Here is a 57671-nt window from a genome sequence, read left to right on the forward strand (position 1 = left end):
GCGATAAATACCAAACATGCTTCCTCCTCGTTTAATGTTGGTTTAGAAATATTTTGTAAAAATCAGCGCGTAGAAATAATTTTAATCAGTTTTGAATAACCTGGTAGTCATTATATTGCGGTAGATCAATTTAACCCGCAAGACTTAAAAATGAATTAATTAAAGCCAGAAAGGAATTCCGGCTTCCGTCCACCGGATATTGAAGGAAAAATACCATGACCAAAAAAAATCTCTCACAGAATATGCCACCCGCAGGCGGGCAGGCGTACCAGCAGTCCGTCGAGCAGGTACTTGCTCACACCCGTAGCCAGGCCAGCGGCCTGGACCGGGCAGACGCGCAGGCGCGTTTGCAAAAACATGGCCCTAACGCGCTGCCGGAGAAAAAAGGCAAGCCGGGCTGGCTGCGTTTTCTCGCGCATTTTAACGACGTGCTGATTTATGTTCTGCTGGCGGCTGCCGTTTTAACGGCGGTAATGGGGCACTGGGTCGATACGCTGGTCATTCTTGGCGTGGCGGTCATCAATGCCTTAATTGGCCACATTCAGGAAAGCAACGCGGAAAAATCACTGAAGAGTATTCGCAATATGCTCTCCAGCGAAGCGCGCGTTATTCGCAACGGCAACCATGAAACGATACCGACGACGGAAATCGTCCCGGGCGATATTATTGTTTTACGCGCGGGGGATCGTATTCCGGCGGATATGCGTTTAATTGAAGCGCATAATTTACGCGTTGAAGAGGCGATTCTGACCGGTGAATCCACGGTCGTGGACAAACACACCAATCCGCTGAGCGGCGAATTACCGCTGGGCGACCGCACGAACCTGGTTTTCTCCGGCACGACGGTAAGCGCGGGCGGTGGCGTCGGCGTGGTAATTGCCACCGGGCAGGAGACGGAACTCGGCCACATCAACCAGATGATGGCGGGCATCGAAAAACACCGCACGCCGCTGCTGGTGCAGATGGATAAGCTGGGCAAGGCGATCTTCGCCATTATTCTGGCGATGATGGCCGCGCTGTTTATCTTCAGCCTGGCGTTCCGCGAGATCCCGATGGGCGAGCTGCTGCTCTCTCTGATCAGCCTGGCGGTGGCCTCCGTACCGGAAGGTCTGCCAGCGATCATCTCCATCATCCTCTCCCTCGGCGTACAGGCGATGGCGCGCAAGCGGGCCATCATCCGCAAGCTGCCTACGGTTGAAACCCTGGGCGCGATGACCGTGGTCTGCTCGGACAAAACCGGCACCCTGACCATGAACGAGATGACGGTCAAAGCCATCATCACCGCTGACGCCTGCTACCGCGTGGACGGCAACAGCTACGAGCCGGTGGGCAATATCTACCTGGAAGGCAGCGACGAGCCGGTGCAGATCCAGCCGGGCACCGTGCTGGAGCAGTACCTGCGCACCGTTGACCTGTGTAACGACAGCCAGCTGATTCAGGACGAGCGCGGTCTGTGGGGCATCACCGGTGGGCCTACCGAGGGCGCGCTGAAGGTGCTGGCGGCGAAAGCCCGCCTGGCGCCGGTCATGACCACGCTGGTTAACAAGATCCCGTTCGACTCGCAGTACAAGTACATGAGCACCCACTACCAGATTGGCGGTGAGGAGCAGATTTTAATCACCGGCGCGCCGGACGTGATTTTCGCCCTGTGCGCGCAGCAGCTGACCCGTAACGGTGCGGAAGCCTTCAGCCTGGGCTACTGGGAAGCCGAGATGGAGCGCTACGCGCGTCAGGGGCTGCGCATGGTGGCGGCAGCATTCAGGCCGGCAAACGGCGAGCAGGCGCTGACGCACGACGACCTGAGCCACGGCCTGATCTTCCTCGGCATCGCCGGGATGATGGATCCGCCGCGCCCGGAAGCGATTGACGCAATCGGCGCCTGCCAGCAGGCGGGGATCCGCGTGAAGATGATCACCGGGGATCACCCGCAGACGGCGATGAGCATCGGCCAGATGCTGGGGATCACCAACAGCGAGCAGGCGGTGACCGGCTATCAGCTGGAAAAAATGGACGACGCCGAGCTGGCGGATGCGGCGGTGAAGTATGACATCTTCGCCCGAACCAGCCCGGAGCATAAGCTGCGCCTGGTGAAAGCGCTGCAGGAGAAAGGTGAAATCGTCGGCATGACCGGCGACGGCGTGAACGATGCCCCGGCGCTGCGTCAGGCCGACGTGGGCATCGCGATGGGCATCAAAGGCACCGAAGTGACCAAAGAGGCGGCGGACATGGTCCTGACGGACGATAACTTCGCCACTATCGCCAGCGCGGTGAAAGAGGGGCGTCGCGTTTACGACAACCTGAAGAAGACCATCCTGTTCATCATGCCGACCAACCTGGCGCAGGGGCTGCTGATTGTGATTGCGCTGCTGGCGGGGAACATCATTCCGCTGACGCCGGTGCTGATCCTGTGGATGAACATGGCGACCTCCGCCACGCTCTCCTTCGGCCTGGCGTTTGAAGCCGCCGAGCGCAACATTATGCGCCGCCCGCCGCGCCAGACCGGGCAGCACGTGATGGACGCCTACGCCGTCTGGCGCGTGGCCTTCGTCGGCACCATGATCGCCATCGCCGCCTTTGCGCTCGAAGCCTGGCTGGCCCCGCGCGGCCACAGCGCGGAGTTCATCCGCACCGTGCTGCTGCAGATGCTGGTCTGCGCCCAGTGGGTGTACATGATTAACTGCCGCAACACCGAAGGGTTCTCCCTGAACCGCGGCCTGCTGGCGAACAAAGGGATCTGGCTGGTAACGGGCGTACTGTTCCTGCTCCAGGCGGCCATTATCTACCTGCCGTTTATGCAGATGCTGTTCGGCACCGAAGCGCTGCCGCTGCGCTACTGGTTCGTGACGCTTGCGGTAGCGGGCGTGATGTTCTTCGTCGTCGAAATCGAGAAGCGACTCACCCGCAGGTTCCGTAAGGCTGCATAACTAAAACCTTACCCCTCACCCTGCCCTCTCCCCAAAGGGGAGAGGGTGTTTACGTACCCTCTCCCCTTTGGGGAGAGGGTTAGGGTGAGGGGAAAATACTGAGGTACTCCCATGAAACTCCCGCTCCTGTTCGCACTCCTCGCCGCTACCCTGCAGCCCGCCTTTGCCGCCGCCATCCCCGTTCGCGTTGCCACCGTGGAGCAGATCGACCACGCCGCCGGGCGCCAGATCCCGGGCCGCATCGAAGCCATCCACACCGTTGAGCTGCGCGCGCGCACGGAAGGCGTGATAACTAAAATCAACTTCCGCGACGGGCAGTACGTCAAAAAAGGTGACGTGCTGTTTGAGCTGGACGACGCCGAGCCGCGCGCCGCCGTGCGTCTGGCGCAGGCCGAGGTAAGAAGCGCCGAAGCCACGCTGCGTCAGGCGCAGCAGCAGCTTTCCCGCTTTGAAAGCCTGGGCAGCAGCAACGCCATCAGCCGCCACGACGTGGACAACGCCCGCATGCAGCGCGACGTTGCCAGCGCCGCCCTCGAGCAGGCGAAAGCCCGGCTGGAGACCCGCAACGTCACCCTTAACTACACGCGCATCACCTCACCGATTGACGGCCGCGTGGGGCACAGCAGCTTCCACGTCGGTAGCCTGGTCAACCCCGCAAGCGGCGTGCTGGTGGAGGTGGTGCAGCTCGATCCCATCCGCATCGCCTTTGCGCTGGAAGAGGGCGCGTTTGCCACCAAAGCCGGACAGCATGCGGATATCGGCGCCATGAAACAGGCCTGGCAGGCCGTTATTGACAGCAACGGCGAGCGCATCAGCGGCGAGCTGACGTCGGTGGATAACCGCATCGACCCGCGCACCGCCAGCGTGATGCTGCGCGCCGAGTTCGCCAACCCGCGCCATCAGCTGCTGCCCGGCGGCAATGCGAATGTGTTTCTGCGACCCGTCAGCAAACAGCCCGTGCTGACCCTGCCAGCCGCCGCGGTCCAGCAGAACGGCGACGGGTTCTTTGCCTGGGTGGTTAACGCCGACGGCAAAGCCGAAATGCGTCCGCTGAAAATTGCCGGGCAGATTGGCCAGCAGGTCCAGATCGCCTCCGGCGTGAAGCCCGGTGAGCGAGCGATTGCTGACGGCGCGCAGCGCGTACAGCCCGGCGCTGCCGTCCAGATACTGAATTAAGGAGCCATCATGCTGACGTTTTTCATCAAACGCCCGCGCTTCGCGATGGTGATTGCGCTGGTCATTACCCTGCTGGGGGCCATCGCGCTGAAAATTATTCCGGTGGAGCAGTATCCGCAGATCACGCCGCCGGTGGTCAACGTCTCTGCAAGCTGGCCGGGGGCCAGCTCGGCTGACGTGGCGGAAGCCATCGCTACGCCGCTGGAGACCCAGCTTAACGGCGTGGACCACATGCTTTACATGGAGTCCACCAGCGCTGATGAAGGCACTTACAGCCTGAACATCACCTTCGCGGCGGGTACCGACCCGGATCTTGCCGCCATCGACGTGCAAAACCGCGTGGCGCAGGCCCTGGCGCAGCTGCCCGCCGAGGCGCAGCAAAACGGCGTGCAGGTGCGCAAGCGCGCCACCAACCTGATGATGGGGGTAAGTCTTTACTCACCGAACAACACCCACACGCCGCTGTTCGTCAGCAACTACGCCAGCACCCAGGTGCGCGAGGCGCTGTCGCGTCTGCCGGGCGTCGGGCAGGTACAGATGTTTGGCGCGCGCGACTACAGCATGCGCATCTGGCTGCGCCCGGACCGCATGAACGCCCTGAACGTCACGACCGACGACGTAGCGCAGGCGCTGCGCGAGCAGAACGTGCAGGGCGCGGCGGGCCAGGTCGGCACGCCGCCGGTGTTCAACGGCCAGCAGCAGACCCTGACCATCAACGGGCTGGGGCGACTGAACCAGGCCGAAGAGTTTGCCGACATTATTATCCGCGCGGGGGAGATGGGCCAGCTGGTGCGCCTGAAGGATATCGCCACCATCGAGCTCGGCTCGCGCAGCTACAGCTCCGGCGCGCAGCTGAACGGGCATGACTCCGCCTACCTCGGCATCTATCCGACCCCGTCCGCCAACGCCCTGCGCGTCGCCGACGCGGTGCGCGCGGAGCTGGAGCGCCTCTCGACGCGCTTCCCGGACGACCTGGCGTATGAGGTGAAGTTCGACACCACCACCTTTGTCGCCGCCACCATCAAAGAGATCGGCGTCTCCCTGGCGCTGACGATGCTGGCAGTGGTCGTTGTGGTGTCTCTGTTCCTGCAGAGCTGGCGGGCAACGCTGATTGTCGCCCTCGCCATTCCGGTGTCGCTGGTGGGCACCTTTGCGGTGCTTTACACGCTGGGCTACTCCGCCAACACCCTCAGCCTGTTTGCCATTATTCTGGCGCTGACCATGGTGGTGGATGACGCCATCGTGGTGGTAGAGAGCGTCGAAACGCTGATGGCGGAAGGGCAGAGCCGCACGGCGGCCACCGCCCTGGCGCTGCGCCAGATTGCCGGGCCGGTGATTGCCACGACGCTGGTGCTACTGGCGGTGTTTGTGCCGGTGGCGCTGCTACCGGGGATCGTCGGCGAGCTGTACCGCCAGTTTGCGGTAACGCTCTCCACCGCCGTGACGCTTTCAAGCCTCGTGGCGCTGACCCTGACGCCAGCCCTGTGCGCCATGCTGCTGCGCCCGCGCCCGGCGAAGCCTGCGGCGATTTTCCGCGGGTTCAACCGGGGGCTGGACGCCACGCGCGGCGCCTACACCCGCATCGTAACGATGTTCAACCAGCGCCCGTGGCTGGCGCTGCTGGCCACCGCAGGCGCGGCGGCCGTCGTGGCGTTCAGCTTTACGTCGATGCCAAAGGGCTTCCTGCCGCAGGAGGACCAGGGCTACTTCTTCGCCAGCGTCCAGCTGCCGGAAGCGGCGTCGCTGGAGCGTACCGAGGCGGTGATGACCACCGCGCGCGAGCTGATTGCCAAAAATCCGGCGGTTGAAGACGTGATTCAGGTGTCCGGGTTTAACATCCTCAACGGCACCAGCGCCTCCAACGGCGGGTTTATCTCCATCATGCTGAAGGACTGGAGCGAGCGTCCGCCGCTGGACGAGGTGATGGGCACCCTTCAGCGCCAGCTGCTGGCCCTGCCGGAAGCGACCATCATGACCTTCGCGCCGCCGACGCTGCCGGGGCTGGGCAACGCCTCCGGCTTCGACCTGCGCATACAGGCGCAGGCGGGGCAGAGCCCGGCGGAGCTGGAGCGCGTGACGCGTGAGGTGCTGGCGAAAGCCAACCAGCACCCGCAGCTGAGCCGCGTATTCACCACCTGGAGCAGCAACGTGCCGCAGCTGACGCTGACCGTTGACCGCGAGCGCGCGGCCCGCCTCGACGTGCCGGTGTCCCACATCTTCAGCAGCCTGCAAACCGCCTTTGGCGGCACGCGCGCCGGGGATTTCAGCGTCAACAACCGCGTCTACCACGTGGTGATGCAAAACGAGATGCAGTGGCGCGAGCGCGCGGAGCAAATCAGCGAGCTGTTCGTGCGCGGCAACAGCGGCGAGCGGGTGCGCATGAGCAACCTCGTCACCATCACGCCGACCGTTGGCGCGCCCTTTATCCAGCAGTACAACCAGTTCCCGTCGGTATCGGTGAGCGGCTCGGCAGCACAAGGGGTGAGCAGCAGCACCGCGATGGCGGCGATGGGCGAGATTCTGGCGCAGAGCCTGCCCGCGGGTTATGACTATGCCTGGAGCGGCATGTCATATCAGGAGCAGCAGACCGGCAATCAGGCGATATGGATCGTTCTGGCGGCGGTGGTGATGGCGTGGCTGTTCCTCGTCGCCCAGTACGAGAGCTGGACGCTCCCGGCGAGCGTGATGCTCTCGGTGCTGTTCGCCATCGGCGGGGCGCTGGTCTGGCTGTGGATCGCAGGCTACGCCAATGACGTGTACGTGCAGATTGGCCTGGTGCTGCTGATAGCCCTTGCCGCCAAGAACGCGATCCTTATCGTGGAGTTTGCACGCGCGCGGCGAATGGACGGGATGGCGATCGTTGATGCCGCGCGGGAAGGGGCGTCGCGACGCTTTCGCGCGGTGATGATGACCGCCGTGTCGTTCATTATCGGCGTCCTGCCGATGATGCTGGCAACCGGAGCCGGTGCCCAGAGCCGCCGCATCATCGGCACCACGGTGTTCAGCGGCATGCTGGTGGCGACCGTGGTGGGGATCCTCTTCATCCCCGCGCTGTTCGTGCTGTTCCAGCGCCTGCGCGAGTGGGGGCACGCCCTTACGGACTCGTCGCCCACAGCTCGCTGTGCTTCTGAACCAGAGAAATAAGCGAGCCGCCGTCGGCGATAAAGTCGCGCATGCGCTGCGCCTCGCTCTTGCCCTGCTTTAACAGCAGGGCAATTTCCTTAATCGCGCTCGTTGCGCCGAGCTTCTCGGCCGACGGCGCAACCTGCTCCAGCAGCCACGCTATGTCTTCCGCGACGGTTTTATGCTCGCCGGTATGCACGTCCGTCAGGATCCCCTCCAGCCCGTAGCGGCACGCCTGAAAACGGTTAAAGCGGTACAGCAGAAAATCCCGCTCCTGATGCTTATACGGCCGCGCGGTCAGCAGCCAGTGCGAGGTGGCCTGGATCAGCCCGGCGATATTAATGGCGTGACCGAGCGTCAGCGGCGTATCCATCACCCGCACCTCCACGGTGCCGAAGTGCGGGCTGGGGCGGATGTCCCAGTGCAGATCTTTAATGCTGTCGATCATGCTGGTGGAACTCAGGCGGCGGAAAAGTCCTTCGAACTCCTGCCAGCTGTTGACCCACGGCATCTGGCCGTTGTCCGGGAACCCGGAGAAGATGTTAAGACGCGACGAGGAGAACTTCGTGTCCGTGCCCTGCATGTAGGGGGAGGACGCGGCGAGGGCGATAAAGTGCGGCACGAAGCGCGACAGGCCGTGCAGCAGATAAATGGCGTCGTCCCCGTTTCGGCACCCCACGTGCACGTGCTGGCCGAACACCGTCGCCTGTAAAATCAGATAGCCAAAGCGCTCCAGCGTGACGTTATAGCGCTCATCGTCACACACCTCCTGACGCTGCCACTTCTGGAACGGATGGGTTCCGCCGCCGCAGATCTGAATATGCTGCTCGGACGCCGCGCGCAGGATGCTCTGCTGCATCCCCGAGAGCTGCGCCGCCGCCTGGTCGATGTTCTGGCACACGCCGGTGGCGATTTCGAGCATGCTTTCGGTGATGTCATGTTTGACCTCGCCGCCTTTAATGTCGTCTTTAACGGCAGCGATCAGCGCGGAGGAGTCCTGACTCAGGTCGTAGCCCGGCGGGTTGACGACCTGAAGCTCAAGCTCGATGCCGAGCGTGTAGGGTTCAGAGGATTTGAAATCAGGTAAGGGCATGGCGCACTCCGTTGTCTGTTGTGTGTTGAGTATAGACAACGGACGCGGCTCTCTCTTTTCAGGGGGATAGTCAGTATCAAACACATATGAGAAACTTGCTGCTTCTGAAAAATGTGGTGGGACCCGCTCAATGTCAGAATCATCTCCGAAGTACCATATAAATGAAGGGCTTATCAGCCTCCCTGATGGATATCAGGATCGTACCGTCAACGTTTTCGCGCTGCCTGCCGGGGATGCGCCCGCGTTCAACATTTCCCGCGATGCCCTCAACCCCGGCGAAGCGCTTGCCGCGTATATCGATCGCCAGCTCGCCCTGATGGCAAAACATCTTAAAGGCTGGAAGCAGGGTGAGCGCCGCGCCGCTACGCTTGGCGACAGCCTTTCACAGGGCGAAATCGTCCACGCCAGCTACCTGCGCGACGCGAAGCGCATCTGGCAGCAGCAGGCCGTTTTTAACGTCGATGGCGATAACGTTCTGGTTTTCACCATGACCTGCGCACGTGCGCTGAGCGATGCTGACGGCGCGCTGCTGGGCGATCTTCTCAGGAGCTTTCGCCTCCACGATTAACATCAGGGATAGTCGTTATGTTTGAAGCTGCACGCGTTGATGATGATATCGGGCACTCCGGTGCGCTGGCCGGGATGATTGCCGGAACGATTGTCGGTGGCCTGATTGCCGCCGCCGGGGGCATTCTGGCGGGGGCCATGTTTATTGCGGGTCTCGGCGCCTCCTGTCTTGGCGTGGGCGTCCTGCTCGTTGGCGCGAGCCTCGCCGTGGGCTATTACACCGGAGAGCTGGCGACCGCCGCCCGGGACAGCATAGCCGACGCCGGGGCGTCCAGCATGACGAAGAAAGGCGTCATCACCTCCGGCTCGCCCAACGTGTTTATCAACGGTAAACCCGCCGCCCTTGCCACCGATAGCACCGTCGACTGTTCTGACGACGGCTCGCAGCAGATGGCCGAAGGCTCTAAGCGAGTCTCCATTAACAGCCAGCCTGCGTCCCGCATCGGGGATCGCACCACCTGCGACGCGAAGGTGATGACCGGTTCGGACAACGTTATTATCGGCGGCGATCCGCAGCAAACCCTGCCCATTCAGTCTGAAGTGCCCGAGTGGCTCTATAAGGTTTCCGATCTGACCCTGCTGTTCGCCGGGCTTCTCGGCGGCTGGGGCGGAGCGGCCGGCAAAGTCGGGGCACTCTCTAAGCTGCTGGGCAAAATCCCCGGCATCAATAAGCTGGCCCGCATCGCCTGCCGTGCCGGTACGCTGATGACCGGCGTGGCGGCCGCGGGGATCATCGCCCGCCCGGTGGATATCGTCAGCGGACAGAAGTTTCTCAGCGGGGATGATGAGCTGGACTTCGTCCTGCCTTCGCGCCTGCCGGTGCGCTGGCAGCGCTACTGGCGCAGCGGCAACCCCGGCGACAGCGTGCTGGGCCGCGGCTGGAGCCTGTTCTGGGAAAGCCGCCTGGAGCCCTATCAGGACGGGCTGGTGTGGCGCGCGCCGTCCGGCGATTACGTCGCCTTCCCGAAAGTGCCGAAAGGCATGCGCACCTACTGCGAGAGCGAAAAAAACTGGCTTGAACATCACCAGGACGACAGCTGGTCGGTGTATGACGTCAGCGGCGAGCGCTGGCACTATGCGCCGCTGCGGGATGATGCCCCGTCGCTGCTCCAGCGCATCTCTGAACCCTGCGGCAACGATATCCTCTTCGAGTGGAATGCGGATAATACCCTGCATGCCCTGACCGACAGCGCGGGTCAGCGCGTGGTCTGCCGCTACGACCGTGACAGGCTCCTCGGCGCCTGGCTGGATGACGAGATCTGCCTGGTCAGTTACGCTTATGATGAACAGCGCCAGCTGGTCTCCGTGACCGGCCGGGGCGGTAGCGTGCGCCGACGCTTCAGCTGGCAGGACGGGCTGATGAGCGCCCACGAGGACGCCAACGGCCTGCTGAGCGAATACCGCTGGCAGGAGATCGACGGCCTGCCGCGCGTGGTCGGCTTCCGCCACAGCGGCGGCGAACGGCTGACGTTCGAATACGATTTTGATAACGGCACCCGCCGCGCGACCCGCGAAGACGGCGCGCAGGCGCACTGGCTGGTGGATGACGACGACAACGTCGCGCGCTTCACGGATTACGACGGTCGCCAGACGACGTTTGTCTACCGCGACGGCGAGCTCTGCGACGTCATTCTGCCGGGCGGCGCGATGCGCCGCAGCACGTGGGACAAATATGGCCGCATGACCAGCGAGACGGACCCGGCGGGCCGCCGCACGGAGTATCACTGGCATCGCCTGACCGACCGCATCACCCGCACGGTGTACCCGGACGGCACCTCATCGCAGGCCATGTACGACCTTCGCGGTCGTCTGCTGTCGGAAACGGATCCGGTTGGTAGCACCAGCGCGTATGGCTATCCCGACGATGAAGAAAACCTGCCGGAGAGCATCACCGACGCCACCGGCGGCGTGGTGCGTCTGGTCTGGAACCACCAGGGGCTGCTGACGCAGCGCACCGACTGCTCCGGCAGCGTGACCCGTTTCACCTACGACCGCTTCGGGCAGCTGGTTGAAAGCGAAGATGCGGAAGGGAATATCACCCGCCGGGAGTGGAGCCGTGCCGGGCTGCTCAGCGCCGTAATCCACCCGGACGGCAGCCGCGAGTCGCTGGTGTGGAACGAACGCGGCCAGCTCACGGGCTGGCGCGACCCGCTGGAAAGCGAGGTGAGCTGGGCCTATAACGCGCTCGGCCTCCCTGTCAGCCTCACCGACCGTATCGGCCGCGTGCGCCAGTGGCGCTACGACCCGCGCGGCAACCTGCTGCGGCTCGATAACGGCAACGGGGCGGAATACCGCTTCACCTACGACGCCGTGGGCCGCCCGCTCAGCGAAACGCGCCCGGACGAGACCGTGCGCCATATGCAGTGGGACGCGCGAGGGTTCCTCTGCGCGCTCGAAGAAAACGGCCGGCCTGCCGCCGACGGCGGCATTGCCCGTCGCGTCCAGCAGTTCCGCTATGACGACAGCGGGCTGCTGATTGGGCGTACCCAGCGCCACGCGGAGTACCATTATTTCCGCGACCCGAGCGGCCAGATTACCCGCATCCGCCGCACGCCAACCGCCGAAGGCGTTGCCCTGGGTGTTGAAAGCAATGAGATCGCTTACCGCCACGACGACGCCGGGCGCGTGCTGAGCGAGTCCGGCATTAACGGCGCGGTGGGCTATGAATGGGATGCACTGAGCAACCTGACCGGCCTGACGCTGCCCGGCGGGCAAAAGCTGGCCTGGCTGCACTACGGCTCCGGCCACGTCAGCGCCATCCGCTTCGGGCAGCAGCTGGTGACCGAGTTCACCCGCGACCGCCTGCACCGCGAGGTGCGCCGCACCCAGGGCGCGCGCGAGCAGCTTCGTCAGTATGACAGCCTCGGCAGACGCACCCTGCAGCGCAGCGAACTGAGCACGAACGTGACCCTGCCGGAGCAGGCGCTACTGGAACGCCTGTATCGCTACACCGCGCGCGGCGAGCTTTCCGGGGTCAGCGACACCCTGCGCGGTGAGGTGGACTACGGCTACGATGCCGAAGGGCGTCTGCTGAAGCACTACGAGGCGCGACAGGGCTACAGCCGCGCGCAGTTCAGCTATGACGCGGCGGATAACCTCGCCGCCAGTGACGATGCCGCGCCGGTCACGGACAACCGCCTGCGGCACTGGCAGGCGCTGTTCATGAAATACGACTCCTGGGGCAACCTGGTCAGCCGCCGCATCGGGCTGTACGAGCAGCATTATGCGTTTGACGCCGAGAACCGGCTGGTATCCGCCCGCGGAACCGGGCCGGAAGGGCGGTTTGAGGCGCGCTACCACTACGACGCGCTGGGCCGCCGCACGCGCAAAACCGTCACCACCGCGCACGGCACCACCAACACCCGCTTCCTGTGGCAGGGCTATCGCCTGCTGCAGGAGCAGCAGGATACCGGGCCGTGCAGCACCTATATCTACGACCCGAATGAGGCCTGGAGCCCGCTGGCGCGGGTGGATCATCTTCATGACCAGAGCAGCGGTGAGATTTACTGGTTCAGTACCGACCTGAACGGCGCGCCGCTGGAGGTGACCGACGAGCGCGGCGCGGTGCGCTGGAGCGGCCAGTACGGCAGCTTTGGCGAGGTGCGCCATCAGAGCGAAGGGGTCTCAAGGTTTGTGCATCGCACGGCGATGGCGCACCAGCCGCTGCGCTACGCCGGGCAGTACGCTGACGGTGAAACGGGACTGCACTATAACCTGTTCCGCTACTACGACCCGCAGGTCGGGCGGTTTATTGTGCAGGATCCGATTGGGCTGAATGGCGGGTGGAACCTTTATCAGTATGCGCCGAATCCGTTGGGTTGGATTGATCCGCTGGGTTTAACAAATTTAAATAGCGTACAACAGCAAATTGATGCTGTTCTTCGTGAGCATTTACCAGCGATACAAGCGATTGACCCTAATGCAACTATTGGTTATCGAGGAAGTGTCGCAAGCGGCATAAGTAAAGCACATGATCCTAATATTTCTAGACCTATAAATTTCAATAATTTTGATGTGGATGCTTTTATTCAATCGGATTATTTAGCTAATGAACCTGTATTTACTAACAGACGCCGTGATGCATCAAAAATTGCAGGAATGAGCGAAATAGAAGCGTCTATAGATAGTAAATTACGTTCTACCCTACCTGGTTTAAGAGAAGAACCTTTCGGTTTCAGAATTTTTAAGAGCCATGAGTTAAGCGACATGGCAAGGCGTGGTGATGTTCAGCACAAAGTCGGCTGTAAGTAGGAGAAAATGAGTATACATAAACGATGGTTAAGCTTTGTATTGCTTGAAGATATATCATTTAAAGAGCTGCTTACAAAGTTAGAGCAGGTGTTTGAACGAACACTGGTTTGCGAGGATGATGAGGGGCGTTATATCGCTAAAACTGAGTGTGATGGTTTTACTGTAACGCTTATAGATAAAGAAGATAGGTTAAGCGAATTTTTATGCGATGAAAACTATAGTCTTGAAATCACGATAACATCTGATGACTATTTTAATTCCAATTTTGAAGATTTCATAAAGGAAACTTTAAGGAATGGTAATATAAAATGGGAAAGATCAGTCTGGGCCCCTGATAAATTACCTCAATGAGTAAACTGTTTTAAATGATCTTTAAACCCAGTTAATTAAATAGAGTTTAACTGGGTTTTGTTTTTTTTTATTTATTAAATATAGCAGATGCTTTATATTTATTTACGATCCAAACGAAACTTGAAGCATGCTGGCATGGTTAGAACATCTTCCTGATCAGAACAAAGGTCAAATTTAGTGGTTCAACACTACCTGAATGGGGCCTTGTAGCTGACCTGCATAATTTTTTAATCTAAAATGCCTTATGAAAAATGTAGAAAGCTAATCAGGAGGAAATAAATTCTAGAGGAGATAGGTGTGGCTGATAACCAAGAAAAAAAATTGACTTTAAGTCAAGGTGAGGTAGTCACCTTGAAAAAAGCGATTATGTATTTAAAATTTTCCTGTGAGGAAACCGAATCTGTAATGTACGCAGGTAGTCCTCTGATTAACTCTATTTTTTCTAAACTACTAGAGATTGATGATTTAGGGCAACAATCTATTGATTTTTATAATAAACGCCATACCGAGAACGAAAGATTTGTTTTGGCTAAATTAGATAAGTTACAACTTGAAAATGGTCGAGAATTTCAAAGTGAAGTAAAGGAAAGTTCTTTTAGGGAATGCCTTTTTCCATTCTCAAGAAAGTAACTTCTATATTGTAAGTGGCCGGTTGGTAAATAATCCTTACCGGCTCTTTTTTTAATCCGCAGATAATTAATGCTCCATTAGAGTCAAAATTACTGCACTTCGTTGTGTCTTTCCCGCGTTGAGGTTCTAAAAGTCAATTCGAAAAAATATCACGGGGTTAAGTACGAGTCTCTTGAAACTAAGAAAACAGCCAACTTATTGAATCCAAAAAAATAGGGAGGTAATGTCACTTGAACTGGATGTTTATGTAGATGATGAAGGTGTTTCAGTCGATTTAATCTTATCAGTATTTGGGCCTTCTCTCGCCCAGTGCATAAACCTTGAATCTGATTCAGTCGATGGAAAAATGAAAAAAGAGATCGATTTTCTTATTAAGAAGCAGAAATATTTTTCCGATAAAATCGCAACTGAAACCCAGACATATAGCAAGCGTATTTATGGTGCGGATGTAAAAGACTTGATTTTGCTGAAAGTTTATCTTTCCCCAGATGAGGACAATGAATTTGGGTTCATGTTCTCGACCAATTTAGATGAGGAACATGGGATTGGCATCAAATTTAAAGGTTTTGAAGAGAAGAAAATTGGTAGTGGCGAAACAGCATTTTTATAAAATTTAATTATGTCTATCCGATCGGGTAGACCCATTCATGTGGCAGGGTTACCGCCTGCTGCAGGATGCCGGGCTCTGCCGTACTTATATTTACAACCGAATGAAACCTGGAACCCCCTGACACGAGCTAACATCTTAGTGACTAGAGCAGTGGTGACATTTACTGGTTATAACAAACCTTTTTATCTTGATGATCTTCTCGCTCAGGATATGCATTTAATCGATGCCAGCGGTAAAACGATGACCACCATTTTTCCCGGATTTCATTTGATCCAGGCTGGTAAAGCGCTTTCGCATGTCGTCTGGTGATGGATAGTGTTCCTTTTTTAGTACCCGGTAAAGATCGTCCAGAACGGGTGCTTGATTAAAAAATTGTCTGGTGGATGCGTCGAAAGGCGCTCTTGAGACTACGTGCATCCTTGCCCCTTGTTTCCAGACAGGAAACATTATAGGTGATGGTTGGTGGGTTGATAATGTAGAAACATTGATGGAGTGCAGTGTTCATATGCTCGTGATGAAGGCGCTCATTTAATGTGTGCGAACACTTTATTAGGTGACTGTGAAAGAAATGTCCGCTTTGTGCCAAAAGTGGACCTTCCAACAAGCTATATAGGAACAGATCAATCCTCATTGCTCCACACTTTGGGAGCAACTAGTGTGTTACTGAGAATTTTTAATAATTTCCCGATATGAAAATATTGATTAGGCGTATTTTTTATGTTATCGGTTGGGTCAGGTTTTTTGCAGTAATAACTCAGATTATACTGACAAAGAAACATAATTCTTGCTATATTTTCAGGGAACAATTCAAACGATTGAGTATGAATAAGATATGAGTAAAGAATTTAACAAAAAAGAGATTTACCCCTCTCCAAAGGACTCGTTTAGCTTTGTGTTACAGCCCATATCTGAAATGAAAGATGAGGCACTAGTGGTGTTGGATGCAAATGTACTTCTTTTGCCTTTTACAACTAACATTAAGAATGTACAGGCAATCAAAGAACTTTATACTAAACTATCTAAAAGAGAACAGTTGTTTCTTCCTGCACAAGCAGTAAGAGAGTATTTGGATAATAGAGCTACAAAAATCAGTGACATAAATGAAGCTCTTCAAAAAAAATCGAATCAAAATTTCAACTATGTTGGTGTTCATCCACTACTTGAGAGCTTGACCGAATATAAAGAACTAATTGAACTAGAAAAATCACTAAAAATTGCCATAAAGAATTATCAAGCTAAGATTCGAGATACACTTTCAGCGGTTCAGGCATGGGGCTGGAATGACCCTGTAAGCAAAATGTACCATGAGGTCTTAGCTGATAGAATTTTGGATGATGACGCACTAGATTTCGCAATTATAGAAAAAGATCTAAAAAGAAGAAATGAGCTAAACATCCCGCCTGGTTATAAAGATAGGAGTAAGGATCAGAATCAGGCAGGAGATTTAGTAATCTGGCACGAGATTCTTAATCTCGCAAAAAATAAAGATAAGCATCTTATCTTTGTTTCTGTAGATGAGAAAACGGATTGGTGGCATCAAAGTGGAAAAACTCCACTTTATCCTAGGTTTGAGTTAGTTGATGAATTTAGAGAGGCAACAAAAGGAAAATCATTTCATATCGTCAGCCTTTCAGCTTTATTAGAGATCTTTGATACAGATTCTGAAGTGGTTAAATCTGTGAAAATTACGGAAGAAGAGGTCAAATCTACTACCGAGTTAGAAATAAAGCATTCACAGAAACAAGCAAAAGCTTCTTTTGATCCCGATGATGAATATCGTAAATACCTTAATATACCTAATGATCATGGTCTAATAATCAATCATATTAAATGGGGTGTAAAAGGTGGGTATGATACAGACACATATCTAATTTCGGAAGTTGATAGTGCCGGGAATATCATCAATAAATATAATTTTTACGATAGTACGAAAACCAGCCCCCCATTTGGTCGTGAATTTCATGCGGAAAAAATATAAAAATTACATGTTGTCGTACTTATCCTAAGCTACGCCACGATGAGAATCAGTCTCAAATGTAAGCATCAGGATTCTAGGGAGTACAGCGTACTGGCATGCTCCCGGTTGATCATCACACGCAAATGTTAGTCCTACATCCCTGCGGTTATGACAAATGCGAACTTCCGCTCCTCGCTCTTAACGGACATTCAACAGACAGCATTGTACTTTGCATAAGGCCGAAATCCTGCTTCTTCTCAGCAGTATTCCGGCCTCCCATCACCCGCCTCAGTGCGCCGTAATATAAGGCTCCTTCACAAACTCCGCCAGCAGCCAGACCATATCATGCAGCAGTCCGGTGAGTTCTTTCGCCACGCTCGCAGGCAGTCTTCCGCCCATCACCGCCAGCGTTAACGCCGCAGCATAATCCAACTGTAACGCTGTCTCCTGCCAGCAGTCCGGCACGCAGGAGTTAATCTTTTCACCTGTAATCAATTGCTCAACCAGATAAGACGGTAGCTCTGAGTCACAGCATTCACGCAGCCGCTTCAGCGCGGCCAGTAATCGCTTGCAGAGCGTGGCAAACGTCACCGCGTCGTCAGTTTCCACCAGCACGCTCACATACGCAGTGCAGGCGTCAGCCAGTTCGAAGAGATCCGCAGAATCCGGAAGTTGCAGATGGAGAAGGTGATAAACAGCGCTTTCTTCAGTTAGCGCGTAAGACAGGGAAGGGGTAGTTGTCATGTGATTTTCCTTTTTAAACATACTCCAGACCACCACATAAGTTCCTACGCTCATGGGTGGTAGCGCTGACGGAGGTAGGAATACCGCACATGACAAAACGGCCAACCTTTCGGTTGCTCCGCCAGCGCGACCGTATTTTAACGGGATGAGCGCTGTCGCGACAAAAATAATTGCCGTGTCATGTTGTGCGGGTTCCTACGCCCGGTTACGGATGTGCCGCAACGCAGGCACTGTACGACCGAGAGGAAGAGATGAAAAGGGATAACCCTGAATTACATAAGGTTGCTTGCAGGTTTGCGAGGCGGCTTCCAGAAGGGCATTGCCGTGTGGCGACTACGCCTGACCCGGTCTACAAAACCACCGCGATACGACCCGTAGGCCCGCGCAGGCGCAGCGCCGCCGGACACAGTTTGCACTGCGGTTACGTTTTACGCAGACCTTTTCATTTTTAGCAACCCTTCTAATAACGTCTGCGTCGCGCGGGAGGATTTTCCCGCCTGTGAACAAACCAGCCCAAACTCCCGGCACAGTGAAAGCGTAGCCATTTTGTAGTACATGGTAGACCTCAAGCCAGAACGATGTCTGGCACCGCGACCAGCCATCCGGGCGTTTAAATGGTTAAAATAAATAATAATAATCATTGCGCAATAAATTTCGCTGTGTCTTAATAGCGTCATCGGTTTGGAATACAGACCTTATGAAAGCAGTTTTAGTAAAGCAGTCCTCAGTTCAGGTGTTATCAGTAGATACTCCTTCTTCGTGAGCCTCCTCCTAAGTGCCAAATAAGTAACTCTCGAAATACAGGCCATCATCGCCGCGCTTAAGTGGCTCATAAATTAAGGATTTATCTATGTCTAATAAAATGACTGGTTTAGTAAAATGGTTCAACGCAGATAAAGGTTTTGGCTTTATCACCCCTGACGACGGCAGCAAAGATGTATTCGTACATTTCTCTGCAATTCAGAGCGACAACTTCAAAACGCTTGATGAAGGTCAGAAAGTTTCCTTTACCATTGAAAATGGCGCAAAAGGTCCTGCAGCTGGAAACGTTTCTCCACTGTAACCTGCGCTAAATATCAGTGTGGCATACGATAGCGATGAAGACACTAGTCCGAGCAGTTAAGCTGTACTGACAAAAAATAACCCGCACCTGTGCGGGTTATTTATTTTTAAAGGGTAATGGCACCTGAGTTGTATATAGCAGCCTGCCCATATTCCCTTCCAATTCAGCCTCAAAACCCGCTTCGCAATAAATTTAGTATCAATACAATCCGCAGTTTTTGAAATGGTTCATCCCTGCTCCCGTTCCCCCTCGCTCATCATCGCCAGAAATCGCTTCACCGTCCGCGAGCGTTCAAAGCGCCGCCAGCAGAGCGCGATATCGGTATAAAGCTCCGGTGAGCTCAGCGCGTGGTAGGTCACGTTCGGCGGAGAAATGGCCGCCATCGACTGTGGCACCAGCGCGAAGCCGCCGCCGGCGGAAACCATGCTCAGGGAAGAGGAGAGCTGTGAGGATTGCAGCGTATGTTGCATATCGATTCCGGCCCGCTCGCAGCTGCCGTAAACGCGGTCGTACAGCCCCGGCGCGACCTCCTGCGGGAATAGTACTACCGGCGTATCCTTAAGCTCATCCAGCGCCAGATCGCCGCGCGCCGCCAGCGGATGGTCGCGATGCAGCGCCACCACCATCGGCTCCCGGTCGAGGATTTTTAGCTCGAACACCTTGCTGCTCTCGCACGGCAGGCGCACGAAGGCGATATCCAGCTCACCCTCCGCCAGCATCGTCGTCAGCGAGGACATATTGGCTTCCACCTGGTGAACCTGCACCGCCATGTTCTGCACCTGATACTGGCGAATAAGCGCGAAAATTTTGGGATGAAAAGCGTCGGAGCTGGTGATGCCAATCGACAGGCTGCCGTTCAACCCGCGCGCGATGCCGCGGGCTTTCTCCAGCGCGGCGTCGCTCAGCGCCAGGATCTTGCAGGCGTCCTCGTAGAAGGCTTCTCCCGCCTCGGTCAGCTCCACGCCCCGCGTCAGGCGTCTGAACAGCGGCGTGCCCACTTCCTCCTCAAGCCGTTTGATCTGCTGGCTCAGTGGAGGCTGTGAAATACCCAGCGCTTTGGCCGCCCTGGTGAAGTGTCGCTCGCGTGCAACCGCGACAAAATAGCGCAGATAACGAAGTTCCATATCTAAAACGTCTCAAACCAGCATGGATTCTATATTGGAACTCTCTGCTGAATCGGGTCAACATTTATTTAACCTTTATAAATAAAGTTGAAGAGGACGAGCATGATGATGCATTCATCCGCATGCGACTGTGAGGCGAGCTTATGCGAGACCCTGCGCGGGTTCTCCGCCCGTCATCCTGACAGCGTGATCTATCAGACATCGCTAATGAGCGCCCTGCTAAGCGGCGTGTACGAAGGGGAGACCACCATCGCCGATCTGCTGGCACACGGTGATTTTGGGCTCGGCACGTTTAACGAGCTGGACGGCGAAATGATCGCCTTCAGCAGCCAGGTGTACCAGCTGCGCGCCGACGGCAGCGCCCGCGCCGCGAAGCCGGAGCAGAAAACGCCGTTCGCGGTGATGACCTGGTTCCAGCCGCAGTATCGTATCACCTTCAGTGCGCCGGTCAGCCGCCAGCAGATCCACGACGCGATCGACAAGCAGATCCCCTCCGATAACCTGTTCTGCGCGCTGCGCATCGACGGCAACTTCCGCCACGCCCACACCCGCACCGTACCGCGCCAGACGCCGCCGTACCGGGCAATGACCGACGTGCTGGACGACCAGCCGGTATTCCGCTTTAACCAGCGCGAAGGGGTGCTGGTCGGGTTCCGCACCCCGCAGCATATGCAGGGCATTAACGTGGCGGGCTACCACGAACACTTCATTACCGACGACCGCCAGGGCGGGGGACATCTGCTCGACTACCAGCTGGAGAGCGGGGTGCTCACCTTCGGTGAAATTCACAAGCTGATGATTGACCTGCCCGCCGACAGCGCGTTTTTACAGGCCAACCTTCACCCCAGCAATCTTGATGCAGCGATCCGTTCCGTCGAAAACTAACAGGAGAACTACCGTGAACAGTGATAAACAGTCACGTCAGTGGGCGCACGGCGCCGATATGGTTGTCGGCCAGCTGGAAGCGCAGGGCGTGAAGCAGGTGTTCGGGATCCCGGGTGCGAAAATCGACAAGGTCTTCGACTCCCTGCTGGACTCGTCCATTGAAATCATCCCGGTGCGCCACGAGGCGAACGCGGCGTTTATGGCGGCAGCGGTAGGGCGGCTAACCGGCAAGGCCGGGGTCGCGCTGGTCACCTCCGGGCCGGGCTGTTCAAACCTGATCACCGGCATCGCCACCGCCAACAGCGAAGGCGACCCGGTGGTGGCCCTGGGCGGGGCGGTGAAGCGGGCGGATAAGGCGAAGCTGGTGCACCAGAGCATGGACACCGTCGCCATGTTCAGCCCGGTGACGAAGTATGCCGTGGAGGTTAACTCTCCGGACGCGATTGCCGAGGTGGTCTCCAACGCGTTTCGCGCCGCCGAGCAGGGCAGGCCGGGCGGGGCGTTCGTCAGCCTGCCGCAGGACATTGTCGACCAGCCCACCACGGGGGCGATTTTGCCCGCCAGCAGCGCGGCGCTGATGGGCCCGGCACCGGAGTCGGCCATTAACGACGTGGCGAAGCTTATCGAAAAGGCCAAAAATCCGGTTATTTTGCTTGGCCTGATGGCCAGCCAGCCCGCCAACAGCGCCGCGCTGCACAAGCTGCTGGAGAAAAGCCGTATTCCGGTCACCAGCACCTATCAGGCTGCCGGGGCGGTGAACCAGGAGCACTTCACCCGCTTCGCCGGGCGCGTCGGTCTCTTTAACAACCAGGCGGGCGACCGGCTGCTGCATCTGGCGGACCTGATTATCTGCATCGGCTACAGCCCGGTGGAGTACGAGCCGTCCATGTGGAACAGCGGCGATGCCACCCTGGTGCATATTGACGTGCTGCCGGCCTATGAGGAGCGCAAATATGTTCCTGACCTGGAGCTGGTAGGGGATATTGCCGCCACGCTGAACCTGCTCGCCAGCCGCATCGATCGCAAGCTTGAGCTGAGCCAGCGCGCCTCGGAAATTCTGGTCGATCGCCAGCATCAGCGGGATCTGCTCGACCGCCGCGGCGCGTCGCTCAACCAGTTTGCCCTGCATCCGCTGCGCATCGTGCGCGCCATGCAGGACATCGTGAATAACGACGTAACGCTCACCGTCGATATGGGCAGCTTCCACATCTGGATCGCCCGCTACCTCTACAGCTTCCGCGCGCGTCAGGTGATGATCTCCAACGGCCAGCAGACCATGGGCGTTGCGCTGCCGTGGGCCATTGGCGCGTGGCTGGTCAACCCCGGGCGCAAAGTGGTCTCGGTATCCGGGGACGGCGGCTTTTTACAGTCGAGCATGGAGCTGGAAACCGCCGTGCGCCTCAACGCCAATATCCTGCACATCATCTGGGTGGATAACGCCTACAACATGGTGGCAATCCAGGAAGAGAAGAAATACCAGCGTCTTTCCGGCGTGGAGTTTGGCCCGGTTGATTTCAAGGCCTATGCCGACGCGTTCGGCGCGAAGGGCTTTGCCGTGGAGAGCGCGGCTGCGCTCGAGCCGACGCTGCGCGCGGCAATGGATGTCGATGGCCCGGCCGTGGTGGCCATTCCCGTCGACTACAGCGATAACCCGCTGCTGATGGGCCAGCTCCATCTCAGCCAGATTTTGTGAATCAATATAAGGACAGAGAAATGCAAAAAGTGGCTCTCGTAACCGGCTCCGGCCAGGGGATTGGGAAAGCGATCGCGCTTCGTCTGGTGAAGGACGGCTTTGCCGTCGCCATCGCGGATTATAACGAAGAGACGGCGAAAGCGGTCGCGAATGAAATCACCCGCAACGGCGGCAAGGCCGTCGCCGTGAAGGTGGACGTGTCTGACCGCGACCAGGTGTTTGCGGCGGTCGAGAAAGCCCGCACCGCGCTGGGCGGCTTCAACGTTATCGTCAATAACGCCGGGGTGGCGCCGTCTACGCCGATCGAATCCATCACCCCGGAGATTGTCGACAAGGTCTACAACATCAACGTGAAGGGGGTGATCTGGGGCATGCAGGCCGCGATCGACGCGTTCCGCAAAGAGGGGCACGGCGGCAAGATCATCAACGCCTGCTCCCAGGCGGGCCACACCGGTAACCCTGAGCTGGCGGTGTACAGCTCCAGCAAGTTCGCGGTGCGCGGCTTAACCCAGACCGCCGCGCGCGACCTCGCGCCGCTGGGGATCACCGTTAACGCCTACTGCCCCGGCATCGTTAAAACGCCGATGTGGGCAGAGATCGACCGTCAGGTCTCCGAAGCGGCGGGTAAACCGCTCGGCTACGGGACCGAAACCTTTGCCAAACGCATTACCCTTGGCCGCCTGTCAGAACCGGAAGACGTGGCTGCCTGCGTCTCTTACCTTGCCGGGCCAGACTCTGACTACATGACCGGCCAGTCTCTGCTGATTGACGGCGGGATGGTATTTAACTAAAAAATAACGATAAGCTCTGACATGAACTTTCCCCTGCCCCCGTGCAGGGGCTTTTTTTTGTCTCGTCAGCCATTGTGGATTACACTGCGCGCTGCAAAACTTTAGTCTTGAGATCTGACAGGCGGTAACAGCGATGAACGGTACAATCACAACGTGGTTTAAAGATAAAGGCTTTGGATTTATCAAAGATGAAAACGGCGACAACCGCTATTTTCATGTGATTAAGGTCGCCAACCCCGATCTGATTAAGAAAGATGCTGCGGTGACCTTCGAGCCCACCACCAACAGCAAAGGCCTTTCCGCCTATGCGGTGAAGGTGATCCCGGAGAGTAAGCACCTCTATATTGCGGGCGAGCGCGTGAAGCTCACCTCGATCAAATCCTTCGTGGTGTTCAGCGAAGAAGAGCCCGTGGATGCTAAAATCGACAAAGAGAACGCGGTGCTGTCGGTAGGGCTGCTGATGAACAGCATCAAGCCGAAAACCGAGAAAAAACCGGGCGAAATGCGCACGGTGAAGAAGCTGGCAATCACCACCTTCCAGAACACGACGATGATCTTTACCGAAGATGAAATCGACATCGACGCTACGGTAAAACTGCTGAAGTAATCTTGTGCCGGGTAGCGACGACGCCTTACCCGGCCCGCACGTTCTTCCTTTTCGTCCGCTTTTTAACCTGCTATAACTCACTCCTTACCTTTCAGGGATCAGGGAGTCTCCGCCGTGCCCGAAATCAATCAACATGGTCAAACCGTCAACGATATCGTTCCGGACTGGAAATGCGCCCGGGCCTTAACCCGCACCCCGCTCGCCGGTCAGTATTGCCGTCTGGAGCCGCTGGATGCGGATCGCCATTCGGCTGATTTATACGAAGCCTACGCGCTGGGGGACGACAGCGACTGGACGTGGCTTGCCAGCTCCCGGCCTGAAAGCGTAGAAGCCACCGCGCACTGGGTACTTGGTAAGGTGATGGATGACGATCTAGTGCCCTTTGCCGTGATGGATTTACGTACCGAAAAGGCGGTAGGGCTGGTCTGCTATATGGCGATAGAGCGCTTTCAGGGCTCGGTGGAAATCGGCCACGTCACCTGGTCGCGCAGGATGAAAGGCTCCCGCATCGGCACCGAAACGGTGTGGCTGCTGCTCAAAAATGCCTTTGAGCATAAATATCGTCGGCTGGAGTGGAAGTGCGATTCGATGAACGTCGCCTCGCGCAGGGCGGCGGAGCGGCTGGGGTTTGTCTGGGAAGGACGCCTGCGCCAGAAGCTGGTGCGTAAAGGACGCAATCGCGACAGCGATATGCTCTCCATTATCGACGGCGAGTGGCCGCAAAGGGATGCGGAACTGCGTGCCTGGCTGGCGGCGGATAATTTCGACGGGGAAGGGCGGCAGGTCCGGCGGATTGAGGCATTTCGCCAGCGGAAAGAGGTATAGGGCAGAGGGCACTGTAGCCTCTCTGCCCCTGTACGTTATTTCTCGATCATCTGACTAATTTGATCGCGGTTGATGGCATGTTCATTGCCCGCGATATCTTCGTAAGTAATTAAGCCGTTGTCTTCATCCACTTCCGGTTTTCCGTGGGTGATAATCATTTCACCATTTTTCTTTTGTAATACATAGTCGCTGGAGCACCCTGCAACCGTCAGGGTCATAAATGCGAGACTTATTACTGCTACTACTTTTTTCATCTTAATGCCTGTAATTAAAAAGACCACAATGGCCGAATAAGGTTACTGAAATTCACTTCACAACCAGGGAGATATCAGTAACGCTGCATATATCAAAAACATAAACAGGAGCGTCACGATAACAACGCGACGTTCGAGGGGCGTAACGCCCGCTTCAGAGACTTCATCTGGTTTCGTAGACATGATTTTCTCTCCATTAACCTGCGAGCGTACCCGACACCTTTACCGGCAGGCGATAGTGATGTGCAATCGATAAGAAATTATCGACATTAGCTGTACCTGTGTTCCAGCCGTACTCCCTGTTGAGTAATTTATATTTACCCGTACCGAAACGGTGATAGGGGAGTAATTCCACCCCCTGAAAGTTTTCTCTTCCCTTAGTTAGCGCGGAGATCAGCGACAGTAATTTATCGGCCCGATCCGGGGCATCGTTAAAATAGGGGACCACGGGAATACGGATAATAATCTGTTGCCCGCCCTGCAATAGCCGCGCAAGATTGCGCACAATCGTCTTATTGCTGACGCCGGTATAACGGACGTGCAGCGCATCCTCCGCGCTTTTTAAATCGTACAGGATCAGATCGCAGCCTGACGTTGCCTGATGAATAGCGTGCCAGGAAGCGTAGCCCGCGGTTTCAATTGCGGTGTGAATGTCCTCCGCTTTGAGCCGCTCAACTAAAACGCGCGCAAATTCTGGCTGCATCGCCACCTCGCCGCCGCTGAGCGTGACGCCGCCTCCGGACTGGCGGAACCAGACTTCATCAGCCATGACCCTTTCAAAGGCGGTATCCGCGCTAACATGCTCGCCGACAATATTGAGCGCGGCGGCAGGACAGCGCGCTTCGCATAACCGACAGCCCGCGCATCTGCGGTCGCGTTCAAGAACATGCACGTTGTGGTCCATGCCGTGCAGCCTCGTCGGGCACAGGTCGGCACATTTGCCACAATGCAGGCAGCGGTCGGCATGGAAGAAAACATCCCGGCCGGTGGTTTGCCCTTCCGGGTTAGCGCACCAGGCACAGCGCATCCGGCAGCCTTTTAAGAAGATAATGCTGCGGATGCCCGGCCCGTCATGTAACGAAAACCGCTGAATGTTTGAGATCCAGCCGTACGTCTGTTCAGAAGTGCCGCTGCGTGGTTCTGCTGATGATCTCATCCTGGACCTCTTTACTTAATTCAACGAAAAAGGCGCTGTAGCCCGCCACCCGGATCATCAGGTTGCGATAGTCTGCGGGGTGCTTTTGCGCCTTTCTCAACGTCTCGTCGTCCACGTAGCTGAACTGGAGCTGGGCATTGCCCAGAATGCTCGCCGTGCGCAGCAGGTGGATCAGGCTGTTCTGGCCTTCGGGCGTCTCCAGCATCCCGTACATGAGCTTGATGTTATGCACCATGCCAATATCCATCTCCTCGACGTTGATCCGGCTCACGGAGTTGATGATGGCAGTCGGGCCGAGGTAATCCGTTTGCTGGGCCGGGCTGATGCCATCGGCCAGCGGTTTACCCGCCAGTCGGCCAGAGGGCAGCGCGCCGGTGATAAGCCCGAACGGGGTGTTGTTTGAAATAGAGAGCGTGCCAAACGCAAACGGCGCATACAGCATCCGGTAGCGGCGGTGCTCCTGCTCGAGAAAACGCACCAGCTCGCGGGCGATTTCATCCACCTCACGAATATCGTTGCCATATTTCGGCGCTCGCTGGCAGGCGGTCAGTATGTCGTCATAGCCGACAAAATTGTGGTCGAGCGCCTCCACGAGCTGCCGCAGCGTGAAGCGGGCGGTGTCGAAAACCAGCGTTTTGATGGCCATTAGCGAATTTACGCAGTCGGCAAGCCCGGTCCAGATGAGGCCTGGCCCTGCGTTGAGGCGTGCGCCTCCCTGAGTGACGTCCTTTGCTGTGGCGATACACCCTTCAATAAAGCATGACATCAGCGGTTTTCTGGCATGCTCTGCATGCAGCTTCTGGACGATAAGCGTCGCCTGCGCGGCGTTTCTGACGATAGCGGAGAGCTGGGCCCGAACCGCGGATTCAACGTCCTCATAACGACTGAACCGGGACACGTCGCCCGTGGCGGGGCCGCACGGCTTCCCGTTTTGGTTTTGGCCGTTATGCAGAGCCAGCTCGATAGCCGCGGTAAAGGTGGTATAGCCTACCGACGTCCACTGGTACATTTTTCCTGATTTTTGCGGCTCGACGCAGCCCATCAGGCAGTAGTCCCGGGCATCTTCATAGCTAAACCCTTTGTGCAGCATCATGCGGATATGCGCATCGTCGAAATGGCAGGCCGGAAAACCCATGCCGCTGCGTACCACGTCGACCACTTTGCGCAAAAACGGCTGAGGAGACTGGTTATGTATACGTACCGCTAAACCCGGCTGGTAGATTTTTAAACGCGCTGAACAATCCATGATCGCCAGCGTCAGCGGGTTGGTCGCATCGCCACCTTCGCGCTTCTGGCCGCCAACCACGAGGTTGATAAACGGCTGGTAGCCAGCAAAATACATTGCCGTCGATTCGCTGCAAATCCACAGGGTTTCGGCCATTTTTATCAGCCAGCAGCAGAGGAGTTCCTCAGCCTGCTGAAGATTGAGAGTGCCGTCGTTCAGATCGCGCGCCAGCAGCGGCCAGAGGTACTGATCGACGCGGCCGAGGGATATGCCGGTCTGGTTCTCTTCCAGCATAAACAGGGAGTGTACGAACCAGATAGCCTGCAGCGCATCGTGGAAATGCTGCGGCGGCTGCTCCGGCACCCGGCGGCATATCCCGGCCAGATGTAGTAGCTCATCGCGACGCAGCGGATCGCCTTCCTTTTCCGCAAGCGCATTCAGATAGTGCGCATAACGCCGGGCATAGGTCACCACGCCGTCGCAGGTGTGCAGAATGGCGGTGTAAAAATTGAAGGCATCACAGCCCTCGGGCGTAGCGGGATCGAGCGCGAGAAGCCGCGATGCCGCCTCCTCGCGGATCCCCTTTATCCCTCTGGTCAGCAAGATGGTGTCATAACCCGGACAGGAATCGCCGCCGCCGTTTTGCGTTTTGATCGTGACGTCGCAGATGCCGTCGTCATGACACCATTCCCACAGCCCGTGAGTCTTGAGCCGCGTTTGCGCCATTTCATCAAGGGAGCGCCCCTGCCAGTAGGGGAATACCTCTTCGCGAAGCAGACGCTTTGTTTCCTCATCAATCTGATAGGGATCCTGCGCCCGCGAGGGAAGGGTCTCCAGCTCTTCCGCCAGCCAGCGCCAGCTGATTTCTGGCGAAACTTCTCCCCCGCGTGCGCCGCCAGCAGGATGGCTGACGATAAGTTCATTCTGCGCCACATGCAGCGGCGCAGTCTCACAGGCACGCTGAAAGGCCAGCGCCCTGAGCAGGCTGTTGTTCATTCCCGGATTGTCTTTATAGACCCGGGTTACGCTCACGGCCCGATGCGCCGAGACGAAAGGTTTTGCCTGAAGGTAGGCGTCACGAAGCTGAACCACGCGCAGTGAAAGCATCTCCGTCGTCATGCCGTTTCTCCTGTTAAAAGGCGACGATCGCCAGCCCGGTCACGATGCAGCCAATCCCGATCTTTTCCAGAATGCTGCTTTTGAATTGATAAAAAATGCCGCTCATCACGGTTATCATCACAATCCCCAGCCCCGCCCAGACGGAATAGGCGACGACAGGTGAAATATATCCCATAAGCATTGACAGAGAATAAAAAGAAATAGCGTAGCAAGCCATGCAGTGAATGGTTAATGGAATATTTTTAAAATGTCTGGTCTCCGGGAGCAATAGCGTGCCGGTGACTTCCATCGTGACGGAAATAATCAGCCAGAAAAGGCAGTTCAGAATAATATACATTTTTAATTGCAGTGTTATTTGTTTTGCTTGATCGCCAGGTTCAGAATAATGGTTCCCGCGATGACCATCCCCAGACCCATCCATGCCCTCTGGGACACCGTATAGTCAAAACAGCGGTATTGTATAGCGGTAATGCTGAATAAACCGACCGCTGACCAGATGGCGTAGGCCACGCCGATATGAATCCGGCGTAATGCAATCGATAAAAAAATAATAGCTTACGCCGTAGCTTATTACCGCAGATAACCCCACTACGGGGCGCTGAAAACTGTTTGATAACGATAATAAGGTTGTGGCGATAACTTCAATGGATACTGCAGCCAGCAGGGCAGCAGCGCTTTTCGTTAACGTCATTAAATAAATCTCACACTGTTAAATAAAATATAAGCGTGTTTACTGGTGTAAAAATGCGGAACAGCCGCTCGACTGAACTGTTTCACCCGCGTTTAGGCTTCACATCCGTGTGCTTACAGAATAAAGGTTCCTTCAATCATCAGGCACGCTTTGCCCGAGAGTTCGATACGCCCGTTATCCTTAACGTGGCAAATCAGTTCGCCTTTACGGCTTCCGCCCTGTTGCGCGCGTAACCTCTTCTTCGAGAGTTTTTCACTCCACAGCGGTGCCAGAAAGGTGTGAGCCGAACCCGTCACCGGATCTTCATTTACCCCCACCTGAGGGCCGAACCAGCGTGAGCGAAAATCGAAGGTGCGTGAGGCGGCAGTGACCACCACACCGCGCGCGTTAAACTTTTCCAGCGCGGAAAAATCAGGCTTCAGGGCATCCAGCCTGTCCTCATCATCGATAACCACGATAAGATCGGACGCCAGCCAGGTTTCACCGGCGTTTTCCTCCAGCCCAAGCGCCTTAAACAACCCTTCCGGGGCGGCGATCCGGGACGGGATCGCCTGGGGGAAATCAAGCGTGTATTGCCCATCGTGCGAGGTCACGGTCAGCTCGCCGCTGCGGGTGAAGAAACGCACGCTGTTGCAGGCGTCGTCACGGCTAAAGAGAACGCTCGCGGCGGCAAGCGTCGCATGGCCGCAGAGATCCACCTCTACCGCAGGGGTGAACCAGCGAAGCGCGAAGCCGTCATCCTGTGGAACCACAAACGCGGTCTCGGAAAGGTTGTTTTCGATAGCGATGCGCTGGAGAACAAGCTCCTCCGGCCAGGCGTCCAGCAGGCAGACGGCCGCGGGATTCCCCGTAAAGGGGCCGTCAGAGAAGGCGTCTACCTGGTAAAACGGAATGCGCCGGGGAATGTTATTTTTCACCCATCACCTCAAGATCGTTATAAACCGTATAGCGGGTCACGCCCAGGGCCTGCGCCGCGTGCTGGACGCCACCCCGCATTTTGAAAATGCCTTTAGCGTGCATTTCAGCGACTATTTTAAGCCGCTGCGCTTTCTGTACCTTTTTGCCCGGGACCGAATGTTTATCGATGATTTCCTGGATTGACTGCTCGATGATGCCCCCCAGGTTCATATCCTGCGGGTCTGAATCGGGAAGTGGGCCGCCCGTTATCGCGTCGAGGCACTTGCGCATTTGGTCGTAAGGCGAGGTATCGATATTGATGCAAAAGGCCATCAGCGGTACCCCTTCCTCACTATAGTAAATTGTCGAGGCGCTGTTGAGGGTCCGTCCGGACGCCGTGACGGTTTTATAATTTTTTACCGTTACCGGGGTGCTGTCCTCGTTTTTTTTAAGCAACAGGGCAAATCCTTTGTCTTTTTCAGGACCGGATAACAGATTATCACCCGCTTTTCTGCCGCTGACGTGCCCGTTGACAATCTTTATTACGGACCGATCGGGCGTGGTGAGGTTGTGCAGGACTATCTCCTGGTTCGCCGACAGCGTACCTGCAAGAGCTTCCATTGCCGCTTCCAGCGGCCCGGAAATCAGTTCAATCTGTTTTGCGTAATCTGATTTCATCGTTGTTCCTGTATGTTCTGCATGGTCAGATGTCCTGTGTAAATCCTCGCTACTTTCCTTACCCGGCCTTTTGCCGCAAGCGAGAGTCCTGGTAGCGTTAAAGTATATCGATAGTGTTTAATTATCAACAAAAAGTTGATAAAGGCGGCGTGTGCGGGTACATTTTATGCCGAACCAACCGGTTGAATTGACCGTAACTGCTTAATGCTTAAAGGATAAAATGAAATTTTTAACTGTGATTGTGGCCGTAACGCTCCTCACGGCATGCCAGCTGGTGCGTCCTTTTGGCGATGCGACCACCTATAAACCTTTTACCGTTTCATCGCATCCCGGTCTGGACGGACGATATAACTGTATGCGAAGCGCGCTCGGCGCCGAAGGCTATGAGGTGGAGTACATCTTCCCCGAGCGGGACACGCCTAACTTTTTTGATATCTCTGAGGGGAACCGGCTGATTGCCCAGGTTGATATGACGCATACCACAGGGGCCAACTTTCTGGATATTACGCTTATCTCAGGGTCAAAGCAGACTAATGAAGAGCTTGGCCGGGTAATTGCACCCTGCGTCAGCAGATGAGCATTCATTTTATAATAAAGCCTCTGGTGGAAGAGGCTCAGGCGATCGTATTTTCAACGGTTTTGCAGGGCATGGCGCGTTTTGCCGTGAGGGCAAGACTTGAAAATACATCGGGTTGTTGACGTACAATAAGGATTTTCCGGTTCTCTGTCCCCGGGGCAGCTGGACATATTGTGCATTACCCGCCAGAGGGTCGGACTATATTTATCAATCTGGATAATGTTCACCGAGCGCAATTGCCCGGAAATGACAAAACCGTTGTTACTAACCTTAATTTTATCACCCGGTTTGATAAGATAGTCGCCCTTATACCAGAGCAGATATTTATGATTATGTTGTGTAACTATTTTAGTGAAAAACGTTCCAGTAATAGGGCTGACAATAGTCCCTAACGAAATCCATAATTTTGTTGTTTCCACTCATTTACCTTTTTAACAAATAATATACTCTTTGAAAGCAGTTTAGCTACCTCCGGTAATAGTACATAATAGTTATTGCCTATCCATCGGGCTAACGCTGATATGCATCTAATAAATCTTCTGTCAAATATATCGGCACTAATTTACATTAATAATACTTAACGTTGAAATTTTCACAAATTCATCTGCACGTTGTTGATGTCGGACGAAAAATATTCAAATACCGTGCGGTAGCGCGGCTAATGCTCATCCCAGAGAGACAGCACTTCCTCAACGTTTCTTACCCCATCTCGAAAAAAATTAACATGACGCTTTTCGATATAAAGAATTTCAAGCGTTAGCAGGAGAACGAGAAACACAGCGAAACAGATTAAAAGATTTTTGATCATAAATTGTACCGGTGACTTGAAATCTGAAGCGATAGAGCAACTCTTCAGTGTCCTGCCGTTTTCGAAAAAAGATTTATCACCACCACGCCGGCAATAATAAGAGCCATTCCTGCCACGGCAGCTATATCCAGCTTTTGGCCATATATAATCCATCCCGCAAGGCTAATCAGCACGATTCCGGCTCCTGACCATATCGCATAGATAATTCCCGTGGGTATTGTTCTCATCGGTATGGTTAACGACCAGAACGCCGCAATATAGAAAATCACGGTTATAAGGGAAGGCCATAAACGAGTAAAACTGTCGGATAATTTTAATGCAGTTGTCGCAATAACTTCACATGCTATTGATAATAAAAGAAAAAGGTAGCTATTCATTCAGGTGCCTGCTTCGTAATACTTCGGTTTACCCAATCGTGTAAGAAAATTCTATCAACATTAAGTTGTAATTTAAACTCAATGTTTAATTATGTGTGAGCCAGCGCACCCTGTCAGGTGCGCAAAATGCCGATTCACTGCGTGACGGTGGGGAGGAGGGAAGAAGATATGATGCGGGAAATGTATCAGGCCTGCCGAAACACGGAGAATTTTTTTGTGACGGGCGCAATTGTTTCTGCATCCCCATAAAGCGCAATGGCCACAAACTCCAGCTCTTCCAGAGAAGATGCTTTGGTTGCCTGGATCTGGGCTTCAGAGGACTTACCCAGCATCGTGGTAGTGAAGAAGTTAAGCATTACCCCCGCTTCCTGACACTTCAGCGCCGCTGTTTTAAGCTGATTGCTGTTTTTCGCCTGAAGGATGACAACCGGATAATGGCTAAGGTAAGCATTCAGATGACTTTCATCGTTTGGGTAATCATGAAAGAGCACGTCATCCGCCTTTCGCATGATCCCGGCGGCCAGATGGGCGGTGGCATTCAGAAGCAGTGCCGGATCCTGCGTGCGGTTAACAATGATATAGAGTTTTTTTTGATTATCTTCAAACATCTCGATTCCTCAATGTCCTGTTAACAGGCTTGTTGTTTATGCCGTATACGGTCAATAACGAACGTTAACGAAAGTGTGCCTGCGGCAGACGTCAGCCGTGACCAGGCAGGCAAGGGCCATCAGCACGCCCAGAAACAGGTTCCCGCCTGAAACCGTACGTGCCTGCCGGGGGGATTAATGGCGTCCGTGATGGCCATGATGGCCATGAAAATCATGCCAGCCGTGTGCGCGGGAGGATTCATGGTGCCAGGGATGATGATCCGAACGATGGTGCTCGGTTGAGTGATGTTCCCCGATTACGCAGCCGCTGAGTAGCAGGCTCAGGATAATAAGGGAGACGTTCAGACATAACTTACTGTTCAGCATAATGCGATCCTCTCAATAGCGCCTGGCGAGTAGGAGGCAATGATATTACTTAAACAAAAAGTTGTATTTTCAACATTTGTTGTTTGTTGAAATTAACGGTAACAAAATAATTCAGCCTGTAAGCGCTCATGAATATTACATTACAATTTAACTTCATGTTTTTAATATATTTTTATTGTAGCGGGTTAACGCGGCAGTAGAAATATCCGCCATTTATCGTCATTTTGTAAAAATCGTAATAATAAGTAATGGGGATTGTCACCCAGCGTGATAATCGGGATAGTGCGCTTCACAGGAACAAAACCACATAAGGAAAATGGTTTATGAAAAAGTTAGTCTCTCTTACTGTACTTCTCGGCCTTGCCTCGTCTTCTGCTTTTGCCGCGACCGCGCCCGACTGCGTAAAGGCTGATAATCAGCAAATTGAAGCGCTCTTTGATAAATGGAATGCCTCGCTTCAGACGGGGGATGCCCATAAGGTTGCGGAGAATTACCTGAGCGATGCGGTTCTGCTGCCGACAATTTCGAATCAGGTCCGGCTGACCGACCAGGAGCGCGTGGATTACTTCCAGGATTTTCTGAAGAAGAAGCCGTTCGGCAAAATAGACACCCGCACCATTCGTCTGGGCTGCAATAAAGCTATTGATACGGGTACGTATACCTTTACCTTCGCCGATAAATCGTCAGTGACGGCACGCTATACCTTCACCTATGCGTGGGACGGAAAAGCGTGGAAAATTTCCTCTCACCACTCCTCCGCAATGCCGGAAGGATAAGATCTGTCCCCTCTCTCTTTGGGGCTGAGGAGTTCCCAGTAATTTTTTACCGGAAGCGATGAATGTTGCTTCAGGAAAATGAATAACTTACAGCGGCGCCCTGGCACGTTCACAAGTCATGCCGTTACAGAGTAGCAAGGAACATAAAGTGAACGGAATTACCTCTACAGCCATATGTTCCCCCTCACCCCAGCCCTCTCCCTCAAGGGAGAGGGGGTCCTCCGTGCAGGCATTATTTTATGGGGATCCCTCAACCCTTTGGGGAGAGGGGGAACCACTCAGCGTCTTACCGGCGCGCCGTTCGCCACATAATACGCCGCCGTACTCTTCGCCAGCGGCTCGCGCCCGCGGATCGCGTCGGCAATCTTCTCACCAATCATGATGGTCGTGGCGTTCAGATTGCCGGTAATAATCTGCGGCATAATCGACGCATCCACCACGCGTAATCCCTCCAGCCCGTGAACGCGGCCTTCGCCGTCGACCACCGCCATCTCGCCGTAACCCATCCTGCAGGTGCCGCACGGGTGGAAAGCGGTTTCGGCGTGATTACGCACAAACTCGTCCAGCTGTTCATCCGTCTGGCAGTCGATGCCCGGGCTGATTTCGCGACCACGGTACTTGTCCAGCGCGGGCTGGTGCATGATTTCGCGGGTGATGCGGATCGCGTCGCGGAACTCCTGCCAGTCCTGCTCGTGGGACATATAGTTGAACAGGATCGCCGGATGCTGGTGCGGATCGCGCGACGTGATGCGCACGTGCCCGCGGCTCGGCGAGCGCATGGAGCCGACGTGGCACTGGAAGCCGTGCTCCTTCACCGCGTTTGAGCCGTTGTAGTTAATCGCCACCGGCAGGAAGTGGTACTGAATGTTCGGCCACTCGAACTCCTCGCGGCTGCGGATAAACCCGCCCGCTTCGAAGTGGTTGCTCGCCCCCACCCCGGTGCCGCCAAACAGCCACTCCGCGCCAATCTTCGGCTGGTTCCACCACTGCAGGGCAGGGTAGAGGGAGACCGGCTCTTTACATTCATACTGAAGGTACATCTCCAGGTGATCCTGCAGGTTTTCGCCCACGCCGGGTAAATCATGCACCAGCGGGATATCAAACTGCTTAAGCAGTTCGGCGTTGCCCACGCCGGAACGCTGGAGGATCTGCGGAGAGGCAATGGCGCCAGCGCACAGCAGCACCTCTTTTTTCGCCGTCGCGTTGGACGGGATGGTGCTTTCGCCCTCCAGCCACTCGACGCCCACCGCGCGCTTGCCGTCAAAAAGAATGCGATCGGTCATGGCGTGGGTGCGGATGGTCAGGTTCGGGCGCGGTTTCGCCTGGTCCAGATAGCCGCGCGCGGTGCTGGCGCGTCGGCCCTGCGGCGTGACCGTGCGGTCCATCGGGCCGAAGCCTTCCTGCTGGTAGCCGTTCAGATCGTCGGTGCGCGGATAACCCGCCTGCACGCCCGCTTCCACCATCGCTTCGAACAGCGGGTTTACGCCCGGTTTAGAGGTAGTGACGCTCACCGGACCGTCGCCGCCGTGGTAGTCGTTCGGGCCCACGTCGCGCGTCTCTGCCTTGCGGTAGTAGGGCAGGCAGTTGAGGTAGCTCCAGTGCTCCAGGCCCGGCTCTTTAGCCCAGTTGTCCAGATCCATCGCGTTGCCGCGCACGTAGCACATGCCGTTGATCAGCGAGGAGCCGCCCAGCCCTTTACCGCGTCCGCACTCCATGCGGCGGTTGTTCATATGCGGCTCAGGTTCGGTTTCATAGGCCCAGTTGTAGCGCTTGCCCTGAAGCGGGAACGCCAGCGCGGCGGGCATCTGGGTGCGGAAGTCAAAGCGGTAATCCGGCCCGCCTGCCTCCAGCAGCAGAACGGTGGTGTTCGGATCTTCAGTCAGTCGTGTTGCCAGTACGTTGCCGGCGGAGCCGGCCCCGATAATGATGTAGTCAAATTGCAAATAAACCTCCCGGTTAAAATATGGACTGGAATTTACCCATCTCAACCTGGATGGACTTCACCTGGGTGTAGCTCTGAAGCGTCATGACGCCGTTCTCGCGGCCAATGCCGGAGTGCTTGTAGCCGCCGACCGGCATCTCCGCGGCGGATTCGCCCCAGGTGTTGATCCAGCAGATGCCCGCTTCGAGCTGATGAATGGCGCCGTGCGCGCGGTTCAGATCGGCAGTGACGATGCCCGCCGCCAGGCCGTAGTCGGTGTCGTTGGCGCGGCGAATGGCTTCTTCATCGGACGCGTAGGTGAGGATAGACATCACCGGGCCGAAGATCTCTTCGCGCACGATGGTCATCTCGTCGGTGCAGTCGGTGAACACGGTCGGGGCGACCCACGCGCCATTGTCAAAGCCGTCGCCCTTCAGCACGTCGCCGCCGCACAGCACGCGCGCGCCTTCCTCTTTGCCTTTGGCGATGTAGCGCATCACGCTGTCGCGGTGATGGAAGCTGACCATCGGGCCAAAGTTGGTGTTTTCATCGAACAGATCGCCCGCGCGGATGCGGCCCACGCGCTCAGCGATTTTCTGCTCAAACGCGGCCTTATATTTCTCGGGCACGAACACGCGGGTGCCGTTGGTGCACACCTGTCCGGAGCTGAAGAAATTGGCCATCATGGCGATGTCCGCCGCGAGATCCAGATCAGCATCGTCAAACACAATCAGCGGGGATTTGCCGCCGAGCTCCATCGTCACCTCTTTCAGGGACGAGGCCGCCGAGTTCGCCATCACCTTCTTGCCGCTGGCAACGCCGCCGGTGAAGGAAACTTTGGCAATCCCCGGATGTTCGGTCAGGAACTGACCGGTTTCCGCGCCCACGCCCGGCAGGACGTTAAACACGCCGTCCGGCAGGCCCGCTTCGGTGTAGATCTCGGCAAGCTTAAGCGCGGTGAGCGGGGTGACCTCGCTCGGCTTGAAGATCATGGCGTTGCCCGCCGCCAGCGCCGGCGCAGATTTCCACAGGGCGATCTGGATCGGGTAGTTCCACGCGCCGATGCCCGCCACCACGCCCAGCGGCTCGCGGCGGGTGTACACGAACGAGGTGTCGCGCAGCGGGATCTGGCTGCCTTCCAGCGCCGGGATCAGCCCTGCGTAGTACTCCAGCACGTCCGCGCCGGTGACGATATCAACGGTCGAGGTTTCCGAATACGCTTTACCGGTGTCGAGGGTTTCAAGCTTAGCCAGCTCGTCGTTGCGCTCGCGCAGGATATCGACGGCGCGGCGCAGAATGCGCGAGCGCTCCATGGCGGTCATCGCCGCCCAGATTTTTTGCCCGCGCGTCGCGCTTTCCACGGCGCGGTCGACGTCCTCTCGCCCGGCGGCCTGCACGGTCGCCAGAACTTCACCGTTAGCCGGGTTGATGGTCTCGAAGGTGCGACCGCTGGTGGCGGATACATAACCACCATTTATATAAAGCTGCTGTTCTGCCATTCGGGACATAATTTCTCCTCGGTTATTCGGTCGGTAAATGCTGGCTGATAAAGTGGCTGGTGAGCGATTGCGCCAGAGTTTTGTCCAGCGGTTTGCCGCTTAACGCCGCGCGCAGCCACAGCCCGTCGATGAGGGCGGCCAGCCCGTAGCCCGCCTCCTCAGCCTGTTCACGCGGCAGCTCCCGGCGGAATTCGTACACCAGATTTGAGAGCAGCCGGCGGCTGCTGACCTGCTGCAGGCGGTAGAGCATCGGCTGATGCATGCTGCTCGCCCAGAAGGCCAGCCAGGCCTTCATCGCCGCGCCGCTTACCTGGGTTTCATCGAAGTTGCCGCCAACAATCGCCTGTAATCGCTGCTCTGCGCTGCCGTTGGGCAGGGCGCGTAAGCGGCTTAAAACCGCATCGCGCAGCTGGCCGGTGATGTCGCGCATGGTCGCTTCCAGCAGGCCGTTTTTATCTTTGAAGTAGTGACTGATGATCCCCGTGGAAACGCCCGCCCGACGGGCGATCTGCGCGATGGTTGCGTCATGCATTCCCACTTCATTAATTGCTTCCAGCGTGGCGTCGATTAGCTGCCTGCGCCGGATCGGCTGCATCCCCACTTTGGGCATTTTTGCCACTCCATTCATCAGCGTTGGTAATACATTAAAGCGGTTTTTGATTGGACGTTCAATATAAAATGTGTCTTAATTGTTGCGATTTTGGATTTTAATAGTTACAAAAACAGTGGGGATACTGGATGACAGACCTTTCACAAGACAGAGAAAAAGACAAAATCAATCCGGTTGTTTTTTACACTTCCGCCGGGCTGATTTTGTTGTTTTCCCTGACGACGATCTTCTTTAGCGATTTTTCTGCCGAGTGGATTGGCCGCACCCTGAACTGGGTGTCGAAGACCTTCGGCTGGTACTACCTGCTGGCGGCGACGCTCTATATTGTCTTCGTGGTCTGCATAGCCTGCTCGCGCTTCGGCTCGGTGAAGCTCGGGCCAGAGCAGTCCAAGCCCGAGTTCAGCCTGCTGAGCTGGGCGGCGATGCTGTTTGCCGCCGGTATCGGCATTGACCTGATGTTCTTCTCCGTGGCCGAACCGGTCACGCAGTATATGCAGCCGCCGGAAGGGGCAGGGCAGACGATGGAGGCCGCGCGCCAGGCGATGGTCTGGACGCTGTTCCACTACGGCCTGACCGGCTGGTCGATGTACGCCCTGATGGGGATGGCGCTCGGATACTTTAGCTATCGTTATAATTTACCCCTCACCATCCGCTCCGCGCTCTATCCGATTTTCGGTAAAAAGATTAATGGCCCGATTGGACACAGCGTTGATATTGCGGCGGTGATCGGTACCATCTTCGGTATCGCCACCACGCTCGGCATTGGCGTGGTGCAGCTCAACTACGGGCTGAGCGTGCTGTTTAATATCCCGGATTCGATGGCGGCCAAAGCGGCGCTGATTGCGCTCTCGGTGATTATCGCCACCATTTCCGTAACGTCGGGCGTGGATAAAGGCATCCGCGTGCTCTCCGAGCTGAACGTGGCGCTGGCGCTTGGGCTGATCCTGTTCGTGCTGTTTATGGGCGACACCTCGTTCCTGCTCAACGCTTTAGTGCTGAACGTGGGCGACTACGTGAACCGCTTTATGGGCATGACGCTGAACAGCTTCGCCTTTGACCGCCCGGTGGAGTGGATGAACAACTGGACGCTGTTCTTCTGGGCGTGGTGGGTGGCGTGGTCGCCGTTTGTTGGCCTGTTCCTGGCGCGTATTTCGCGCGGGCGCACCATTCGCCAGTTCGTGATGGGCACGCTGATCATTCCGTTCACCTTTACCCTGCTGTGGCTGTCTATTTTCGGCAACAGCGCGCTGCACGAGATTATTCACGGTAACGCGACCTTTGCCCAGGAAGCGATGGCGCACCCGGAGCGCGGCTTCTACAGCCTGCTGGCGCAGTATCCGGCGTTTACCTTTAGCGCCTCAGTGGCGACCATTACCGGCCTGCTGTTCTACGTCACCTCGGCGGATTCCGGCGCGCTGGTGCTGGGCAACTTCACCTCGAAGCTGAAGGATATTAACAGCGACGCCCCGAACTGGCTGCGCATCTTCTGGTCCGTCGCCATCGGCCTGCTGACGCTCGGCATGCTGATGACCAACGGGATCTCGGCGCTGCAGAACACCACGGTGATCATGGGGCTGCCGTTCAGCTTCGTCATCTTCTTCGTGATGGCCGGGCTGTATAAATCGCTCAAGGTGGAAGATTACCGCCGCGAAAGCGCCAGCCGCGACACCGCGCCACGTCCGATGGGCGCCCAGGACCGTCTGAGCTGGAAGAAACGCCTGTCGCGCCTGATGAATTATCCCGGCACGCGCTATACCAGCCAGATGATGGAGACGGTCTGCTTCCCGGCGATGGAGGAAGTAGCTCAGGAGCTGCGCCTGCGCGGTGCCTACGTCGAGCTGAAAAATCTGCCGCCGGAAGAGGGCGAGACCCTTGGGCACCTGGATTTGCTGGTGCACATGGGCGACGAGCAGAACTTTGTCTATCAGATCTGGCCGCAGCAGTACTCCGTGCCCGGGTTTACCTACCGCGCGCGCAGCGGCAAATCGACCTACTACCGGCTGGAGACCTTCCTGCTGGAAGGGAGCCAGGGGAATGATCTGATGGACTACAGCAAGGAGCAGGTGATTACGGACATTCTGGACCAGTATGAACGACACCTGAACTTTATCCATCTGCACAGGGAAGCGCCGGGGAATAGCGTGATGTTCCCGGATGTTTGAGTGATGTACAGAGGCATTTGCCGTCGCCCTCATGCCGGGCGGCGGCGATGCCTCACCCGGCCTGCAAATTCAGCTTATCGCGGGCCTGATAAGCGAAGCGCCTTCAGGCGCAGTTTGGCCTCTTCCGTCCAGTATTTCTCCTGACCCTTCATTGACACAACTTTAATGATAACCATTTTCATTTAAATATAGCCTGTGCTATACCTTATAGCACGGGCTAATTTTGCTTTGAATTTAACCATATCAGGAGACTTCTGCGATGCACCCACGGCAAGGATTGAAGCGTCTGTTACTCGGCGCGCTGTTCATGACCGCGACCACCACCGGCGCGCTGGCGGCCGAAAAGTTCCGGGTTATCACCACCTTTACCGTCATCGCGGATATGGCGAAAAACGTGGCGGGTGACGCCGCGGAAGTGACCTCTATCACCAAGCCGGGCGCGGAAATACACGAGTATCAGCCCACGCCGGGCGATATCAAACGCGCGCAGAAGGCGCAGCTGATCCTGGCGAACGGCATGAACCTGGAGCTGTGGTTCCAGCGTTTTTATCAGCACCTGAACGGCGTGCCGGAGGTGATTGTCACCAAAGGCATTACGCCGATGGGCATCAGCGAAGGGCCCTATAACGGCAAGCCCAACCCGCACGCGTGGATGTCTCCCGACAACGCCCTGATTTACGTCGATAACATCCGCGACGCGCTGGTGAAGTACGATCCGGCGAATGCGCAGACCTATCAGCGCAACGCTGAAGCCTACAAGCAGAAGATCGTCGCTACCCTTGAGCCGCTGCGCAAGCAGGTGGCGGAGATCCCGGAAGACAAGCGCTGGATGGTGACCAGCGAAGGGGCCTTCTCCTATCTGGCGCGCGATCTGGGCCTGAAGGAGCTTTACCTGTGGCCGATCAACGCCGATCGGCAGGGCACGCCCCAGCAGGTGCGCAAGGTTATCGATCTGGTGAAAAAACATCGCATCCCGGCGGTGTTCAGCGAAAGCACGGTATCGGATAAGCCCGCGCGTCAGGTGGCCCGGGAAACCGATACCCACTACGGCGGCGTGCTGTACGTCGACTCCCTGAGCGCGGAAAACGGCCCGGTGCCGACCTATATCGACCTGCTGAACGTCACGACCCGCACGCTGGTGCAGGGCATCCGTGACGGCATGAAGGAGTAACCATGCATAAGGGGATTGTCGTCACGGACGTGACCGTGACCTACCGCAACGGGCACACGGCGCTGCGCGACGCGTCGTTCAGCGTGCCGGGCGGATCGATTGCCGCCCTGGTGGGGGTGAACGGCTCCGGCAAGTCCACGCTGTTTAAGGCGGTGATGGGCTTCGTGCGGGCGGCGAGCGGCTCCATCACCATTGAGGGGCTGCCGCCTCACCGGGCGCTGCGCCAGAACCTGGTCGCCTACGTCCCGCAGTCGGAAGAGGTTGACTGGTCGTTTCCGGTGCTGGTCGAAGACGTGGTGATGATGGGCCGCTACGGGCATATGGGGTTTCTGCGTCGGCCAAAGGAAAACGATCGGCGGATCGTGACCGAGGCGCTGAAGCGCGTGGATATGCTTGAGCTGCGCCATCGGCAGATTGGCGAACTGTCCGGCGGGCAGAAAAAGCGCGTGTTTCTGGCTCGCGCTATTGCTCAGGAGGGGGAGGTGATCCTGCTCGACGAGCCGTTTACCGGCGTGGACGTCAAAACCGAAGCCAGAATCATCAGCCTGCTGCGCGAGCTTCGCGACGAGGGCAAAACCATGCTGGTGTCGACCCATAACCTGGGCTCGGTCACGGCGTTTTGCGATTACACGGTGATGGTGAAAGGCACCGTGCTGGCGAGCGGCCCGACGGAAACCACCTTCACCGCCGGGAACCTTGAGCGCGCCTTCAGCGGCGTGCTGCGGCACGTGGTGCTCAGCGGCTCAGAGGACCGCATTATTACCGACGACGAGCGGCCCTTTATTACCCACCGGCAGGAGGCAAAATGAACGCGCTTCTTGAACCCTTCGGCTATGAGTACATGCTCAACGCGATGTGGGTGTCGGCGATGGTGGGCGGGCTGTGCGCGTTTCTCTCCTGCTATCTGATGCTTAAGGGCTGGTCGCTGATTGGCGACGCGCTCTCGCACTCCATCGTGCCGGGCGTGGCGGGCGCCTACATGCTCGGGCTGCCGTTCTCGCTGGGGGCGTTCTTGTCCGGCGGGCTGGCGGCGGGCAGCATGCTGTTTCTGAACCAGCGCAGCCGCCTGAAGGAGGACGCCATCATCGGGCTGATCTTCTCCTCATTTTTCGGGCTGGGGCTGTTTATGGTCTCGCTCAACCCGACCTCGGTAAATATTCAGACTATCGTCCTCGGCAATATCCTCGCTATCGCCCCGGAAGATATCGTCCAGCTGGCGATCATCGGCGCGGCGTCGACGATTATCCTGCTGTTCAAATGGAAAGATCTGATGGTGACCTTTTTTGATGAGAACCACGCCCGCGCCATCGGCCTGCGTCCTGAACGCCTGAAGATCCTGTTCTTTACCCTGCTGGCGGTCTCCACCGTAGCGGCGCTGCAAACCGTCGGGGCATTTCTGGTGATCTGTCTGGTGGTCACGCCCGGCGCGACCGCGTGGCTGCTCACCGACCGCTTCCCGCGCCTGCTGATAATTGCCGTTGCCATTGGCAGCCTCACCAGCTTCCTCGGCGCGTGGGCCAGCTATTACCTGGACGGCGCAACCGGCGGCATTATTGTGGTCGCCCAGACGCTGCTGTTCCTGCTGGCGTTCGTCTTTGCGCCGAAGCACGGGCTGCTCGCCAGCCGCCGTCGGGCGCGTCACGTCCAGGAGGCGCAACCATGATGGCGCTGCTTCTCGAACCCTTTCAGTTTGCGTTCATGAACAACGCGCTGCTGATATCGCTGCTGGTGGCCGTGCCCTGCGCGCTGCTGTCGGTTTTCCTGGTGCTGAAAGGCTGGGCGCTGATGGGCGACGCCATGAGCCACGCGGTATTTCCCGGCGTCGTGCTGGCGTGGATGATGGGCCTGCCGCTGGCGCTGGGGGCGTTTGTGGCCGGCCTGTTCTGCGCGGTCGCCACCGGATACCTGAAGGATAACAGCCGCATCAAGCAGGATACGGTGATGGGGATTGTCTTTTCCGGCATGTTTGGCGCCGGGTTGATCCTCTATATCGCCGTCAAACCCGAGGTGCATCTCGACCACATTCTGTTTGGCGATATGCTGGGCATAAACGGGATGGACATTCTGCAAAGCGGCCTCGTCGCGGGGCTGATTGCGCTGGTGATTGGCCTGAAGTGGCGCGACTTCCTGCTGTTCTGCTTTGACGCTCAGCAGGCGCAGGCAAGCGGGCTGCGCGCGCGCTGGCTGCACTACGGCTTACTGTGCATGGTCTCGCTGACCATCGTGGCGACGCTGAAAGCGGTGGGGATTATTCTGTCGATTTCGCTGCTGATTGCGCCCGGTGCGGTTGCGGTGCTGATCGCCCGGCGCTTTCACGCGGCGCTGCTGGTGGCGGTTGCCGTTTCAGCCCTCGTGTCGGTAAGCGGGGTGTATGCGTCGTACTATCTCGACAGCGCGCCCGCACCAACCATTGTGGTGCTGTTCGCGGTGGTGTTTATCGTGACCTTTGTGGTGACCAGCCTGAAGGCTCGTCGGCAGGAGCGCGCGACAGCAGGGTGATCGCCTGTTCGCCGTGCTGTTGCCAGTGGAGGGTAAAGGCGGCGCCTTCGTTAAAGCCCGCCAGCTGACGGGTTAACGCCAGCGTAAGCGTCTTATCGCCGAGCTGGGTGACGCGGGCGCTGTCAAAACCCAGACAGGCCTGCACCCGGGGAAAGAGGGCCTTGAACAGGCTCTCTTTGGCGCTGAACGCCAGCGTAAGGGCGAGGGCAAACGGGTATCCCGAACGGGCCAGCACGAGTTCTTCCTGCGCATCAATGATGCCGTCTTTTATCTCTCTGGCCTCGTTGTCGGGGAGGATCGTTTCACAATCGATGCCGATAAGGGCCGGGTGTAGCGCGACGACGGCCATGGCCCGCGTGCCGCTGTGGGTGATGCTGCCGGAAATACCCTGCGGCCAGAGCGGTTCGCCGCTGGGGCCGATGCCGGGAACGGGGTGGTCCGGTAAGGCGTGCGCGGCGGCAATACGGCCCGCCAGGTGCTCGGCCTTGCGTTTGCGTCCGGCGTCAGCGAGCAGCGCGTGATGCGGGAGCCAGAGGAGATCGGCGTCGGTGAAGGTGGTGGGGTCGAAGGTGACGTGGTGGAGGGTGAGGTTGGCGAGCGCGAAGGTGCGGTGGGTGGTGTGCATGGGTTTTCCTTCTGTCAACGAATAGTGCGGCCTGATGCCCTCACCCCGGCCCTCTCCCACAGGGAGAGGGAGCAAACACTAAAAACGGCAACGGGGTTGCCGTTTTGCTTTTACCTCGACCTCACCCCGGCCCTCTCCCACAGGGAGAGGGAGCAAACACTAAAAACGGCAACGAGGTTGCCGTTTTGCTTTTACCTAGAATCGGGTATTCACGCTCATATACCAGGTACGGCCTGGCTCATTATATGTATAAGCCCCCGCGCCGTACATATAGGCACCCGTCGCGGTATTCCCGGTGGTCTGGGCATTCCCCGCGCGCCACTGGCGCTTATCAAAGACGTTGTCCACGCCGCCGGTCAGGCTGACGTTTTTGGTCACGTCCCAGGTCGCGCTCAGGCCAACGATGCTGTACGGGCTGACTTCGTCTTTCTCAGACCCGGTCACCGGCTGACCTTTGTAGTTGTACTTCTTCGGCTGCTGCTTGCCGTACCAGGTGAAGGTCGACTGAAGCGACACGTCCTGATGCACCTGCCAGCTCAGGGTTGAGTTCAGCGTGTACTCCGGGATGATCGACAGACGGTCGCCGGTCTCCTTGTTCTTGCTTTGCAGCATGTAGGTAATATTGTTGGTCCAGTTAATCGTGTCGCTGACCGGCACGTTCAGGGAGCCTTCCAGACCTTCAACTACCGCCTTCGGCACGTTTTCCCATTGATAGATATCGGTTTGCACCTTACCGGAAGAGGTGTGGCCAATCGGCGCATAGCCCGCTTCGATCTTGTCGCGGTAGTCGTTGCGGAACCAGGTCACGCCCGCCAGCCAGCCGTCGCGTTTCCACTCCAGGCCAATCTCTTTGTTGATGCTGGTTTCCGCTTTCAGATCGTCGTTACCCATCATGTAGCAGCCCACGCCGTCGGAGCTTGCGTAGCAGCCCTGGCCCTTGCTGTATAACAGGTAGTTCGGGTTGGTCTGATACAGGCTCGGTGCCTTATAGGCGCGCGCGATGCCCATCTTCAGCGTGAAGTCATCCCCCAGGCCCTGCGACAGGTTCAGGGACGGGCTCCAGTTGTTACCCACGATGGTGTGATGGTCGAAGCGCAGGGCAGGGGTCAGCATGGTGCTGTCGGTCAGCTCCATGTTGTTTTCAGCGAACAGGGAGAAAATCTCCGCTGACGTGTACGGGCTGCGGTCGTCGCTCATGCCCGGAACGGTGCCGCCCTGCTGGGTTTGCGTGAAGGAGGTGGAGTCCTTCATGCGCTGCTGGTTCCACTCCGTGCCCAGCGTCAGGTTCTGGTTAACGATGAAATCAATCGGCAGGTTGATTTCGCTGTGCAGCATCACGTCGGAGAGATCGGTGTCGGTGAATTTATTGCTGTTGAACAGACCTTCAGTACCGCCCGCCAGCCCTTCGCCCAGACGGGAGTTGCGGGTGTGTTCGTACTGCGCCCAGTTGCTGGTGGTGATGCCGTTATCCCAGCCGCCGTTCCAGGTGACGGCAAAGTTCTGGCGATAGATACGGTTAGTCTCTTTGCCGTAGTTTTTCTTCACCAGCGCGTTGTCGTTGTTGGTGTTCTGCGTGTCGCCCGCATACAGGTTGTTCTGGCGGCTGTAGCCCGCCTCAAACTCCAGGGACTGCATTGGCGCGAAGTCCCAGCGCACCACGCCGTTGATGTCTTTGTTCTCTACACCCTCACGGCCTGCGGGCAGGGTGTTGGCGTAAGCGCCGGTACGGTCAGACTGGTGACCCTGGTTGATGTCCCAGGCGTCGGCCTGGGTTTTGTCCAGGTTACCGAACATGCGGAAGCTGAAGTCGCCGCCCAGCGGGCCGCTCAGGCTGAAGTTGGTGCGTTTGGTGGAACCTTCGTCTTTGTGTTCCGGCGCGTTCAGGTAGGTGTTCCAGGAGCCGTGCCACTGGTCGTCGAACTTTTTGGTGATGATGTTCACCACGCCACCTGCCGCGCCGTTACCGTAGCGGGCGGCGGCCGGACCGCGAATGACCTCAATACGCTCGATCATCTCTGGCGGCACCCAGCCGGTGTCGCCGCGGGTATCGCGCTCGCCGCGCCAGCCCAGGCGGATGGAGTTACGGCTGGTTACCGGCTTGCCGTCGATCAGGATCAGGGTGTTTTCCGGCCCCATGCCGCGAATATCAATCTGACGGTTGTTACCGCGCTGGCCGCTGGTGGAGTTCCCGGTCAGGTTAACGCCCGGCATGGTGCGGATGATTTCCGCCACGTCGCGCGCGGGCGGGTTTTTGCGGATCTCGTCGGCGGTAATGGTGGAAACCCCCGGCGCCTGCAAATTCTGCTCGGCGGCGGTGATTACCATGGTGTCTTCGTGCTGCGCTGAGGTGGTGCTGTCGTCTGCCATGGCGGGCAGCGCGACGCCGTAAATCCCTAAATTGACCAGCAAGGCCAGAGAGTGAATCTTCTTATTCATTAGATGTCCCGCATTTATGGTTGCTTTTGAGCGCGCTTCCCACAGCGCGGGCACTACGCTATTGCAAATGCAAATAGTTATCAATAATATTATCAATAAAATTTGCTCTGAAACAAAAAAGACTGTTAAACATGGGGTTATAAGGGTGACGGCGTTAACAACGGGAAGTGAAGCGTGGTGGCAGTCAAAAAACGGGCCTGAGTGGGAGCGCCATAAGGAGAACTATCACGTCACCTTCTGGTGGCGGGACCCGGCAGGAACGCAGGACACGTCTACGGTGAAACGCGTCTGGCTCTACATCACCGGCGTGACCGATCACCATCAAAATGCCCGCCCGCAGTCCCTTGAACGCATCCCGAATACCGACGTCTGGCGGTGGCAGGGCGAGTTCAGCCCCGAGTGGCGCGGCAGCTACTGTTTTATCCCCTCCGTAAATGAAAACGATTTTGCCGGTGCCGTGTTTGAAGGCGAGCAGCCGGACCGCATGGCGCTGCGTGAAGGCTGGCGCAAACTGCTGCCGCGCGCGGTGTCCGATCCGCTCAACCCCATAAGCTGGCGCGGCGGGCGCGGGCATGCCGTCTCGGCGCTTGAGATGCCGGACGCGCCCCTTCAGCCCGGCTGGGATCGTCCCGATACGCCGTATCAGGCGCCGCTCTGCATTGAGTGGAACAGCGCGCGCCTGAAGAACCGCCGCCGCGTGTGGATCTTTACCACCGGCGACGTCAGCCCCGAGCGCCCGCTGGCGGTGCTGCTTGACGGGCAGTTCTGGGCGGAAAGCATGCCCGTCTGGCCTGCGCTGGCGGCGCTGACCGTTGACGGCAGGCTGCCGCCCGCGGTCTACGTCCTGATCGACGTGATTGATACCGCACACCGCAGCCGCGAGCTGCCGTGCAACCCCGATTTCTGGCTGGCGGTGCAGGAAGAGCTCCTCCCGCAGGTAAAAAGCATAACGCCCTTCAGCGACTGCGCCGACCGTACGGTAGTCGCAGGTCAGAGCTTCGGCGGCCTCTCCTCTCTCTATGCCGCACTCAACTGGCCGCAGCGCTTTGGCTGCGTGCTGAGCCAGTCCGGCTCTTACTGGTGGCCGCACCGCGGCGGGCAGCAGGAAGGGCTGCTTATCGCCCAACTCAAAGCGGGTGAGAAAGCCGCACGCGGCCTGCGCATCGTTCTTGAAGCCGGGCGCAACGAGCCGCTTATCTTCCGCGCGAATCAGGCCATTTACGCCGAACTACACCCACAGCAGCCGGTTGTCTGGCGTCAGGTTGACGGCGGACACGATGCGCTTTGCTGGCGCGGTGGGCTGACGCAGGGGCTGATGACCCTCTGGCAGCCGCTTATTCAATAACGGAGTCTGTATGGAATTCAGCAATCCTTTCGATAATCCGCAGGGGCAGTTCGCCATTTTGCAAAACGACCAGGGGCAGTACAGCCTGTGGCCGCAGCAGTGCGGCCTGCCCGCAGGCTGGCGCGTGGTGTGCGAGCCGCAGTCCCAGGAGGCGTGCCGGCAGTGGCTGGCTGAGCGCTGGCAAACGCTTGTCCCGTCCCATTTTGCGGGGGAGAGCGCATGAACTGTCTTCCTCTCGTCGCCGCCCAGCCGGGCATCTGGATGGCGGAACAGCTTTCCTCCCTGCCGAATGCCTGGAGCGTGGCGCACTATACCGAGCTTAGGGGCGACATTGACGCGCCGCTGCTGGCAAAAGCGATTGCGGAAGGCATGATGCAGGCCGATACCCTGCGGATGCGCTTCGCGGAAGACAGCGGCGAGGTGTGGCAGTGGGTGGATGAAGCCATAACGCTGCCCGAGCCGTCCATCGTTCGCGTTGACTCTCACGAGGCCGCCGTGGCGCTGATGGAGAGGGATCTTAATCAGAACCTGCGCGTGGACGGCGGTCAGCCGCTAGCGTTTCACCAGCTGATTCAGGTCGGCGAGCGCCAGTGGTACTGGTATCAGCGCTATCACCATCTGGTGGTGGATGGCTTCAGCTTCCCGGCCATTACCCGCCAGATTGCCGCGATTTACGCCGCCTGGAAACGGGGCGAACCCGCGCCTGCCTCGCCGTTTACGCCGTTCGCTGAGGTGGTTGACGAGTATCAGCGCTACCGCGACAGCGAGGCGTATCAGCGCGACGGTGCCTTCTGGGCCGGGCAGCGCAGGCAGCTTCCTCCTCCGGTCTCGCTCTCCTCCGCGCCGCTGCCGGGGCGTGCCGCCACCACCGACATCCTGCGCCTGAAAATTGCAATGGACGGCCGCGCCTTTAGCCAGCTTGCGCAGGCGGCAGGACAGGCGCAGCGCACCGACCTGGCGCTTGCGCTGGTGGCGCTGTGGCTGGGCCGCCTGACCGGACGGCCGGACTATGCCGCCGGGTTTATCTTTATGCGCCGCATGGGCTCCGCCGCGCTGACCGCGACCGGCCCGGTGCTCAACGTGCTGCCGCTGGCGGTCAATATCAATCCGCAGGAGAGCCTGCCGGAGCTGGCGCTTCGCCTGGCGAACCAGCTGAAAAAAATGCGCCGCCACCAGCGCTACGACGCCGAGCAGATCGTGCGCGACAGCGGGCGTGCCGCAGGCGATGAAGCCCTGTTTGGCCCGGTGCTGAACGTCAAGGTATTCGATTATCAGCTGGATATCGACGGCGTGGAGGCCACAACCCACACGCTGGCCACCGGCCCGGTCAACGACCTGGAGCTGGCATTATTCCCCGACGAGCAGGGGGGACTGAGCATCGAGGTCCTCGCCAATAAAGAGCGTTACGACGAGGCGACGCTTGCCCGCCACGTTTCGCGCCTGAACGCGATGCTGACGCAGTTTGCCGCTAACCCGGATCTGCGCTGCGGTGAAGTGGAAACCGTTACAGAGCAGGAGTACGCCCAGCTGGCGCGCATCAATGATACCGGGCTGGCGCTGCCGTCCATCACGCTCGCGGATCTGGTGGCGGAGCAGGCGAGCAAAACCCCGGACGCCCCCGCGCTGGCGGATGCCCATATTGAGCTGAACTATCGCCAGATGCGAGAGCAGGTCGTCGCGCTGGCAAACCTGCTGCGCGAACGCGGCGTGAAGCCCGGCGACAGCGTGGCGGTGGCCCTGCCGCGCTCGGTATTTCTGACCCTGGCGCTGCACGGCATCGTCGAGGCAGGCGCCGCGTGGCTGCCGCTGGATACCGGCTACCCGGACGATCGCCTGCGGATGATGCTGGAGGACGCGAAGCCCTCGCTGCTGATTACCACCGACGAGCAGCTACCGCGCTTTAGCGATTTGCTGATTACGACGTTTAGTTACAACACACTGTTACCGACCGCGGGTGCTGAACCGCTGCGGCTGGCGAAGCCGGAGCAGACCGCGTACATCATCTTTACCTCCGGTTCGACGGGGCGTCCGAAAGGGGTGATGGTCGGCCATACCGCCATCGTTAACCGCCTGAAGTGGATGCAGGACAGCTACCCGCTGGCGGCGGATGACGTGGTGGCGCAGAAAACGCCGTGCAGCTTTGACGTGTCGGTCTGGGAGTTCTGGTGGCCGTTTATCGCCGGGGCGAAGCTGGTGATGGCCGAGCCGGACGCGCACCGCGATCCGCAGGCGATGCAGAGCTTCTTCGAACAGTACGGCGTGACGACGACCCACTTCGTGCCGTCGATGCTGGCGGCGTTTGTCGCCTCGCTGACGCCGGAAAACGTGGCGTGCTGCGCGTCGCTTAAGCAGGTGTTCTGCAGCGGCGAAGCGCTGCCTGCCGGGCTGTGCCGTGAGTGGGAACAGCTCACCCATGTGCCGCTACATAACCTCTACGGCCCGACCGAAGCGGCGGTGGACGTCAGCTGGTATCCGGCATTTGGACCAGAGCTGGCGGCAGTTTCAGGCAACAGCGTGCCGATCGGCTTCCCGGTGTGGAACACGGGGCTGCGCATTCTGGACGCAATGATGCGCCCGGTGCCGTTCGGGGTGGCGGGGGATCTGTATCTCACCGGCATTCAGCTGGCGCAGGGGTATCTGGGCCGTCCCGACCTCACCGCCAGCCGCTTTATCGCCGATCCGTTTGCCCCCGGCGAGCGCATGTACCGCACCGGCGACGTTGCCCGCTGGCTGGACAATGGCGCGGTGGAATATTTAGGCCGCAGCGACGATCAGCTGAAAATTCGCGGCCAGCGCATCGAGCTTGGCGAAATCGACCGGGCGATGCTGTCGCTGCCGGACGTGGCTCAGGCCGTGGCGCACGCCTGCGTGTTCAACCAGGCGGCGGCAACGGGTGGCGATGCGCGCCAGCTGGTGGGGTATGTCGTCTCCGAATCGGGTCTGCCGCTGGATCGCGACGCGCTGCTGGCGTCGCTCAGGGCACAGCTGCCGCCGCACATGGTGCCGGTGGTGCTGCTGCAAATCAGCGCGCTGCCGTTAAGCGCGAACGGCAAGCTCGACCGCAAGGCGCTGCCGATGCCGGAGCTGAGCAGCAAAACCTCCGGCCGCGCGCCGGAAAGCGAAACCGAAGTTGCCGTGGCGCAGGCGTTCTCGGCGCTGCTGGGCTGCGAGGTAAACGATATCGAAGCCGACTTCTTTGCCCTCGGCGGCCACTCGCTGCTGGCGATGCGCCTGGCGGCACAGCTCAGCCGCGCGTTTAGCCGTAAGGTCACGCCGGGGCAGGTTATGGTCGCCTCTACGGTCAGCAAGCTTAGCGTCCTGCTGGACTCGCAGATGAGCGACGAGCAGGCGCAGCGTCTGGGGTATGAAACCCTGCTCCCGCTGCGCGAGAGCGACGGCCCGATGCTGTTTTGCTTCCATCCGGCGTCCGGCTTCGCCTGGCAGTTCAGCGTGCTGGCGCGCTATCTCAGCCCGCGCTGGTCTGTTACCGGCATTCAGTCGCCGCGCCCGGACGGGCCGATGCAGCAGTGCGCGGATCTGGATGGGGTGATCGAACATCATCTGACTACCTTGCGTAAGCAGCAGCCGCACGGGCCGTACTACCTGTTCGGCTATTCCCTCGGCGGCACGCTGGCGCAGGGGATTGCGGCGCGTCTGCGCGAGCAGGGCGAAACCGTAGCGTTCCTCGGCCTGCTGGACACCTGGCCGCCGGAAACGCAGAACTGGGCGGAGAAAGAGGCCAACGGTCTCGACCCGGAGGTGCTGGCAGAGATCGAGCGCGAGCGTCAGGCGTTTATCGCCGCCCAGCAGGGGCAGGGCTCCAGCGCGCTGTTTAACGCCATTGAGGGCAACTACGCCGACGCGGTGCGGCTGCTCACCACGGCACGCAGCTCACGCTTTGACGGAAAAGCGACGCTGTTCGTTGCCGAACGCACGCGAACGATGGATCCGCAGGTCGCGTGGGCGCCGTGGGTGAGTGAACTGGAGGTGTACAGCCAGGACTGCGCCCACGTGGATATCATTTCACCGCAGGCGTTTGAGAAAATAGGACCGGTGTTGAGGGAAATATTGGGGTAATTGTTCCCCTCACCCCAGCCCTCTCCCCAAAGGGGAGAGGGTGTAATCGTCCCCTCGCCCCTTTGGGGAGAGGGTCAGGGTGAGGGGCCATCAGACCGCACGCTTTCCAAGCGGCACCACCAGCGGCGTCCCCGCCACCGGATCGTCAATAATCATGCAGCGCATGCCGTAGATCCGCTCGATCAGCGCCGGGGTCACAATCTCCTTTGGCGCACCCTGCGCCACAATCTCGCCGTCGCGCAAGGCAATCAGATGCGTGGCGTAGCGGCACGCCTGATTCAAATCATGCAGCACCGCCGCCAGGGTATAGCCCTGCGTGCGGTTCAGCTCGCTCAGCAGCTCCAGCAGGTCAATCTGATGGCTGATATCCAGCCAGGTCGTCGGCTCGTCCAGCAGCATGATGGAGGTTTCCTGCGCCAGCACCATCGCGATCCACGCCCGCTGCCGCTGCCCGCCGGAGAGGGTGTCCACGCTTTGCAGGGCGAGATCGGTAATCCCCGTCGCCCGCATCGCGCGGTTCACCGCCTCGTCATCTTCCCTGCGCCAGCGGGTAAACAGCGGCTGGTGCGGATAGCGTCCGCGCGAAACCAATTCCTGCACCGTGATATCCCCCGGCGTGGTGGCGTTCTGCGCCAGCAGCCCGATGCGTCGCGCCACCTCTTTGCTGGCGAAGCGCTGGATCTGCTCGCCGTCGAGAAATACGCTGCCCTCAGCCGGGGCCATCAGGCGGCTCAGGATGCGCAGCAGCGTCGATTTACCGCAGCCGTTCGGGCCGATGATCGCCGTAAAGTGGCCTTCAGGTACGGAGACGGTCAAATCACGGGCAATGATTTTTTTGCCGTAGGCGAGGGTGAGGTTTTCGCCGCGCAAGCGGGTGGTTGAGTCTGTCATTTCCTGCGTGACTCCTGAACGAGCAAAACGATAAGGTAAATTCCGCCGAGGCTGACGGTCACCACGCCTACCGGAAGTTGATAAGGCATAAACAGCCGCTGGGCGCAGAGATCGGCAGCCAGCAGTAACGTCGCCCCGCACAGTGCGGCCTGGGTTAACCCCCAGCGCGCCGTACCGCTAAGACGCCGCGCAATGTGGGGGGCGACAAGGGCGATAAACGAGATCGGTCCGGCAATCGCGGTGGAGGCCGCGGTGAGCAGCACGGCCACCAGCATCAGCATCAGGCGCGAGCGCTCAACCCCCACGCCCAGCGCGCAGGCGGTGTCGTCGCCCATCTCCAGCAGCCGCATGCGCCGCACCAGCAGCAGCGCGGCTATAAACATCAGCAAAATCAGCGGCGCGGCGGGCCAGGTTTTACCCCACGTCAGGCCGTTGAGGGAACCGGCATACCACAGCCCGGCCGAGAGCGCGGTTTCCAGCGAGGCCTGCAGCAGCAGCCAGGTGTTAAAGGCCATCAGCATCGCGCGCACGCCGATACCGATAATGATCAGGCGGAAGGTGTCGATGCCGTTGCGCCAGGCAAGCAGCCAGATAGCCAGCGACGTGATAATGCCGCCGGCCATCGCCGTAAAGGTGATGGCCGTCAGGTGCTGGCCAAACAGCACCATCGCCACCAGCACGCCGCTCCAGGCCCCGGTATTAAGCCCCATGACGTCCGGGCTGCCGAGGGGGTTACGCATCAGCGACTGGAAAATCGCGCCGCTGACGCCGAGCGCCGCGCCCACCAGAATGGCCATCGCCACGCGCGGCAGCCGCCACTCGGTGACCACCAGGGTGATATTGCGCGGCGCGCTGCCGAGCAGGGCGTTAAAGACCTGTGTGAAATCGAGCGTGACCGCGCCGCTGCGCAGGCTCCAGACCGCCAGCAGCAAAATGGCGATGGCCAGCAGGGCGACGCTGGTGATTAAACGACGGGACGGGGCCATCATGCGCCACCTCCGCGTCTGCGTCGTACCAGGAAGATCAGCACCGGCGCGCCGATAAAGGCGCTGACCACCGAGACGCGCAGCTCGCCGGGTACCAGCAGGCGGCCCAGCACGTCGGCAAACAGCAGCAGGGCCGGGGTGGCCAGCAGCGTCACCGGCAGCGACCAGCGGTGATCTGCCCCCACCAGCCAGCGCGCCACGTGCGGCATCATCAGGCCGATAAAGGCAATCGGACCGACCACGGCGGTCGCGCTGCCGCACAGCACGGTGATGGCGAGCAGGCCAGTCAGCTGCGTGCGCGCCACGCGGTTACCGAGCGCGGTAGCGGTGTCGCTGCCGAGGCTCAGGCTGTTCAGCGCCCGGCTTAAGCACAGCGCCACGGCGGCGGCAATCATCACCGGAATGGCCACCACCTTTAGCGTATCCAGGGTGCGAATATCCAGCGAACCGGCCTGCCAGAAGCGCAGCTGGTCGTAGACGTCCGGGTTGAGCAGGGCGATGCCGTTCGATAAACCTTCCAGCACCGCCGCGAGCGCTACGCCCGCCAGGGTTAAGCGCACCGGGCTCAGCTGTCCGCCGCCCTGGCTGCCGGTAAAGGCGACCACCAGCGAGGCGGCCAGCGCGCCGCAAAAGGCCATCACCAGCTGTTCAGAGGGGGACGTTAATCCGAACAGCGCCGCGCCGAGCACGATGGCAAAGCTGGCGCCGGAATTGACGCCGAGAATGCCGGGGTCCGCCAGCGGGTTTCGGGTAAGGGTTTGCATCAGGGCACCGGCAAGACCGAGCGCGCCGCCGGCCAGCAGTCCCGCAAGGGTGCGGGGCAGGCGAGCGTCGAGCACGATGGTGCAGTCGGCGCTCTGGCAGGTACCGGAGAGCGCATCGACAATAACGGACGCGGGCAGCGGCCTGGCGCCGACCAGCAGGCTGAGTGCAATCGCAAGGATTAGCAGTAGCAATAATGCGGGCACGGCAACGGCGCGCACCGCAGAAGAGGAAAACGACATAGCAACATCCATGATTTGATAATGATAGTGATTATCGTTATCTATCTTATTTGGCTATGTTAGCATGTGCGCCCATGGAATTGGTAGAAATAGACTCAAGGCCTTGTCATGAATCAAAAATCCTGGCTGCTTAACCTCAGCCTGCTCAAGACGCACCCGGCATTTCGCGCCGTCTTTATCGCCCGCTTTATCTCCATTCTGTCCCTCGGCCTGCTCGGCGTTGCCGTGCCCGTGCAGATCCAGGCCATGACCCACTCCAGCTGGCTGGTGGGGTTATCCGTGACCTTAACCGGCGGGGCGATGTTTATCGGCCTGATGGTCGGCGGCGTGCTGGCGGATCGCTACGAGCGTAAAAAGCTGATCCTGCTGGCGCGCGGCACCTGCGGCGTGGGCTTTATCGGGCTGTGCCTGAACGCCATGCTGCCGGAGCCGTCGCTGATTGCCATTTACGCGCTCGGCCTGTGGGACGGCTTTTTTGCTTCGCTGGGCGTAACGGCGCTGCTGGCGGCCACGCCCGCGCTGGTCGGGCGCGAGAATCTGATGCAGGCCGGAGCGATCACCATGCTCACCGTGCGCCTCGGCTCGGTGATTTCGCCGATGGTTGGCGGATTATTGCTGGCAACCGGCAGCGTGGCGTGGAACTACGGCCTGGCGGCGGCGGGAACGTTTATTACCACCCTGACGCTGCTGCGTCTGCCGCTGCTGCCCCCTCCGCCGCAGCCGCGCGAGCATCCGCTTAAATCCCTGATGGCGGCAATCCGCTTTCTGTTCAGCAGCCCGCTCATCGGCGGCATTGCGCTGCTCGGCGGCCTGCTGACGATGGCGAGCGCCGTGCGCGTGCTGTACCCGGCGCTGGCGGGCGAGTGGCGGATGAGCGCCTCGGAGATTGGCGTGCTGTACGCCGCCATTCCGCTCGGGGCAGCGTTCGGGGCGCTCACCAGCGGCAATCTGGCGCAGAGCGCGCGCCCGGGCCTGATTATGCTGGTCGCAACCCTGGCCTCGTTTATCGCCATCGGCTTCTTCAGCCTGATGCCGGTCTGGGCGCTGGGGGTTCTGTGTCTGGTCATTTTTGGCTGGCTGAGCGCTATCAGCTCTCTTCTACAGTACACCCTGATCCAGACCCAGACGCCGGAAGGGATGCTCGGGCGCATTAACGGCCTGTGGACCGCGCAGAACGTCACGGGCGACGCGGTTGGCGCGGCGATCCTCGGCGGGCTGGGGGCGATAATGACCCCGGTAGCCTCGGCGAGCAGCAGCGGGTTTGTACTGGCGGTTGTCGGCGTGATTTTGCTGGTGGTATTAGCGGAATTGCGGCGGTTCAGGCAGGAGGTTGTATTGAACGACGGTGCAGCCTGATGCCCTCACCCAGGCCCTCTCCCGCGGGGAGAGGGAGGGAAAAGGCCTATTTAAACAATGCGTTTAATCTCTCTAACACCAGCATCGCGCTGTAATAATCCAGGCGGAACGTCTCCGTTCCCAACGCCCAGACGCGCTTGTTTTTCACCGAAGGTAAATGCGCCAGCAGCGGGTTGGCGTAAATCGCGTCCACGTCTTTCTGGTCACCGGCAAACACAAACAGCCCTTCGCCGTTCAGCCCCGTTGCCAGGTTTTCACCGCCCAGCTGAATAATGTCGTGGCGCTTGCCCTGGCTTTTGGAGGTGTGCAGCCCTGCAGGCAGGTCCGCCAGCGTGAAGCCCAGCTGGTGCAAAAGCTTGCCCTGCGCCGATTCTGCGGTCCAGAGATTAGCGCTGTGCGCGGCGGCGGTGTAGACGATGGCGTTTACCGGCTGCGGCGGCAGCGTCATCTGCTGCTTCACCTGCGCGAGCTGCTTATCGAAGGCGGCAACGCGTTCGGCGGCCTGCTTTTCGTGTCCGGTAAGGGTGCCGAGCTGCGTCAGCAGTTCCTGCCAGCTTTTGTCGTCGTAGTTGATGACGAGCGTCGGGGCGATGGCGGAGAGCTGATCGTAGAGCGCCAGCGCGGAATCCCCGCCGGTGGCGCTAATTAGAATCAGGTCCGGCATCTGGGCGGCCACCGCTTCCGCGCTCGGCTCGCCAATGTACAGACGGGCAACCTTGCGCTGCTTTGCAATCTCGCCCCACTGGCGCAGGAAGCCCTGCGCGTCCGCGACGCGGTTGTTGGGCGTGGTGGCGCCGCTGGCGATAACCGGGGCGTCAATCGCCAGCAGGGAGCCGGTTAAGGTCACGCTGGTGGAGACAATGCGCGTCGGTTTGCTCTCAAGGGTGTGCACGCCGCGGCTGTCGGTGACCTGACGCGGCCAGTCGGCGGCGGCTGCTGAGGTTAGTCCTAAAACAAAAAGTCCTGTCAAAAGAAGGGCATTACGGCAAACGGCAGCGAATTTCACAGAGCGGCATCCTGTTTTTACTGAAGATAATGCTTCTCATTTTCATGGTTGCGGATAAGGGATGCAAGCATTTGTCGCACAAGTTGTTTGCCCGGCGGTTGACAGCGGGGCGCTGTGGGATTAGGTTAGCCGACGAA

General features: G+C 58.2%; 50 protein-coding genes and 1 pseudogene. 26 read left to right on the top strand and 25 right to left on the bottom strand.

Translation table 11 applies throughout. The annotated features are described in order from the left end of the window. Positions 1-215 precede the first annotated feature (215 nt). The 3 genes from IM304_RS15735 to IM304_RS15745 all read left to right on the top strand — a co-directional run bounded on the left by IM304_RS15735 (position 216) and on the right by IM304_RS15745 (position 7244). Positions 216-2924 carry a cation-transporting P-type ATPase gene (locus IM304_RS15735; protein WP_193355961.1) on the top strand — a complete coding sequence of 903 codons (2709 nt, stop codon included), beginning with the start codon at positions 216-218 and terminating at the stop codon, positions 2922-2924. 111 nt (positions 2925-3035) lie between these two features. Next, positions 3036-4100, top strand: a complete 1065-nt coding sequence (locus IM304_RS15740) for an efflux RND transporter periplasmic adaptor subunit (protein WP_193355962.1) — start codon at positions 3036-3038, stop codon at positions 4098-4100. 9 nt (positions 4101-4109) lie between these two features. Further along, complete coding sequence (locus IM304_RS15745; RefSeq protein WP_193355963.1) at positions 4110-7244, top strand: efflux RND transporter permease subunit; 3135 nt, start codon at positions 4110-4112, stop codon at positions 7242-7244. Here the strand turns inward: IM304_RS15745 and IM304_RS15750 are convergent. Beyond that, positions 7195-8316: a YbdK family carboxylate-amine ligase gene (locus IM304_RS15750; protein WP_148419355.1), complete on the bottom strand. Its 1122-nt coding sequence runs from the start codon at positions 8314-8316 to the stop codon at positions 7195-7197. The genes IM304_RS15745 and IM304_RS15750 overlap by 50 nt on opposite strands. 130 nt (positions 8317-8446) lie before the next feature. Between IM304_RS15750 and IM304_RS15755 the strand changes: the two genes are divergently transcribed. The 5 genes from IM304_RS15755 (at position 8447) to IM304_RS15775 (ending at position 14725) form a co-directional block, all read left to right on the top strand. Continuing rightward, complete coding sequence (locus tag IM304_RS15755) at positions 8447-8884, top strand: DcrB-related protein (protein ID WP_193355964.1); 438 nt, start codon at positions 8447-8449, stop codon at positions 8882-8884. Between the two features lie 17 nt (positions 8885-8901). Then, positions 8902-13134 (top strand): RHS repeat-associated core domain-containing protein, encoded by a 4233-nt coding sequence (locus IM304_RS15760; protein WP_193355965.1) that lies wholly within the window; start codon positions 8902-8904, stop codon positions 13132-13134. A 6-nt stretch (positions 13135-13140) separates the two neighbouring features. Further along, positions 13141-13485: a hypothetical protein gene (locus IM304_RS15765; RefSeq protein WP_193355966.1), complete on the top strand. Its 345-nt coding sequence runs from the start codon at positions 13141-13143 to the stop codon at positions 13483-13485. Positions 13486-13782: 297 nt separating this feature from the next. Continuing rightward, positions 13783-14115 (top strand): hypothetical protein, encoded by a 333-nt coding sequence (locus tag IM304_RS15770; protein ID WP_193355967.1) that lies wholly within the window; start codon positions 13783-13785, stop codon positions 14113-14115. Between the two features lie 223 nt (positions 14116-14338). Next, positions 14339-14725, top strand: coding sequence for a hypothetical protein (locus tag IM304_RS15775; protein ID WP_193355968.1), 387 nt, complete (start codon positions 14339-14341; stop codon positions 14723-14725). Between the two features lie 244 nt (positions 14726-14969). On the opposite strand, the pseudogene IM304_RS22430 reads toward IM304_RS15775, so the two are convergent. Then, positions 14970-15142: pseudogene (locus IM304_RS22430) on the bottom strand (cytoplasmic protein); the annotation flags it as partial. Positions 15143-15557: 415 nt separating this feature from the next. Between IM304_RS22430 and IM304_RS15785 the strand changes: the two are divergent. Then, positions 15558-16703: a PIN domain-containing protein gene (locus tag IM304_RS15785; RefSeq protein WP_193355970.1), complete on the top strand. Its 1146-nt coding sequence runs from the start codon at positions 15558-15560 to the stop codon at positions 16701-16703. A gap of 267 nt (positions 16704-16970) precedes the next feature. Here IM304_RS15785 and IM304_RS15790 read toward each other — a convergent pair whose 3' ends face one another. Next, entirely contained in the window at positions 16971-17426 is a 456-nt protein-coding gene (locus tag IM304_RS15790; protein WP_193355971.1) for a hypothetical protein, read from the bottom strand. Positions 17427-18276: 850 nt separating this feature from the next. Here IM304_RS15790 and cspA point away from each other — a divergent pair. Next, positions 18277-18489 (top strand): RNA chaperone/antiterminator CspA, encoded by a 213-nt coding sequence (gene cspA, locus IM304_RS15795; protein WP_022647355.1) that lies wholly within the window; start codon positions 18277-18279, stop codon positions 18487-18489. A gap of 227 nt (positions 18490-18716) precedes the next feature. Here cspA and IM304_RS15800 read toward each other — a convergent pair whose 3' ends face one another. Continuing rightward, complete coding sequence (locus IM304_RS15800) at positions 18717-19613, bottom strand: LysR family transcriptional regulator (protein WP_148419348.1); 897 nt, start codon at positions 19611-19613, stop codon at positions 18717-18719. 105 nt (positions 19614-19718) lie between these two features. Here IM304_RS15800 and budA point away from each other — a divergent pair, with 105 nt between their 5' ends. From budA to IM304_RS15825, 5 genes are all read left to right on the top strand, one after another. Beyond that, a complete protein-coding gene (budA, locus tag IM304_RS15805) occupies positions 19719-20498 on the top strand; it encodes an acetolactate decarboxylase (protein ID WP_193356035.1) in 780 nt (259 codons plus the stop codon). Further along, complete coding sequence (alsS, locus tag IM304_RS15810; RefSeq protein WP_193355972.1) at positions 20470-22191, top strand: acetolactate synthase AlsS; 1722 nt, start codon at positions 20470-20472, stop codon at positions 22189-22191. Before budA ends, alsS begins: the two co-directional genes overlap by 29 nt. Before the next feature lie 20 nt (positions 22192-22211). Then, positions 22212-22982 carry a (S)-acetoin forming diacetyl reductase gene (locus IM304_RS15815; protein WP_193355973.1) on the top strand — a complete coding sequence of 257 codons (771 nt, stop codon included), beginning with the start codon at positions 22212-22214 and terminating at the stop codon, positions 22980-22982. Positions 22983-23115: 133 nt separating this feature from the next. Next, the gene (locus IM304_RS15820) at positions 23116-23589 is read left to right on the top strand and encodes a cold-shock protein (protein ID WP_176610963.1); all 474 of its coding nucleotides are present in this window, start codon (positions 23116-23118) and stop codon (positions 23587-23589) included. Positions 23590-23703: 114 nt separating this feature from the next. Further along, entirely contained in the window at positions 23704-24414 is a 711-nt protein-coding gene (locus IM304_RS15825) for a GNAT family N-acetyltransferase (protein ID WP_193355974.1), read from the top strand. Between the two features lie 35 nt (positions 24415-24449). Here the strand turns inward: IM304_RS15825 and IM304_RS15830 are convergent, their stop codons facing one another. The 8 genes from IM304_RS15830 to IM304_RS15865 form a co-directional block, all read right to left on the bottom strand. Next, positions 24450-24668 carry a YgdI/YgdR family lipoprotein gene (locus IM304_RS15830; protein ID WP_148419344.1) on the bottom strand — a complete coding sequence of 73 codons (219 nt, stop codon included), beginning with the start codon at positions 24666-24668 and terminating at the stop codon, positions 24450-24452. Between the two features lie 196 nt (positions 24669-24864). After that, positions 24865-25824, bottom strand: coding sequence for a glycyl-radical enzyme activating protein (locus IM304_RS15835; RefSeq protein WP_193355975.1), 960 nt, complete (start codon positions 25822-25824; stop codon positions 24865-24867). Then, positions 25787-28168 carry a choline trimethylamine-lyase gene (cutC, locus tag IM304_RS15840; RefSeq protein WP_193355976.1) on the bottom strand — a complete coding sequence of 794 codons (2382 nt, stop codon included), beginning with the start codon at positions 28166-28168 and terminating at the stop codon, positions 25787-25789. The genes IM304_RS15835 and cutC overlap by 38 nt, the downstream gene beginning before the upstream one ends. Before the next feature lie 13 nt (positions 28169-28181). Further along, positions 28182-28589 (bottom strand): multidrug efflux SMR transporter, encoded by a 408-nt coding sequence (locus IM304_RS15845; protein WP_227009694.1) that lies wholly within the window; start codon positions 28587-28589, stop codon positions 28182-28184. Next, positions 28520-28678: a hypothetical protein gene (locus IM304_RS22435; protein WP_193355978.1), complete on the bottom strand. Its 159-nt coding sequence runs from the start codon at positions 28676-28678 to the stop codon at positions 28520-28522. The genes IM304_RS15845 and IM304_RS22435 overlap by 70 nt, the downstream gene beginning before the upstream one ends. Beyond that, on the bottom strand, positions 28611-28859 hold the full coding sequence (locus IM304_RS22385; protein ID WP_193356037.1) for a hypothetical protein: 249 nt from the start codon (positions 28857-28859) through the stop codon (positions 28611-28613). The genes IM304_RS22435 and IM304_RS22385 overlap by 68 nt, the downstream gene beginning before the upstream one ends. A gap of 113 nt (positions 28860-28972) precedes the next feature. After that, entirely contained in the window at positions 28973-29776 is an 804-nt protein-coding gene (locus IM304_RS15860) for a PhzF family phenazine biosynthesis protein (protein WP_193355979.1), read from the bottom strand. After that, entirely contained in the window at positions 29766-30434 is a 669-nt protein-coding gene (locus IM304_RS15865) for a transcriptional regulator (RefSeq protein ID WP_193355980.1), read from the bottom strand. Before IM304_RS15865 ends, IM304_RS15860 begins: the two co-directional genes overlap by 11 nt. A 220-nt stretch (positions 30435-30654) precedes the next feature. Here IM304_RS15865 and IM304_RS15870 point away from each other — a divergent pair, with 220 nt between their 5' ends. Next, positions 30655-31011 (top strand): hypothetical protein, encoded by a 357-nt coding sequence (locus IM304_RS15870; protein ID WP_193355981.1) that lies wholly within the window; start codon positions 30655-30657, stop codon positions 31009-31011. Positions 31012-31064: 53 nt separating this feature from the next. On the opposite strand, the gene IM304_RS15875 is transcribed toward IM304_RS15870, so the two are convergent. From IM304_RS15875 to IM304_RS15890, 4 genes are all read right to left on the bottom strand, one after another. After that, positions 31065-31430, bottom strand: coding sequence for a hypothetical protein (locus IM304_RS15875; RefSeq protein ID WP_193355982.1), 366 nt, complete (start codon positions 31428-31430; stop codon positions 31065-31067). 433 nt (positions 31431-31863) lie between these two features. After that, complete coding sequence (locus IM304_RS15880) at positions 31864-32196, bottom strand: SMR family transporter (protein ID WP_193355983.1); 333 nt, start codon at positions 32194-32196, stop codon at positions 31864-31866. A gap of 185 nt (positions 32197-32381) precedes the next feature. Then, the gene (locus IM304_RS15885) at positions 32382-32804 is read right to left on the bottom strand and encodes a DUF2000 domain-containing protein (RefSeq protein WP_193355984.1); all 423 of its coding nucleotides are present in this window, start codon (positions 32802-32804) and stop codon (positions 32382-32384) included. A gap of 174 nt (positions 32805-32978) precedes the next feature. Continuing rightward, the gene (locus IM304_RS15890; RefSeq protein WP_148419325.1) at positions 32979-33170 is read right to left on the bottom strand and encodes a hypothetical protein; all 192 of its coding nucleotides are present in this window, start codon (positions 33168-33170) and stop codon (positions 32979-32981) included. A 323-nt stretch (positions 33171-33493) separates the two neighbouring features. Here IM304_RS15890 and IM304_RS15895 point away from each other — a divergent pair, with 323 nt between their 5' ends. Further along, entirely contained in the window at positions 33494-33946 is a 453-nt protein-coding gene (locus IM304_RS15895; protein ID WP_148419323.1) for an SgcJ/EcaC family oxidoreductase, read from the top strand. A gap of 278 nt (positions 33947-34224) precedes the next feature. Here IM304_RS15895 and betA read toward each other — a convergent pair whose 3' ends face one another. From betA to betI, 3 genes are read right to left on the bottom strand one after another with little or no spacing between them, the layout of a single operon-like run. Next, entirely contained in the window at positions 34225-35889 is a 1665-nt protein-coding gene (betA, locus tag IM304_RS15900; RefSeq protein ID WP_193355985.1) for a choline dehydrogenase, read from the bottom strand. A 13-nt stretch (positions 35890-35902) separates the two neighbouring features. Then, on the bottom strand, positions 35903-37375 hold the full coding sequence (gene betB, locus IM304_RS15905; protein ID WP_193355986.1) for a betaine-aldehyde dehydrogenase: 1473 nt from the start codon (positions 37373-37375) through the stop codon (positions 35903-35905). Positions 37376-37388: 13 nt separating this feature from the next. Then, complete coding sequence (gene betI, locus IM304_RS15910; RefSeq protein ID WP_023334836.1) at positions 37389-37976, bottom strand: transcriptional regulator BetI; 588 nt, start codon at positions 37974-37976, stop codon at positions 37389-37391. Between the two features lie 128 nt (positions 37977-38104). Here betI and betT point away from each other — a divergent pair, with 128 nt between their 5' ends. From betT to IM304_RS15935, 5 genes are all read left to right on the top strand, one after another. After that, positions 38105-40138: a choline BCCT transporter BetT gene (gene betT / locus IM304_RS15915; protein WP_193355987.1), complete on the top strand. Its 2034-nt coding sequence runs from the start codon at positions 38105-38107 to the stop codon at positions 40136-40138. Positions 40139-40397: 259 nt separating this feature from the next. Further along, positions 40398-41309 carry a metal ABC transporter substrate-binding protein gene (locus tag IM304_RS15920; protein ID WP_193355988.1) on the top strand — a complete coding sequence of 304 codons (912 nt, stop codon included), beginning with the start codon at positions 40398-40400 and terminating at the stop codon, positions 41307-41309. A gap of 2 nt (positions 41310-41311) precedes the next feature. Further along, positions 41312-42118 carry a manganese/iron ABC transporter ATP-binding protein gene (locus IM304_RS15925; protein WP_193355989.1) on the top strand — a complete coding sequence of 269 codons (807 nt, stop codon included), beginning with the start codon at positions 41312-41314 and terminating at the stop codon, positions 42116-42118. Beyond that, on the top strand, positions 42115-42972 hold the full coding sequence (gene sitC, locus IM304_RS15930) for an iron/manganese ABC transporter permease subunit SitC (protein WP_148419311.1): 858 nt from the start codon (positions 42115-42117) through the stop codon (positions 42970-42972). Before IM304_RS15925 ends, sitC begins: the two co-directional genes overlap by 4 nt. Continuing rightward, positions 42969-43808 carry a metal ABC transporter permease gene (locus IM304_RS15935; RefSeq protein WP_193355990.1) on the top strand — a complete coding sequence of 280 codons (840 nt, stop codon included), beginning with the start codon at positions 42969-42971 and terminating at the stop codon, positions 43806-43808. The genes sitC and IM304_RS15935 overlap by 4 nt, the downstream gene beginning before the upstream one ends. On the opposite strand, the gene entD is transcribed toward IM304_RS15935, so the two are convergent. Both entD and IM304_RS15945 read right to left on the bottom strand, forming a co-directional pair. Continuing rightward, positions 43744-44433 (bottom strand): enterobactin synthase subunit EntD, encoded by a 690-nt coding sequence (gene entD, locus IM304_RS15940; protein WP_193355991.1) that lies wholly within the window; start codon positions 44431-44433, stop codon positions 43744-43746. The genes IM304_RS15935 and entD overlap by 65 nt on opposite strands. A gap of 195 nt (positions 44434-44628) precedes the next feature. Beyond that, a complete protein-coding gene (locus IM304_RS15945) occupies positions 44629-46869 on the bottom strand; it encodes a TonB-dependent siderophore receptor (RefSeq protein WP_193355992.1) in 2241 nt (746 codons plus the stop codon). A 145-nt stretch (positions 46870-47014) separates the two neighbouring features. Here IM304_RS15945 and fes point away from each other — a divergent pair, with 145 nt between their 5' ends. The 3 genes from fes to entF are packed head-to-tail and all read left to right on the top strand — an operon-like array spanning position 47015 to position 52291. Continuing rightward, the gene (gene fes / locus IM304_RS15950) at positions 47015-48214 is read left to right on the top strand and encodes an enterochelin esterase (RefSeq protein ID WP_193355993.1); all 1200 of its coding nucleotides are present in this window, start codon (positions 47015-47017) and stop codon (positions 48212-48214) included. A 10-nt stretch (positions 48215-48224) separates the two neighbouring features. Beyond that, entirely contained in the window at positions 48225-48437 is a 213-nt protein-coding gene (locus tag IM304_RS15955; RefSeq protein WP_176610932.1) for an MbtH family NRPS accessory protein, read from the top strand. Continuing rightward, positions 48434-52291 (top strand): enterobactin non-ribosomal peptide synthetase EntF, encoded by a 3858-nt coding sequence (gene entF / locus IM304_RS15960; protein WP_193355994.1) that lies wholly within the window; start codon positions 48434-48436, stop codon positions 52289-52291. Before IM304_RS15955 ends, entF begins: the two co-directional genes overlap by 4 nt. 90 nt (positions 52292-52381) lie before the next feature. Here entF and fepC read toward each other — a convergent pair whose 3' ends face one another. The 3 genes from fepC to fepD are packed head-to-tail and all read right to left on the bottom strand — an operon-like array spanning position 52382 to position 55172. Beyond that, the gene (gene fepC, locus IM304_RS15965; protein ID WP_193355995.1) at positions 52382-53182 is read right to left on the bottom strand and encodes an iron-enterobactin ABC transporter ATP-binding protein; all 801 of its coding nucleotides are present in this window, start codon (positions 53180-53182) and stop codon (positions 52382-52384) included. Further along, positions 53179-54168 carry an iron-enterobactin ABC transporter permease gene (gene fepG, locus IM304_RS15970; protein ID WP_193356036.1) on the bottom strand — a complete coding sequence of 330 codons (990 nt, stop codon included), beginning with the start codon at positions 54166-54168 and terminating at the stop codon, positions 53179-53181. The genes fepC and fepG overlap by 4 nt, the downstream gene beginning before the upstream one ends. After that, a complete protein-coding gene (gene fepD, locus IM304_RS15975; protein WP_193355996.1) occupies positions 54168-55172 on the bottom strand; it encodes a Fe(3+)-siderophore ABC transporter permease in 1005 nt (334 codons plus the stop codon). Before fepD ends, fepG begins: the two co-directional genes overlap by 1 nt. Before the next feature lie 108 nt (positions 55173-55280). On the opposite strand from fepD, the gene entS reads away from it, so the two are divergent. Next, positions 55281-56528, top strand: a complete 1248-nt coding sequence (gene entS, locus IM304_RS15980; RefSeq protein ID WP_193355997.1) for an enterobactin transporter EntS — start codon at positions 55281-55283, stop codon at positions 56526-56528. Positions 56529-56574: 46 nt separating this feature from the next. On the opposite strand, the gene fepB is transcribed toward entS, so the two are convergent. Next, positions 56575-57534, bottom strand: coding sequence for a Fe2+-enterobactin ABC transporter substrate-binding protein (gene fepB / locus IM304_RS15985; RefSeq protein ID WP_193355998.1), 960 nt, complete (start codon positions 57532-57534; stop codon positions 56575-56577). Positions 57535-57671: the final 137 nt, after the last annotated feature.

It is taken from the genome of Enterobacter cloacae complex sp. P40C2 (genome assembly GCF_014930695.1).
Taxonomy (GTDB): Bacteria; Pseudomonadota; Gammaproteobacteria; order Enterobacterales; family Enterobacteriaceae; genus Enterobacter; species Enterobacter pasteurii.

Bases quoted from the DNA above. Each gene is read 5' to 3' on its own strand.
- IM304_RS15735 (WP_193355961.1), top strand. From the start codon at position 216: ATGACCAAAAAAAATCTCTCACAGAATATGCCACCCGCAGGCGGGCAG.
- IM304_RS15740 (WP_193355962.1), top strand. From the start codon at position 3,036: ATGAAACTCCCGCTCCTGTTCGCACTCCTCGCCGCTACCCTGCAGCCC.
- IM304_RS15745 (WP_193355963.1), top strand. From the start codon at position 4,110: ATGCTGACGTTTTTCATCAAACGCCCGCGCTTCGCGATGGTGATTGCG.
- IM304_RS15750 (WP_148419355.1), bottom strand. From the start codon at position 8,316: ATGCCCTTACCTGATTTCAAATCCTCTGAACCCTACACGCTCGGCATC.
- IM304_RS15755 (WP_193355964.1), top strand. From the start codon at position 8,447: ATGTCAGAATCATCTCCGAAGTACCATATAAATGAAGGGCTTATCAGC.
- IM304_RS15760 (WP_193355965.1), top strand. From the start codon at position 8,902: ATGTTTGAAGCTGCACGCGTTGATGATGATATCGGGCACTCCGGTGCG.
- IM304_RS15765 (WP_193355966.1), top strand. From the start codon at position 13,141: ATGAGTATACATAAACGATGGTTAAGCTTTGTATTGCTTGAAGATATA.
- IM304_RS15775 (WP_193355968.1), top strand. From the start codon at position 14,339: ATGTCACTTGAACTGGATGTTTATGTAGATGATGAAGGTGTTTCAGTC.
- IM304_RS15785 (WP_193355970.1), top strand. From the start codon at position 15,558: ATGAGTAAAGAATTTAACAAAAAAGAGATTTACCCCTCTCCAAAGGAC.
- IM304_RS15790 (WP_193355971.1), bottom strand. From the start codon at position 17,426: ATGACAACTACCCCTTCCCTGTCTTACGCGCTAACTGAAGAAAGCGCT.
- cspA (WP_022647355.1), top strand. From the start codon at position 18,277: ATGTCTAATAAAATGACTGGTTTAGTAAAATGGTTCAACGCAGATAAA.
- IM304_RS15800 (WP_148419348.1), bottom strand. From the start codon at position 19,613: ATGGAACTTCGTTATCTGCGCTATTTTGTCGCGGTTGCACGCGAGCGA.
- budA (WP_193356035.1), top strand. From the start codon at position 19,719: ATGATGCATTCATCCGCATGCGACTGTGAGGCGAGCTTATGCGAGACC.
- alsS (WP_193355972.1), top strand. From the start codon at position 20,470: ATGCAGCGATCCGTTCCGTCGAAAACTAACAGGAGAACTACCGTGAAC.
- IM304_RS15815 (WP_193355973.1), top strand. From the start codon at position 22,212: ATGCAAAAAGTGGCTCTCGTAACCGGCTCCGGCCAGGGGATTGGGAAA.
- IM304_RS15820 (WP_176610963.1), top strand. From the start codon at position 23,116: ATGAACGGTACAATCACAACGTGGTTTAAAGATAAAGGCTTTGGATTT.
- IM304_RS15830 (WP_148419344.1), bottom strand. From the start codon at position 24,668: ATGAAAAAAGTAGTAGCAGTAATAAGTCTCGCATTTATGACCCTGACG.
- IM304_RS15835 (WP_193355975.1), bottom strand. From the start codon at position 25,824: ATGAGATCATCAGCAGAACCACGCAGCGGCACTTCTGAACAGACGTAC.
- cutC (WP_193355976.1), bottom strand. From the start codon at position 28,168: ATGACGACGGAGATGCTTTCACTGCGCGTGGTTCAGCTTCGTGACGCC.
- IM304_RS15845 (WP_227009694.1), bottom strand. From the start codon at position 28,589: ATGGATGGGTCTGGGGATGGTCATCGCGGGAACCATTATTCTGAACCT.
- IM304_RS22385 (WP_193356037.1), bottom strand. From the start codon at position 28,859: ATGACGTTAACGAAAAGCGCTGCTGCCCTGCTGGCTGCAGTATCCATT.
- IM304_RS15865 (WP_193355980.1), bottom strand. From the start codon at position 30,434: ATGAAATCAGATTACGCAAAACAGATTGAACTGATTTCCGGGCCGCTG.
- IM304_RS15870 (WP_193355981.1), top strand. From the start codon at position 30,655: ATGAAATTTTTAACTGTGATTGTGGCCGTAACGCTCCTCACGGCATGC.
- IM304_RS15880 (WP_193355983.1), bottom strand. From the start codon at position 32,196: ATGAATAGCTACCTTTTTCTTTTATTATCAATAGCATGTGAAGTTATT.
- IM304_RS15885 (WP_193355984.1), bottom strand. From the start codon at position 32,804: ATGTTTGAAGATAATCAAAAAAAACTCTATATCATTGTTAACCGCACG.
- IM304_RS15890 (WP_148419325.1), bottom strand. From the start codon at position 33,170: ATGCTGAACAGTAAGTTATGTCTGAACGTCTCCCTTATTATCCTGAGC.
- IM304_RS15895 (WP_148419323.1), top strand. From the start codon at position 33,494: ATGAAAAAGTTAGTCTCTCTTACTGTACTTCTCGGCCTTGCCTCGTCT.
- betB (WP_193355986.1), bottom strand. From the start codon at position 37,375: ATGTCCCGAATGGCAGAACAGCAGCTTTATATAAATGGTGGTTATGTA.
- betI (WP_023334836.1), bottom strand. From the start codon at position 37,976: ATGCCCAAAGTGGGGATGCAGCCGATCCGGCGCAGGCAGCTAATCGAC.
- betT (WP_193355987.1), top strand. From the start codon at position 38,105: ATGACAGACCTTTCACAAGACAGAGAAAAAGACAAAATCAATCCGGTT.
- IM304_RS15920 (WP_193355988.1), top strand. From the start codon at position 40,398: ATGCACCCACGGCAAGGATTGAAGCGTCTGTTACTCGGCGCGCTGTTC.
- IM304_RS15925 (WP_193355989.1), top strand. From the start codon at position 41,312: ATGCATAAGGGGATTGTCGTCACGGACGTGACCGTGACCTACCGCAAC.
- sitC (WP_148419311.1), top strand. From the start codon at position 42,115: ATGAACGCGCTTCTTGAACCCTTCGGCTATGAGTACATGCTCAACGCG.
- IM304_RS15935 (WP_193355990.1), top strand. From the start codon at position 42,969: ATGATGGCGCTGCTTCTCGAACCCTTTCAGTTTGCGTTCATGAACAAC.
- entD (WP_193355991.1), bottom strand. From the start codon at position 44,433: ATGCACACCACCCACCGCACCTTCGCGCTCGCCAACCTCACCCTCCAC.
- IM304_RS15945 (WP_193355992.1), bottom strand. From the start codon at position 46,869: ATGAATAAGAAGATTCACTCTCTGGCCTTGCTGGTCAATTTAGGGATT.
- IM304_RS15955 (WP_176610932.1), top strand. From the start codon at position 48,225: ATGGAATTCAGCAATCCTTTCGATAATCCGCAGGGGCAGTTCGCCATT.
- entF (WP_193355994.1), top strand. From the start codon at position 48,434: ATGAACTGTCTTCCTCTCGTCGCCGCCCAGCCGGGCATCTGGATGGCG.
- fepC (WP_193355995.1), bottom strand. From the start codon at position 53,182: ATGACAGACTCAACCACCCGCTTGCGCGGCGAAAACCTCACCCTCGCC.
- fepG (WP_193356036.1), bottom strand. From the start codon at position 54,168: ATGGCCCCGTCCCGTCGTTTAATCACCAGCGTCGCCCTGCTGGCCATC.
- fepD (WP_193355996.1), bottom strand. From the start codon at position 55,172: ATGTCGTTTTCCTCTTCTGCGGTGCGCGCCGTTGCCGTGCCCGCATTA.
- entS (WP_193355997.1), top strand. From the start codon at position 55,281: ATGAATCAAAAATCCTGGCTGCTTAACCTCAGCCTGCTCAAGACGCAC.